64 protein-coding genes, 1 tRNA gene and 1 pseudogene (1 of these 66 running past the window's edge) are annotated in these 56,936 nt (G+C 54.3%); 1 reads left to right on the top strand and 65 read right to left on the bottom strand.

Annotated features, from left to right (window positions below; genetic code table 11):
- The 27 genes from A2273_09800 to A2273_09670 all read right to left on the bottom strand — a co-directional run.
- Positions 1-219 carry the 5' portion of a ribosomal subunit interface protein gene (locus A2273_09800; GenBank protein ID OGF06072.1) on the bottom strand. It extends 102 nt beyond the left edge of the window, so 219 of the gene's 321 nt are visible here — the first part of the coding sequence; it begins with the start codon at positions 217-219; its stop codon lies beyond the left edge, outside the window.
- A 15-nt stretch (positions 220-234) separates the two neighbouring features.
- On the bottom strand, positions 235-1,125 hold the full coding sequence (locus A2273_09795) for a lipoyl synthase (GenBank protein ID OGF06071.1): 891 nt from the start codon (positions 1,123-1,125) through the stop codon (positions 235-237).
- Positions 1,122-2,522 (bottom strand): RNA polymerase sigma-54 factor, encoded by a 1,401-nt coding sequence (locus A2273_09790; protein ID OGF06070.1) that lies wholly within the window; start codon positions 2,520-2,522, stop codon positions 1,122-1,124. Before A2273_09790 ends, A2273_09795 begins: the two co-directional genes overlap by 4 nt.
- On the bottom strand, positions 2,519-3,571 hold the full coding sequence (locus A2273_09785; protein OGF06069.1) for a hypothetical protein: 1,053 nt from the start codon (positions 3,569-3,571) through the stop codon (positions 2,519-2,521). The genes A2273_09790 and A2273_09785 overlap by 4 nt, the downstream gene beginning before the upstream one ends.
- Positions 3,568-4,086 carry an LPS export ABC transporter periplasmic protein LptC gene (locus A2273_09780; protein OGF06068.1) on the bottom strand — a complete coding sequence of 173 codons (519 nt, stop codon included), beginning with the start codon at positions 4,084-4,086 and terminating at the stop codon, positions 3,568-3,570. Before A2273_09780 ends, A2273_09785 begins: the two co-directional genes overlap by 4 nt.
- A gap of 132 nt (positions 4,087-4,218) precedes the next feature.
- Complete coding sequence (locus A2273_09775; GenBank protein ID OGF06098.1) at positions 4,219-5,064, bottom strand: hypothetical protein; 846 nt, start codon at positions 5,062-5,064, stop codon at positions 4,219-4,221.
- A gap of 263 nt (positions 5,065-5,327) precedes the next feature.
- Positions 5,328-5,807 carry a hypothetical protein gene (locus A2273_09770; GenBank protein OGF06067.1) on the bottom strand — a complete coding sequence of 160 codons (480 nt, stop codon included), beginning with the start codon at positions 5,805-5,807 and terminating at the stop codon, positions 5,328-5,330.
- Between the two features lie 77 nt (positions 5,808-5,884).
- Positions 5,885-6,859, bottom strand: coding sequence for a D-arabinose 5-phosphate isomerase (locus A2273_09765; GenBank protein OGF06066.1), 975 nt, complete (start codon positions 6,857-6,859; stop codon positions 5,885-5,887).
- 44 nt (positions 6,860-6,903) lie between these two features.
- Positions 6,904-7,299, bottom strand: coding sequence for a GxxExxY protein (locus tag A2273_09760; protein OGF06065.1), 396 nt, complete (start codon positions 7,297-7,299; stop codon positions 6,904-6,906).
- 55 nt (positions 7,300-7,354) lie between these two features.
- Complete coding sequence (locus tag A2273_09755; GenBank protein ID OGF06064.1) at positions 7,355-9,031, bottom strand: hypothetical protein; 1,677 nt, start codon at positions 9,029-9,031, stop codon at positions 7,355-7,357.
- Positions 9,032-9,156: 125 nt separating this feature from the next.
- Entirely contained in the window at positions 9,157-9,984 is an 828-nt protein-coding gene (locus tag A2273_09750; protein OGF06063.1) for a 3-deoxy-8-phosphooctulonate synthase, read from the bottom strand.
- Positions 9,981-11,420 carry a hypothetical protein gene (locus A2273_09745; protein ID OGF06062.1) on the bottom strand — a complete coding sequence of 480 codons (1,440 nt, stop codon included), beginning with the start codon at positions 11,418-11,420 and terminating at the stop codon, positions 9,981-9,983. The genes A2273_09750 and A2273_09745 overlap by 4 nt, the downstream gene beginning before the upstream one ends.
- A 20-nt stretch (positions 11,421-11,440) precedes the next feature.
- Positions 11,441-11,773 (bottom strand): hypothetical protein, encoded by a 333-nt coding sequence (locus A2273_09740; GenBank protein OGF06061.1) that lies wholly within the window; start codon positions 11,771-11,773, stop codon positions 11,441-11,443.
- Positions 11,774-12,333: 560 nt separating this feature from the next.
- Positions 12,334-14,709 (bottom strand): hypothetical protein, encoded by a 2,376-nt coding sequence (locus tag A2273_09735; GenBank protein OGF06060.1) that lies wholly within the window; start codon positions 14,707-14,709, stop codon positions 12,334-12,336.
- A gap of 57 nt (positions 14,710-14,766) precedes the next feature.
- On the bottom strand, positions 14,767-15,831 hold the full coding sequence (locus A2273_09730; GenBank protein ID OGF06059.1) for a type I glyceraldehyde-3-phosphate dehydrogenase: 1,065 nt from the start codon (positions 15,829-15,831) through the stop codon (positions 14,767-14,769).
- A gap of 25 nt (positions 15,832-15,856) precedes the next feature.
- Positions 15,857-16,510 carry a hypothetical protein gene (locus A2273_09725; protein ID OGF06058.1) on the bottom strand — a complete coding sequence of 218 codons (654 nt, stop codon included), beginning with the start codon at positions 16,508-16,510 and terminating at the stop codon, positions 15,857-15,859.
- Between the two features lie 55 nt (positions 16,511-16,565).
- The gene (locus A2273_09720) at positions 16,566-17,720 is read right to left on the bottom strand and encodes a hypothetical protein (protein ID OGF06057.1); all 1,155 of its coding nucleotides are present in this window, start codon (positions 17,718-17,720) and stop codon (positions 16,566-16,568) included.
- A 224-nt stretch (positions 17,721-17,944) separates the two neighbouring features.
- Complete coding sequence (locus A2273_09715) at positions 17,945-18,865, bottom strand: fructose-1,6-bisphosphate aldolase, class II (GenBank protein ID OGF06056.1); 921 nt, start codon at positions 18,863-18,865, stop codon at positions 17,945-17,947.
- Between the two features lie 112 nt (positions 18,866-18,977).
- Complete coding sequence (locus tag A2273_09710) at positions 18,978-21,065, bottom strand: diphosphate--fructose-6-phosphate 1-phosphotransferase (GenBank protein OGF06055.1); 2,088 nt, start codon at positions 21,063-21,065, stop codon at positions 18,978-18,980.
- A 231-nt stretch (positions 21,066-21,296) separates the two neighbouring features.
- Positions 21,297-22,025, bottom strand: a complete 729-nt coding sequence (locus tag A2273_09705) for a hypothetical protein (GenBank protein ID OGF06054.1) — start codon at positions 22,023-22,025, stop codon at positions 21,297-21,299.
- A gap of 42 nt (positions 22,026-22,067) precedes the next feature.
- Positions 22,068-23,384 (bottom strand): hypothetical protein, encoded by a 1,317-nt coding sequence (locus A2273_09700; GenBank protein ID OGF06053.1) that lies wholly within the window; start codon positions 23,382-23,384, stop codon positions 22,068-22,070.
- A gap of 493 nt (positions 23,385-23,877) precedes the next feature.
- Positions 23,878-23,953: transfer RNA gene (locus tag A2273_09695), tRNA-Phe, on the bottom strand.
- Positions 23,954-24,011: 58 nt separating this feature from the next.
- A complete protein-coding gene (locus A2273_09690) occupies positions 24,012-24,611 on the bottom strand; it encodes an ATP-dependent Clp endopeptidase, proteolytic subunit ClpP (protein OGF06052.1) in 600 nt (199 codons plus the stop codon).
- A gap of 36 nt (positions 24,612-24,647) precedes the next feature.
- Entirely contained in the window at positions 24,648-26,183 is a 1,536-nt protein-coding gene (locus A2273_09685; protein ID OGF06051.1) for a hypothetical protein, read from the bottom strand.
- Positions 26,180-29,449, bottom strand: coding sequence for a hypothetical protein (locus tag A2273_09680; protein ID OGF06050.1), 3,270 nt, complete (start codon positions 29,447-29,449; stop codon positions 26,180-26,182). The genes A2273_09685 and A2273_09680 overlap by 4 nt, the downstream gene beginning before the upstream one ends.
- A gap of 416 nt (positions 29,450-29,865) precedes the next feature.
- Complete coding sequence (locus A2273_09675; GenBank protein OGF06049.1) at positions 29,866-30,522, bottom strand: hypothetical protein; 657 nt, start codon at positions 30,520-30,522, stop codon at positions 29,866-29,868.
- A 90-nt stretch (positions 30,523-30,612) separates the two neighbouring features.
- Positions 30,613-31,731, bottom strand: coding sequence for a hypothetical protein (locus A2273_09670; protein ID OGF06048.1), 1,119 nt, complete (start codon positions 31,729-31,731; stop codon positions 30,613-30,615).
- Between the two features lie 10 nt (positions 31,732-31,741).
- Here A2273_09670 and A2273_09665 point away from each other — a divergent pair, with 10 nt between their 5' ends.
- The gene (locus tag A2273_09665; GenBank protein OGF06047.1) at positions 31,742-32,125 is read left to right on the top strand and encodes a hypothetical protein; all 384 of its coding nucleotides are present in this window, start codon (positions 31,742-31,744) and stop codon (positions 32,123-32,125) included.
- Positions 32,126-32,235: 110 nt separating this feature from the next.
- Here the strand turns inward: A2273_09665 and A2273_09660 are convergent, their stop codons facing one another.
- The 38 genes and pseudogenes from A2273_09660 to A2273_09475 form a co-directional block, all read right to left on the bottom strand.
- Entirely contained in the window at positions 32,236-32,598 is a 363-nt protein-coding gene (locus tag A2273_09660; GenBank protein ID OGF06046.1) for a hypothetical protein, read from the bottom strand.
- A 21-nt stretch (positions 32,599-32,619) separates the two neighbouring features.
- A complete protein-coding gene (locus A2273_09655; protein ID OGF06045.1) occupies positions 32,620-33,417 on the bottom strand; it encodes a hypothetical protein in 798 nt (265 codons plus the stop codon).
- A gap of 45 nt (positions 33,418-33,462) precedes the next feature.
- Entirely contained in the window at positions 33,463-33,981 is a 519-nt protein-coding gene (locus A2273_09650) for a hypothetical protein (protein ID OGF06044.1), read from the bottom strand.
- A 492-nt stretch (positions 33,982-34,473) separates the two neighbouring features.
- Positions 34,474-34,908: a hypothetical protein gene (locus A2273_09645; GenBank protein OGF06043.1), complete on the bottom strand. Its 435-nt coding sequence runs from the start codon at positions 34,906-34,908 to the stop codon at positions 34,474-34,476.
- A gap of 1 nt (position 34,909) precedes the next feature.
- The gene (locus A2273_09640; GenBank protein ID OGF06042.1) at positions 34,910-37,702 is read right to left on the bottom strand and encodes a hypothetical protein; all 2,793 of its coding nucleotides are present in this window, start codon (positions 37,700-37,702) and stop codon (positions 34,910-34,912) included.
- 1,181 nt (positions 37,703-38,883) lie between these two features.
- On the bottom strand, positions 38,884-39,069 hold the full coding sequence (locus A2273_09635) for a hypothetical protein (protein ID OGF06041.1): 186 nt from the start codon (positions 39,067-39,069) through the stop codon (positions 38,884-38,886).
- Between the two features lie 489 nt (positions 39,070-39,558).
- Complete coding sequence (locus tag A2273_09630; protein ID OGF06040.1) at positions 39,559-39,909, bottom strand: hypothetical protein; 351 nt, start codon at positions 39,907-39,909, stop codon at positions 39,559-39,561.
- A 714-nt stretch (positions 39,910-40,623) separates the two neighbouring features.
- Positions 40,624-41,166 (bottom strand): 50S ribosomal protein L17, encoded by a 543-nt coding sequence (locus A2273_09625; protein OGF06039.1) that lies wholly within the window; start codon positions 41,164-41,166, stop codon positions 40,624-40,626.
- A gap of 42 nt (positions 41,167-41,208) precedes the next feature.
- Entirely contained in the window at positions 41,209-42,198 is a 990-nt protein-coding gene (locus tag A2273_09620; GenBank protein OGF06038.1) for a DNA-directed RNA polymerase subunit alpha, read from the bottom strand.
- Between the two features lie 80 nt (positions 42,199-42,278).
- The gene (locus A2273_09615; protein ID OGF06037.1) at positions 42,279-42,908 is read right to left on the bottom strand and encodes a 30S ribosomal protein S4; all 630 of its coding nucleotides are present in this window, start codon (positions 42,906-42,908) and stop codon (positions 42,279-42,281) included.
- An 87-nt stretch (positions 42,909-42,995) separates the two neighbouring features.
- Entirely contained in the window at positions 42,996-43,385 is a 390-nt protein-coding gene (locus tag A2273_09610; protein OGF06036.1) for a 30S ribosomal protein S11, read from the bottom strand.
- A gap of 44 nt (positions 43,386-43,429) precedes the next feature.
- Entirely contained in the window at positions 43,430-43,813 is a 384-nt protein-coding gene (locus A2273_09605) for a 30S ribosomal protein S13 (GenBank protein OGF06035.1), read from the bottom strand.
- A gap of 38 nt (positions 43,814-43,851) precedes the next feature.
- The gene (locus tag A2273_09600; protein OGF06034.1) at positions 43,852-43,965 is read right to left on the bottom strand and encodes a 50S ribosomal protein L36; all 114 of its coding nucleotides are present in this window, start codon (positions 43,963-43,965) and stop codon (positions 43,852-43,854) included.
- Between the two features lie 37 nt (positions 43,966-44,002).
- Positions 44,003-44,221, bottom strand: coding sequence for a translation initiation factor IF-1 (locus A2273_09595; protein OGF06033.1), 219 nt, complete (start codon positions 44,219-44,221; stop codon positions 44,003-44,005).
- A gap of 50 nt (positions 44,222-44,271) precedes the next feature.
- Positions 44,272-45,021: a type I methionyl aminopeptidase gene (locus A2273_09590; GenBank protein OGF06032.1), complete on the bottom strand. Its 750-nt coding sequence runs from the start codon at positions 45,019-45,021 to the stop codon at positions 44,272-44,274.
- Positions 45,018-45,671, bottom strand: coding sequence for an adenylate kinase (locus A2273_09585; GenBank protein ID OGF06031.1), 654 nt, complete (start codon positions 45,669-45,671; stop codon positions 45,018-45,020). The genes A2273_09590 and A2273_09585 overlap by 4 nt, the downstream gene beginning before the upstream one ends.
- A gap of 3 nt (positions 45,672-45,674) precedes the next feature.
- Positions 45,675-46,988, bottom strand: coding sequence for a preprotein translocase subunit SecY (locus tag A2273_09580; GenBank protein OGF06030.1), 1,314 nt, complete (start codon positions 46,986-46,988; stop codon positions 45,675-45,677).
- Positions 46,989-47,049: 61 nt separating this feature from the next.
- Positions 47,050-47,496 (bottom strand): 50S ribosomal protein L15, encoded by a 447-nt coding sequence (locus A2273_09575; GenBank protein ID OGF06029.1) that lies wholly within the window; start codon positions 47,494-47,496, stop codon positions 47,050-47,052.
- Position 47,497: 1 nt separating this feature from the next.
- Positions 47,498-47,701 (bottom strand): 50S ribosomal protein L30, encoded by a 204-nt coding sequence (locus A2273_09570; GenBank protein OGF06028.1) that lies wholly within the window; start codon positions 47,699-47,701, stop codon positions 47,498-47,500.
- A 69-nt stretch (positions 47,702-47,770) separates the two neighbouring features.
- Positions 47,771-48,343 (bottom strand): 30S ribosomal protein S5, encoded by a 573-nt coding sequence (locus tag A2273_09565; protein ID OGF06027.1) that lies wholly within the window; start codon positions 48,341-48,343, stop codon positions 47,771-47,773.
- Positions 48,344-48,365: 22 nt separating this feature from the next.
- Entirely contained in the window at positions 48,366-48,719 is a 354-nt protein-coding gene (locus A2273_09560; protein ID OGF06026.1) for a 50S ribosomal protein L18, read from the bottom strand.
- Between the two features lie 103 nt (positions 48,720-48,822).
- Positions 48,823-49,404 (bottom strand): 50S ribosomal protein L6, encoded by a 582-nt coding sequence (locus A2273_09555; protein ID OGF06025.1) that lies wholly within the window; start codon positions 49,402-49,404, stop codon positions 48,823-48,825.
- A gap of 27 nt (positions 49,405-49,431) precedes the next feature.
- Positions 49,432-49,830 carry a 30S ribosomal protein S8 gene (locus tag A2273_09550; GenBank protein ID OGF06024.1) on the bottom strand — a complete coding sequence of 133 codons (399 nt, stop codon included), beginning with the start codon at positions 49,828-49,830 and terminating at the stop codon, positions 49,432-49,434.
- 33 nt (positions 49,831-49,863) lie between these two features.
- Positions 49,864-50,046 carry a 30S ribosomal protein S14 gene (rpsN, locus tag A2273_09545; protein ID OGF06023.1) on the bottom strand — a complete coding sequence of 61 codons (183 nt, stop codon included), beginning with the start codon at positions 50,044-50,046 and terminating at the stop codon, positions 49,864-49,866.
- A 63-nt stretch (positions 50,047-50,109) separates the two neighbouring features.
- Positions 50,110-50,652: a 50S ribosomal protein L5 gene (locus A2273_09540; protein ID OGF06022.1), complete on the bottom strand. Its 543-nt coding sequence runs from the start codon at positions 50,650-50,652 to the stop codon at positions 50,110-50,112.
- A gap of 124 nt (positions 50,653-50,776) precedes the next feature.
- On the bottom strand, positions 50,777-51,094 hold the full coding sequence (locus A2273_09535; protein OGF06021.1) for a 50S ribosomal protein L24: 318 nt from the start codon (positions 51,092-51,094) through the stop codon (positions 50,777-50,779).
- A 13-nt stretch (positions 51,095-51,107) separates the two neighbouring features.
- Complete coding sequence (locus A2273_09530) at positions 51,108-51,476, bottom strand: 50S ribosomal protein L14 (GenBank protein OGF06020.1); 369 nt, start codon at positions 51,474-51,476, stop codon at positions 51,108-51,110.
- A gap of 75 nt (positions 51,477-51,551) precedes the next feature.
- The gene (locus tag A2273_09525; protein OGF06019.1) at positions 51,552-51,809 is read right to left on the bottom strand and encodes a 30S ribosomal protein S17; all 258 of its coding nucleotides are present in this window, start codon (positions 51,807-51,809) and stop codon (positions 51,552-51,554) included.
- Positions 51,810-51,814: 5 nt separating this feature from the next.
- The gene (locus tag A2273_09520) at positions 51,815-52,045 is read right to left on the bottom strand and encodes a 50S ribosomal protein L29 (GenBank protein ID OGF06018.1); all 231 of its coding nucleotides are present in this window, start codon (positions 52,043-52,045) and stop codon (positions 51,815-51,817) included.
- Positions 52,042-52,470 carry a 50S ribosomal protein L16 gene (locus A2273_09515; protein OGF06017.1) on the bottom strand — a complete coding sequence of 143 codons (429 nt, stop codon included), beginning with the start codon at positions 52,468-52,470 and terminating at the stop codon, positions 52,042-52,044. Before A2273_09515 ends, A2273_09520 begins: the two co-directional genes overlap by 4 nt.
- Positions 52,471-52,506: 36 nt before the next feature.
- Positions 52,507-53,154, bottom strand: coding sequence for a 30S ribosomal protein S3 (locus A2273_09510; protein ID OGF06016.1), 648 nt, complete (start codon positions 53,152-53,154; stop codon positions 52,507-52,509).
- 18 nt (positions 53,155-53,172) lie between these two features.
- Complete coding sequence (locus tag A2273_09505) at positions 53,173-53,520, bottom strand: 50S ribosomal protein L22 (GenBank protein OGF06015.1); 348 nt, start codon at positions 53,518-53,520, stop codon at positions 53,173-53,175.
- A gap of 119 nt (positions 53,521-53,639) precedes the next feature.
- Positions 53,640-53,888 (bottom strand): annotated as a pseudogene (locus tag A2273_09500) (30S ribosomal protein S19).
- A complete protein-coding gene (locus tag A2273_09495; protein ID OGF06014.1) occupies positions 53,888-54,712 on the bottom strand; it encodes a 50S ribosomal protein L2 in 825 nt (274 codons plus the stop codon). The pseudogene A2273_09500 and the gene A2273_09495 overlap by 1 nt, the downstream one beginning before the upstream one ends.
- A gap of 160 nt (positions 54,713-54,872) precedes the next feature.
- Complete coding sequence (locus tag A2273_09490; GenBank protein OGF06013.1) at positions 54,873-55,157, bottom strand: 50S ribosomal protein L23; 285 nt, start codon at positions 55,155-55,157, stop codon at positions 54,873-54,875.
- Complete coding sequence (locus A2273_09485) at positions 55,154-55,780, bottom strand: 50S ribosomal protein L4 (GenBank protein OGF06012.1); 627 nt, start codon at positions 55,778-55,780, stop codon at positions 55,154-55,156. The genes A2273_09490 and A2273_09485 overlap by 4 nt, the downstream gene beginning before the upstream one ends.
- A 15-nt stretch (positions 55,781-55,795) precedes the next feature.
- Complete coding sequence (locus A2273_09480) at positions 55,796-56,416, bottom strand: 50S ribosomal protein L3 (protein ID OGF06011.1); 621 nt, start codon at positions 56,414-56,416, stop codon at positions 55,796-55,798.
- Between the two features lie 57 nt (positions 56,417-56,473).
- On the bottom strand, positions 56,474-56,788 hold the full coding sequence (locus A2273_09475; protein ID OGF06010.1) for a 30S ribosomal protein S10: 315 nt from the start codon (positions 56,786-56,788) through the stop codon (positions 56,474-56,476).
- Positions 56,789-56,936: the final 148 nt, after the last annotated feature.

The following is a 56,936-nucleotide window of genomic DNA, read 5'->3' as shown; positions in this document are numbered from 1 at the left end:
CCACATGTCCCCGGCCTCCTCCTTGGCCAGCAACCGGACCCCGCCCGGCAGATGGATTGAGACCTCGGCGATCTGCCGGTTCTTCTCCTCGCTTAAGATCACTTTGGCCTCCACGATGCGGTCGAAGAATTTTTCCAGCTTGACCATCCTGGTTTCGATATCCGACCGCAGCGAATCGCTCAGCCCGTCGAAATGCCTGGTGGTGATGTTCAGATCCATTTTGTCCCTCCTCGGTTAATGGTTTATGGTCTGGTATGTTTGGTGGGCGTAATAAGAGCTTCTTACCAGGGGTCCGGCCACCACCGCTTTGAGGCCCAGCAGATCCTGGCCGTAGGCCCGGCATTCCTCGAATTCCTCCGGCTCCCAATACCGGGCCACCGGATAATGCAGGGCCGATGGCGCCAGGTACTGCCCGATGGTAATGATGTCGCAGCCGGCATCGGCCAGATGGGACATGGCGGCCTTTATCTCGGCCAGCGATTCTCCCAGCCCGGCCATCAGCCCGGACTTGGTGGTCAGGCCGTTTTTCTTGACCCTGGTTATCAGTCCCAGTGATCTTTTATAATCGGCCTGGGGGCGCACCAGGGGATACAGCCGGGCGATGGTCTCCAGGTTATGGTTGAAGATATCCGGCCCGGCGGCGATCACCGCATCGATCGATTCCGGACGGCCCCTAAAATCCGGGGTCAGCACTTCTATCAGGACCGGGGGATCCAGCAGCCGGATATTCTCGATGACCGCCACGAAATGGCCGGCCCCGCCGTCCTCCAGATCATCGCGGGTGACCGAGGTCACCACCGCATATTTCAGTTTGAGTTCGGCTGCCGCCCGGGCCACCGCCCGCGGTTCCTCGGGATCCAGCCCTTGGGGAGCGCTCTTGCTGACGGCGCAGAACCCGCAGGATCTGGTGCAGCTGCCTCCCATTATCAGAAAGGTGGCCGTGCCCTCGGAATAGCAATGGTTGCGGTTGGGGCACCGGGCCTCCTCGCAGACCGAATGCAGGCCTAAGCGGCTCAAGGTGCCGGCCACCTCCTCCACCTTGGGGGACCTGACGACCCGCTGTTTGAAATGGCCGGGCAGCCGCCCCGGACCGGATTTTATTGTTTTGCTTTCCGTAATGCTCATCTTTTTTCCCGGCGGTATTTGGTGGGAAGTATCTTCAGCTCCTCGCGGTACTTGGCCACCGTCCGCCTGGCGATGGTGATCCCCTGGCGGCTCAGCTTATCGGCGATCTCCTGGTCGCTTAAGGGTTTTTGGGAGATCTCCTGCCTGATCATTTCGGCGATGGTGTCCTTGATCGATTTGGCGGAATCCTCCCCGGAATCGGACTTCAGCCCCACCCCGAAGAAATATTTCACCGGCAGCATCCCGTTGGGGGTGATCACGTATTTGTTGTGCACCGCCCGGCTGACGGTGGATTCATGCATCTCGATGTCCTGGGCTATCAGCTTCATGGTCAGGGGCTTGAGGTACCTGATGCCCTTGTCCAGGAACTCCGTCTGCCTTTGGATGATGGCCTGCATTATCCGGCTCATGGTCCGGCGGCGCTGCTCTATCATCCGGACGATGAACCGGGCCGCCTCCAGCCTCTTGACCACATACTCCCGGTCCTGGGGGCTGGATTTTCTGGATTGGCTTAATATCTGGCGGTAGCCGGTGGTCAGCCTGACCCGCGGCACCGCCTGGTCGTTGGTTCTGACCAGGTATTCCCCGTCCCTTTTCTCTATCACCAGGTCGGGGTAGACATACTGCGACTGGTCGCTGGTGAAACTGGCCCCCGGCTTGGGCGACAGCGAAGAGATCAGCTCCCGGGCCTGCAGCACCTGGGATTCCAGGACGCCCAAAGCCCGGGCGATGACCGGGTATCGCTGGTGCACCAGGTCGTCCAGGTGGCCGGACACGATCCTGGCCGCCAGGCTCTCCTCCTGCCCCAGTATCCCCAGCTGGATCAGCAGGCATTCCCGCAGATCCCGGCAGCACACCCCCGGCGGGTCCAGCTTCTGGACCTCGGCCAGGGCTCGCTCCACCGCGCCTATATCCTGGTCCAGGGCCTGGGCCACCTCCTCCAGGGTGGTGGTCAGGTATCCGTCGTCGCTTAGGTTGCCGATCAGGTACTCTCCGATGGCGGTGGCCTGGGGATCGGCCGCCGAGGTCCTCAACTGGAACAGCAGATAATCCTGAAAGGTGTCCTTCTGGGCGATGATGGGGCCCTCGGGCTCCTCGGTGGGCTCCAGGTTCTTCAGGTACCGGTCGTCCACCCCCTCCTGCATGTAATCCCGCCAGTCGATGCGGTCCAGCTCCGGGGACGGCTCGTTGTGCTCCTCCCGTTCCTCCGTCTCCTTCTGCATATCGCTGGAGGGCTCCTCCAGGATCTCCTCCAGCAGGGGATTGATCTCCAGCTCCTGGCGCACCAGCTGCTGCAGTTCCAGGGTCGGCAGCTGCAGCAGTTTCAGCAGTTGCAGCATCTCCGGAGCCAGCACCTGTCGCAGTTCCTGCCTTAATCCCATCTTAGTGGGACTCATGGCTTCTCCAATTCGAAATAGGCACCCCGAGATTTTTGATTCACCTTGAGTTTATCAATCTTACCTTGGGTAAAATAAAATTCCATCTGGTCGCCGGCCGTGACGTTCCAGCCCGAGACCTGGCCCTTGTCCAGCTGGTGGTAGCGGCTCCAGGCGCTGCCGGTGGCCCGGGCCTGGGAGAGCTTTCCCTGGGAGAATTCTATCCACAGGCTGTCGCATTTGATCAGGTCGATGTCGCCCGGCTCGGCCAAAAACTGCCGCAGCACCACCGAATCGCGCACCACCGAGTTCTTCAGACTGTCCCGGTAGAAGGAAAGCTCAATGGTCCGGCCCGACAGGTCGGCATCGCTGCGCCACACCCGGGGCTGCTCCTCCAGGAACAACCGGCCCTCGTTCCTGAAGTAGGACATCCTACCGGCCGAGGCCCAGACGCTGTCCTCGGAGTAATTGACATTGCCGGTGGCGATGGCCACCTGGCCCTGCTGATAGGCCTCCATCCGGTCGGAGGTGATGGTGCTGAGCTTGCCGCCACCGCCGGTGATGGAGTACTTGGGGCTTCCGGTCAGCAGGCCATAGCTCTCCTGGTGCCAGTATTCCCCGTAGTCGCTTTGGATATTGCTCTTGCCTGACGAGTCCCGCATTTCCACCTGGCCGAAGGCGTAACTCTTGGCCTGGTCCCGGAGATGGACCAGGGAATCGGCCGTCAGGGTCCAGCCGCCGTCCCTAAGGTTTGACCGGCCCTGCAGGACGCTCCGGCCGTATCTTTTAAAGTAGACCGCGCTCTGCCCGGCCAGCTCGGCCGTCCGGTCGGTTATCCGGACATGGCCCCAGATCAGGGCCTGCTCCTGCAGGGTGGACACCCGGGCGCTGTCGCCCCGGATGACGGTCGGCCCGTGGATGATCTCCACCCCTCCCCGCAGCCAGGTCACCTTGTCCTGTCCCACTAATTGGACCTTCATGGAATTGGCCGACACCATGTAGGGCTGGCTGGTGTCGGGCGCCGCGGCCGCCATCAGGGCGGCTATCAATATTCCGGCAAGGCAGCTCATCGTTCTATGTTCAACAGATCTTTTTGGCCCCTGACGTTCCTTTTGATCTGGATCTCCTTGAGATCCGAGCTGGCCTCCAGTCCGTCGCCGGTCAGCCAGTCGGTGCCCTTCTCCAGGCGGATGGCCGATTCGGTGAACAATTTTTTGGTATCGTTATTCCAGGTAAGGTGGTCGGTGGTCAGCACCAGGCTGTCGCTGGTCACCATCCGGACATTCCGGCTGGCCTCCATGTCGCGGGAGGCCATGTTGACCTTGCCGAAATCAGCCGTCAGTGTGGCGTTGACCGAGTCGGTGCCGGTCTTGTAGAAATCAATATCCAGCTTGCGCAGGTCCACCTCCTGGCTCTGGTCGTAGGTGTCGGCCTGGTCGGCCCTGAGCACCCAGGAGCGGCGGCCCAGGATGGTCTCGATCAGGTTGAAATCCACGATGGTCTGGGAGGGCGTTCTGCCTTGAACCGGCTGGATCCGGGCCGGCTGGTCCTTGGTCCCGCACCCCGCCAGTAATATTAATGACAATATATATATCGATCTGTTTCTCATTGCAAAAGAATGTCAATTAAATGTCTAAGATTTTATATGTCTTTTTGATAGTGACTTTCGTTTCCCTATTGTATGACGCTGTCCGACCATCTTATATCAATCGTTAACTCAAGGCTTTTCCTTCCACCGCAGGTGCATCCACACCCATTGGGTGATGTCACGCCGGATGAACTCCTCCAGCTGGCGGGTCTGCTCCTGGACCATGGCCCGGATCCGTTCCTGCTTGGGCAGATCGTTGTTGAAGGCTATGGCCGGCTTGATGGACAGCAGGTATTTTCCATCCGGCTGGCGGAGGATGGCCAGCGGCACCACCGGGGCCCCGGTCTTGTCGGCCAGGGCGGCCGCCCCCACCGGAGTGCTGGCCTGATGCCCGAAGAACTCCACGTCGATGCTGGCCACCCGGGTGTCCTGGTCTATCAGTATCCCCACCGCATGGCCGCTGCGCAGATCGCGCAGGGCATCCTTGGCCCCGCTGTCCCGGTCGATTATATTGACTCCCTGGCCGGAGCGCATTTTGATCAGCAGTTTGTCCAGCCGGGGATCATATACCCGCTTGCCGATGACGCTGATCTTGTAGCCCTGGCGGGAGAACCAGGCCGGGATCAGCTCCCAGCAGCCGATATGCCCGGTGACGGCCACCAGGCCCCTGCCCAGGTTATAGGCGGCATCGAAATGCTCCCGCCCTTCCACCGTCACCAGTTCGTTCATCTGCTTATCACTCAGCTCGGACAGTTTGAAGGCATCGGCCGCCAAGACCGCCACGTTCCTGAAGACCTTCCGCCCCACGGCCTCATGGTCGCTGCGCTCCGGAAAGATCAGGGCCAGGTTGAAGAGGGTTTTCCTTCTTTCCTTTTTCAGGAGGCGCCAGGCCAGGCCGGATAGCCCGGCGGCGGCGAAGACGGCCGCCCCTCTGGGAAGTATTTGGATGACAAAGAGAACTGCCCGGATCAGGATGTATTGTATATGGCGTCGTATTTTTTTTCGCACAGTTAAATTTACCACAGCCACCTGCCCTTTTCAAGCTAAAAAGCGGCCTTTTTTAATAAAAAGGCCGCTTAATAAAATTTGAAGTCTTTTATAACGATTTATCTGTCAATAAATTAGAGGAGCGTGGTTTCATTTGTCAATAGCACAGCAAAATTTATACCAGAATTGTTATGCCAGATAAACGAAAAACCATTTGTTTTTTATGGTGTTTTTAATTATTACAAAATACTTCACTGTTCATTATTTTCAAAAGGAAGCGATTTAATAAATTCAGCCATTCTGTTTGCTTCGCTTTTTGTTAAATTATCCGGCAACTCTATTTCAATTTGCATATTAGCTCGCAAAAAATATGCATGGGCAATCATTTCAATATCTTCCTCTTGTGTTTCAATTTCTTCTGGCAACTCTTCAGCTTCTTGTGATTCGCCTCGAGCGATTTTACCAACACTAATCATACCGACGTTCCAAACAAATCTAGAAGGCCAACCATGACGACCAGCAACAAACTCACCACAACCGATGTTTTCTAATTCTTTTAAAAGTTCAATAACTTGGCTTCTTGAAATATCATTGTTGCCTTGTTTTATATTAGATATTATACGGTGTATACGACTTTCAGATGCATTATTTTTTCTATTTGCAATATAGTCAAAAAACAAATGGGCAATTTCATTTTTTTGATAAAGGGTCCGTAATTTTGAAGTATCCATGTTATCTCCAATATTTAGTTAAGTTGTATATAAATTTCTATTAAATGTCTACCATCTTCTGGAAAGATTTTAAAAATCTAAAGCACTCCCGCCTGCATTATGTCATGCAGATGGATTATCCCCACCGGCTTCTTCTCCTTGTCCACCACCAGCAGGGAGGTCACCCGGTGGTCCTCCATCATCTTGGCGGCCTTGACCGCCAGGCGCTCCTGGTCAACAGTCTTGGGGTTCCTGCCGATCACCTCGTCCACCTTTAAGGAAAAGATGTCGTTGGTCCTGGCCAATAGTCTTTTGAGGTCGCCGTCGGTGATGATCCCCAGCAGTCTGCCCTTCTCGTCCACCACCGAGGTCACCCCGCGCTTGGCGGTCATCTCTATCAGGGCCTCCTTCATGCCCGATCCGCTGGCGACGATGGGAACATCCTTCCCGGTCAGCATCAGGTCGGACACCTTCAGCAGTAGCCTTTTGCCCAGCCCACCGCCGGGATGGAAACAGGCGAAGTCCTCCGGGCTGAAATTACGCTGGTCCAACAGGGCCACGGCCAGGGCGTCGCCCATGGCCAGGGCGGCGGTGGTGCTGGAGGTGGGCACCAGATCGTGCGGGCAGGCCTCCTCTTTGACCGAGACGTCCAGCACCACGTCGGACAGCCCGGCCAGCGGGGAATCCAGCTTGCCCAGCAGGGCAATGATCTTGACCCCCACCCTCTTCAGGACAGACAGCAGTTCGTACAGCTCGTCGGTCTCCCCGCTCTTGGAGATGATGATGGCCGCGTCGCCCTTGCGCACCAGCCCCAGGTCGCCGTGCAGGGCGTCGGTGGGATGCAGAAAGAAGGCCGGGGTGCCGGTGGAGGTCAAAGTGGCGGCTATCTTCTGGCCGATCAGCCCGGATTTTCCCACCCCGGTGACGATCACCTTGCGTTTGACCTTAAACAGAACATCCACCGCCTGGTCGAAATTGCCATTGAGACGGTCGGCCAATTCGTTCAGGGCCAGGGCCTCGGTCTTGATGACCTTCCTGCCCAGGTTGACTATGCTCTTATTGCTGTTCTTCATTTTCCTTCCTTCTTTTTAACCACCAAGACCCCAAGACACGAAGTTTATAAAACTATTCTTTTTATCCCTTGTTTGATAACAGGAACATTGAAATTTATCAATAATCCTAATCGCTTTTTGGTGAGTTTTAAATATGTCAACAATTGGGCTTCGTATAGGGGGTTATGTTTTTCTACTGCCTTAAGTTCTACAATTACCTCATCCTCAACTATAATATCTATCCGAAAACCTGCATCTATTTTTACTTCTCCATAAGTGATCGGCACTTCCACTTGCTCTTTGCATTTAATGTTCCGTGACCTTAGTTCAGGCAACATACATTTTTCATACACGGATTCAAGCAACCCTGGGCCAAGTGCAGTATGAACTTTATAAGCAGAGTCCACCACTATTTTCGCCAATCTATCTAGATGTTCTGGCAAGGGCACAAGCTTATCCATATCCACTTTGGAAATTGAATTAGATTATTGGTGCCTTGGTGTCTTGGTGGTTATATTATAGTCCGGTCACGCTGACCCCGCCGGGATATTCCAAAATGTACTCCAATTCCATCTCCTTCTTCTCCTGCGGGCCCAGTTCCATCTTCCATTCGATGATGCCGTTGGCCTTTTCCTTGATCCCGTATTCCAGCTTTTCGTCGTCGAACTTGGGCGACACCAATTTGACCTTGATCTTATCATTCCGGGAGACCGGATACTGTTCGTTGACCGTCAGGATCTCCTTGGTTTTCTTGAGATTCTTGACCGTCACCTTGTAGCCGTAGGTTCGCTTGATCCGCTTGCCGTTCTCGACCAGGTCCCTCACCTTCTGCCGGGTGATCTTGATGCCCTCGTCTATGCCCAGCGAGACGTCGAACTTTTCCGAGGGGATGACGGTGTTGATGGCCGAAGTGCCCACGAAATTATTGCCGAAGAAAACGTTGATGTCCCCGGCGATGAAGGGATACTCGGTGGTGTTCTTGACCTTGCCCTGCAGGTAGGCGTACTGTTTCAGGCGGGGGGCCGAAGAATATTCGAAGTCGGCCTTCAGGGTCTCGAAGGCGATGGGGATCTTGTGCGGCTCGCCGTCCGAGGGGATGTTGTTCTCGCCGGGTGTCAGGTAAACGTAGGAGGTGCCTGTGAATTCAACATCAGAAGTAACTATTCCAGCCGTATTTCCTATAACACCTCGTGATGGTGAAGTTGCCTCATCAAAAATAGGAGACTGAACCTGTTGCATTTCTTTACCGACAGAAAGGATCTGTTTGGCTCTTTGCGGTGCTTGTCCCTTCTGATAATACTGTTGATAGACATCCACATACCAGGGCTTGAGGGCCGGCATGGAGCCGGAGATGGACGGCTGGGCGGTGGACAGCGTTATTTTGACGTTCTTCCAATCCTCGCCGGTGTTCTGGTAGATCACCCCGTAATAGGTGAACTCCACCTCCTTGTTCTCCGGCGACACCCGGATGTCGTATTGGGGATGCCAGGAGGCCCCCATCATCATATAGCTTAAGGCTAGGGCCAAACTGCCCTCCTTTTTGACGGTGAAGCTGACGCTGACGTTCTTCTTGGTCAGGTTGGCCCCGGCCGATATCTTGTGCAGGCGGCTCTGCAGGGCGTTCAGCCTGGCCTGCAGGGCCTTCTTGTTTTTCTCGATGCTCCGCTGTTCCTTGTTTATGGCTTCGAATTTGGCATCGTAGAAATTATACAGCCCGGTCCACTCGCTGACCGTGGTGGATCTGGGCTTTTCGGATTCTCTGCCTGAAGGCAAAGCAGTGCTGGCATTTTTTATCTTCTCCAGGTAATCGGCCTCCTTCTGCAGCAGACCGTAGCGGTCGTCGTAGATCTTCTGCTGTTCCTTGAGCTGCTCCACCGAATCCTCCAGGGCCTTGTATTTCTGGTTGGTGGTGGTGTCCAGGTAGACCGTTTCGATCTTCACCCCGTTGATCTTGACCTCGGCCGTGCCGCTCCCCGAGGTCCGCACCGAGTTCTCGTCCAGCGAGGACGGCAGGTCGGTCATCTTGAGCTGGTATTCCCCGGGCTGGTAGCCGGTCTTGTGCATCCGGGTTATCTCCACCCGGTCGTTGTAGATCACCACCTGCGAAATGGGGGTCTTCTGCTCTATGGTCTGCAGAGCAAACGTGCCGGAGGCTATCAGCATCAGGGCTGAGATCAGGATAATCTTTTTCATCACTTACTCCTTTGGCTTTATTTCATCCTATTTGTCATGCCCGTGAAAACGGGCATCCAAACCTGGATTCCCGCTGTTGCGGGGATGACACTTTAGCTCCAGATAATTTCTTGGTGGCTTGGTGGTTAAACGTACTTCCTGGCCACCTGGTCCAGTTCCATTAAACTCTCCAGCAGCCGCTCCAATTTTGACAGCTCCAGCATGCTGGCTGCATCGCATTTGGCCTCGCAGGGCCTGGGATGGGTCTCGATGAATATGGCGTCGCAGCCGCAGGCCACCCCGGCCCGGGCCAGCGGCTCGATGAATTCCGGGCTCCCCCCGGCCGGATCGCTGGATGGCTTGCCATATTTGCGGATGGTGTGGGTGACGTCGAACACCACCGGATATCCCAGCGAACGCATGATGGGCAGGGCCTTAAAATCCACCACCAGGTTGTGGTAGCCGAAGCAACTGCCGCGCTCGGTCAGCAGGATATTGGTATTGCCGGTCTCCTCGATCTTTTTGACGATATGTCCCATATCCTCCGGGGCCAAAAACTGCCCCTTTTTTATGTTGACCACCTTGCCGGTCTTGGCGACCCTTAATGTCAGCTCTGTCTGCATGCACAGATAGGCCGGGATCTGGATGATGTCCAGCACCTGGGCGCAGGCCGCCACCTCCTCGGGATAATGCACATCGGAGAGCACCGGCACATCGAACTGCTTTTTGACCTTCTCCAGTATTTTCAAACCCTTTTCCAGCCCCGGCCCCTGGTAGCTCTTGGCCGAAGAACGGTTGTCTTTTTTATAGGAGGACTTGAACACCAGGCCGATCTTCAGCTTTTCGGAGATCTTTTTTACCTGTTCGGCGGTCCTCATCACCACCGCCTCGTCCTCCAGCACGCAGGGCCCGGCTATCAGGGCCAGCGGATTCCCACGGCCTATCTTCACGTTCTTAAGTATCAGCTCTTTCATGGTTCCCTTTTATTAATGGATGTTTGAATTTCTTTCAGCCGGTCACGGTAATCTATATTGCCCGATCTCTGCCAAAGTTCCCTATAAAGCCCGGCGGCAATTTTCCGGTTGACTTCCCGGCCGGCCAGCTTGAGAAGGTGATAATTTATCTCCGCCCGGTGTTTCTCGGTTTGAATGTCCGACAGCATGGTTTCCAGGCCGGAGACGGCCCGGGGCCTGTCATCCCCTGCCAGCAGAAGGTTCTCCAGTATCCCCGCGTTTATGATCACCTCCCGGCAGTTGGTCTCCCGGGCCAGTTCCAATGCCCTTTGATTGTACTCCCTGGCCGGCTGCAGCCGCCCTTCCTTATGATAGAAATCGGCCAGGAAAAAGTAATTCTGCGCCAGTTGAAAATTATTTTCTGTTTTCTTGGCGCTTTCTATGCCTTTGACAAAATATCCCTCCGCCTGGACCATATTTCCCAGCCGGGCCTGCAGTTTGCCGATGTTGGCCAAAAGGACCGCCAGATTCTCGGCATTGCTCAGTTCGGAGGTCAGCTCCAAAGCCTTGTCGTAATATTCCTGACTGGCCGGGAAGTTGCCCAGAAACATCTCTGTGATCCCCATGTCGTCGCAGGCCACTATCTGGCCCGGTTTGTCCCCCAATTCAAGGGATATCTCCAGGTATTTCTTAAAGTATTCCCTGGCCTTTTTCAGTTCGTCCAGTTCGAAATAGATGGATCCCACATTTCCCAGGGCATAGCTGATCACCTGTTTGTTCCCCTGGCTCTGGGCCATCTTCAGATAACGGGTGCAATACTCCAAAGCCTTGGGATAGTCGCCTATCTCCTGGTAGATCATCCCGATATTGCCCACCGAGATGGTCTCGGTCTCCTGGTCGCCCAGCTCCCGGGAGATATCCATGGCCCGCTGGTAATACTCGACCGCCTTCTGGAAATCGCCCTTCTCATAATAGATGATACCGATATTGCCGATGGCCCGGCTGATCCCCTGTTTGTTATCCAACTCTTCGGCGTACCCCAGGGCCTCTTTCAGGCAGTCCAGGGCGCTGTCGTAGTCCCCCCGGTTGTGATGGATGCTGGCGATGTTGCACAGCACCCGGCCCTGTCCTCTTTTATCGTCCGCATCCTGAAAGATGGTAAGGGACCGATCGAATACCTTGCCGGCATCAGAATACTGGCCCCGATTGACCTTCAGGCTGCCCAGCCGGCTGCAGGCTTCGGCCAGCATGATCTTGTCATCGAACCTATCCAGTTCTAACAGCGAACCGGTAAGGATGGCCTCAGCCGTTTCCCATTCCCCGATGATCTCCAGCGTGTCTATCTTGCGCTCTATTATTTCAAAAGGATAAAAATAGCCGGACACCGATTCCAGCCAAAGCATCGGCCGTTTGTACCTGGGGTTTTTCTGGGAACTGTCGAGGGAGCCGCTGTTCATATCCGGCCAAAGTCCTATTGCTATTTATTAAGTTTTTTGAACAGCTGCCCGGCATAGACCCCTAGGAAAGCCGGGATCAGAGCCAGCAGGGAGAAGAACAGGTTCTGCTTGAAAGCCGGCATCCGGTCGAACATCAGGGCCGCCAGCTGCAGCAGGAACGGTCCGAACCCCAGCGAGAAAGCCAGGCTGCGGGGGTGCCGTTCGAAGAAATGTCCCAAAGCTGCTCCGCCAAACAATACCAACAAGGCGGCCCATATCCAGCTGACATGAAGCAGGTCCAGCCATCCGGCCAATAATCCCACGGCGGTGGCCATAAGATAATCTTTGTTCTGTTGAAAATAATTACTCGGCATAACTCTCTTTTATAATTATATTTTTTCGGTATTTAGTTTGTACAAAAGCATTCCTGCAATGTCTTACCTGTTACTTTCTTGTAACCAAGAAAGTAACCAAAGATGTCCTTTCCGCCCAGTTGCGCGGACAGTAAGACCTGCGCCCCGGCATCCATTGAACCAGAACAAGCCTGATGCAAATGACACAATGACTGCTTTATCGGGGCTGATGCTTACACCGCTCCACTTAAAGGCGGGGTCCCGGGTCGCATCAGCGCTGCTGTTTGGCAAAAGCTGCCGTAAAGAATGTTTTGCCTGCGAGTGCCCTGTTTCGTGGTCAAGACATTTAGGCAGATGGATATTAAAACTTCCAGGCAGCGGTGCAGCGACAGTTCTTCCGCCACCGCAGGTAAATCCATATAGGCGGATCCGCCTTTGGCGTGACTTTGTAGCTTTCTCTTTAAAGAGAAAGCGGTAAAAGAAGCCAAGCCTCAAAACGGTGTTTCTTCCCTTGCAACACTGCCATTTACAAATATTACATGCTATAAGCTGTATATCAATTTCATTTAGAGTCAAAATTATTAACCTAGCAGAATCAATATCAGCGCCAGGCTCATCACCGTGAACAGTATGGCGGTGGCCAGTTTCACTCCGGCCACCGAGCGCTGAGCCCATCCGGCGATGGTCTTGGATGACACCCCCCAGAAGGCGATGACGAAGGTGACTATCATCGGCACCTCGAACATCAGGTTGTACAACAGCAGATAGCCGTAGGCCTGGTATCTGGCCGAGGATATCTGGCTGACAAAGGCGATGGTGGGCAAATAGACCTGCCCGGTGCAGGCGAACTCCAGGACCGAGGTGATCAGCCCCGCCACAAAAGCACCTCCGATAAGCCCCCCGGCCCCCATTCGGTCGCGGATGACCTTGTGTATTCGCTGTTTGGTCTTGCTGGACAACTGAAGGTCCATTCCGGAGAGATCTCCCCGGCGGGCTTTCAAATAATCCCTGAAATTATAGAAGGCTAGGATGAACCCGGCGACCACCGCCAGCCAGTAAAGTATTTTGCTTAGCAGGGGAAGTGACTTGAGGGTCATCAGGAAAGACAGGCTCCCGATGCCGATCAGGAAGTACACCAGGAAGTCGGCCAGGGTGTAGGAGATGCCCACCGCCAGGATCTCCCATCTTTTGCGGCCCACAAAGGCCAGGTAGGAGATGAAGAACACCAACACCGCCAGGGAACAGGGGTTGATCCCGTCCAGCAGACCCGCCCCCATCACCCCCAGCAGGCCGAAGGATTTGAAGCGCTGGAAGATGCTCTGGCCTGCCCGGTCGGCCAGGACCTGGGCCTCCTCCCAGGGAATGCGGAGAGTGCCGGCCTGGTACTTGGCGATCAGGGACGACAGGGCCTGATCGTCCATCTGGGCCTCCAGCAGATAGTCTTCCCCCAGGTAGGCCGCCGGAGCCTTAAGGCGGCTGTCGCCCGGCAGGCCGTATAGCAGGCCCAGGGCCTCGGCCATCAGCTTGCCCTCCCTGGTCTGCAGGTCGAACTTCCTGACCGCCAACCGGGGATGCTCATCCTGCAAAGCCCTTATCATGTACTCGGCCCGGCCGCATTTCTGGCAGCGCAGGTCGGTGACCAAGGCCAGGTAGATGCTATCGACGAATGCCTCGTTTGCTGTCGTGTTTTCTAGTCCGCTGTTTTTTATATCTGATCTTTTATCTTTTGTGTTCTCTATAGTTTTCCGGTTCAACTGCAGGCCCAGCAGGCCCTCCAATTCTTTTTCGATCTCCTCCACCCCGGCCAGGATCCGGCCGTTTATGACTACCGCCGGTATCTCATTGTTTTTATCGTTACATAATTTTTCATAATCCAGCAGTAACTTGTATTCCCGGGAATCATCAACCATATGATACTGGATCTTGAGTTGGCTGGAATATTGGCGGGCTGTTTTTTTGAAAAGCCCATCCTCCAGCTTTTGGCAGTCGGGGCAGTCCGGGGCCACAAAGATATGAATGACCGATCTTTCGATCTTGGCGCTGCTTACTGTGTCGCTATTATGATGGGAATAACCCGGCATTGGTCCTATAATTTTAGAAACTGCGGGATCGTCGGGCAGGTCGGAGGTTATTCCATAAAGCTTTGATTCCGATAACAGCCACTTGCCGTTCTTTCTGGTCAAAACCGCTCTGGTCAGCCGTTTGCCGCTGGAGCCCGATTCTACTATCGGCACGTTTCCGGTACGGTCCGCTTCATTCAATTCGGTCTGGCTGTGCCCGCCGATGATCAGCGACAGCTCCGGAAATTTTTGGGCGATCTCAACCTCTTCCTCGAACCCCAGATGCGAGGCCAGGATGAACAGGTCAACCTTGCCCTTTAAACTGTCGATCAGGCCACGGAGCACCGGTTGGGGCGGAAGGATCTGTATGCCCGCCAGTTTTTCCTGGGGGTAATATAGCATGGTCTGGGGCGATATCAGCCCGATCACCGCAGCTTTTACCGCTGGTTTGCCTAAAGAGCAGATAAGGTAGGCTTCGGCCATCGGTCTGCCATTGTAAAGCAGATTGGCGGAAACAAAGGGAATGTCAAACCGGTCTTTCAATTGCAGGAAATAGTCGCCCCCCTTGGCCAGCTCCTGGTCGCCGACGGCCACCGCCTGGTACTTCATGGCCTGGTAGGCCGCCAAAACCAGCGAATCCGAGGGCCGGTCGGTGTTGATCCCGAAGATGTCCCCGGACTCCAGCAGCCAGTAAGGTCCGCCGCCGGCCAGCTTCTTTATCAGGGATGCCTGTTTGGCAAGTCCCCCCTTGGGCTCGCTGGGGCAGCGACAGGGGAATAGGTTCCCGTTGGTGGAATTGGTCTGGAATATCTGCAATTCCCGGGCTGTGGCATCGGAAAAAACATACCGCCCGGAGGATATGATCACCAGGATCGTTATTAAGAATATCTTTTTCATGGATACAAATACGGCGCCGCACAATCCAAAACCATGCGGCGCCCTTAAAGCCTCCGGTTACATTTTATCGGCCATCAATTTGGCCAGCTCGGCTATCCGGTGGGAGTATCCCCATTCGTTGTCATACCAGCTGACGATCTTGAAGAACCGCTTTTCACCCTTCAGATTGTTCTGCAGGGTGGCCAGGGAATCGTAGATGGACGAGCGCTGGTCGTGGATGAAATCAGTGGAGACCATCTCCTCGTCGGCATAACCCAGATAGCCCTTGAGGTAGGTCTCGGAGGCCTTCTTCAGCAGGGCGTCTATGGCCTCGATGGAGGTCTCCTTCTCGGAACGGAAGGTAAGATCCACCACCGAAACATCGGCCGTCGGCACCCGGAACGACATCCCGGTCATCTTCCCCTTAACCGCCGGAATGGCCTCGCCCACCGCCTTGGCGGCGCCGGTGGAGCTGGGGATGATGTTGATGGCGGCCGCTCTGCCCCCCCGCCAGTCCTTCTTGGATGGCCCGTCCACCGTCTTTTGGGTGGCGGTGTAGGAATGAATGGTGGTCATCAGGCCATTCTCGATCCCGATCCCTTCTTTCATCAATACGTGGACCACCGGGGCCAGGCAGTTGGTGGTGCAGGAGGCATTGGAGACGATATTATGCTTGGCCGGGTCGTACTCCTTTTCGTTGACCCCCAGCACGATGGTCTTGACCTCGCCCTTTCCGGGGGCGGTGATCAGCACCTTCTTGGCCCCGGCCGCCAGGTGTCCCTGGGCCTTGTCGGAATGGGTGAACAGGCCGGTGGCCTCGATCACCAGCTCCACTCCCAGGTCCTTCCAGGGCAGCTGGGCGGGATCCTTGGTGGCCATGATGCATTTGATCTTGTGGCCGTTGACGATGATGACGTCATCCTCGGCCAGGGAGGGATCGCTCTTGGCGGTGGACACCTGGCCGGGGAATTTTCCGTGGACCGAATCGTATTTCAGCTGGTAGGCGAAATACTTGGCATCGGTGGAGACGTCCACCACCGCCACTATATCCAGCGGCTGGCCCAGTGTTTTCTGTTCCGCCATGGCGCTGATCACCAGACGGCCGATCCGGCCGAAACCGTTGATGCCGATTTTCACACCCATAGTAAACGCTCCTGTGTTTAAATTTTTATATTTGTTTGATGGCTTCATTAATGATGGCGATGATCCCCTGGCTGTTTATCCTGGCGGTGTTGATGATCAGGTGATATAATGCGGGATCGTTCCAGTCCCGCTGATAGAAATCCTTGATGTAGGACGAACGGGCCTTGTCTTTCTTGCTTATTAGATCCTTAGCCTCCTTCTCCCCGACCGCCTGCTTCTCCATCACCCGCTTGATCCGGTAATCCAGGGGCGCCGCCAGCCGCAGGTGCAGACAGTCCGGTTTGTCGGACAGGAACACCTGACTCCCCCGGCCCACCAGCACCACCTTCCCCTTGCTGCAGAGATTCTCCATCATGCTCTGGGTGAATTTGAGATATTGCTCGGCATCGAAGAAATCATATCCCGCCGGCAGCATCCCCGGCCCGGCCATCGGCATCTCGAACCCCAGTCCGGAGTACAGGGAGGGATTGGCCAGCAGCAGGCTGTTCAGGTGCTTGCTCATGGAATCGTAGCCCTCCTGGTCGAACTTCTCCACCTTCTCGGCCGTCACTTTGGCGTTCTGGGCCACCTTGACGATCATGGCCTTGTCCACCAGTTCATAGCCCAGCGCCCGGGCGATGTCCTGGGAAATCTGCTTGCCGCCGGCCCCGTGCTCTTTGGATATGGTGATCACCGGCATATGGCTCTCCTCAAAATTGATTTATGGGCTTTTAGGGGTAAATATGATTTTAGATTCATCTGTTCTTCATCAGGACCCCGATCCCGCCGTTCTGGTCCAGTTCGGCCGATCCCTCCACGAATTCCACCTTGACCCCGTGCCTCAGGGCCAGGCCCACCATCTCCTCCTTCATATCCGGATCTTTGTCGATGGCCTTGCCGCCGCAATAAACGCATACCTTGGGTTTGCCCAGGGCTCCCAGCATCAGGCAGTCGGCGCACTGCCAGCCCTGCCCGGAGTATTTTTCCGAGATCACCAGGGTCTCGGCCCGGCCGTCCTGCAGGGCCGCCAGGATGGCCTTGGTGCCCAGCATGGCCCGGCCCCCCTTGCTTTTAGCCAGCACCACGGCCTCCCGGGCTATCCTCTGGGACTCCTGGTTCTCCAGGTCATGGAACAGCTTCAGCGATTCATCCAGCACCTTTTTGTTGGGGGATTTGATGTCGAATTTGGCGGTGGTGATCACCTTGTCCTTGAGGGCGGCCGGCAGCTGCCGGTTGATCTCGGCCAAAGTCCCGTTCTCCGCCGCCACCAGCAGATGGGCGGTATCGCCCTGGAAGAATCTCTGGGCCTCCCGGATGACGCTTTTTACGTGTTTGGCCCGGAGATCCTTAAGGTGCCGCTGGTGTTTCTCGTCGGACAGGCCCAGCCGGCCCTTCCTGGTCTCGTAGCCCTTGGCCGAGATGTCGTCGGCGGCGGTGACTATGTCGGCCTCCTCCTCCAGGTTGCCCAGGTATATCTTCAGCATTCTGGCCTGCTTCTCGTCGCTGATGATCACGCCGTAAGGGTAATAATTGTCGGACATCCTGGCCAGGGGGTAGATGAACGGAACCCGGGACACTATCACCCGGTTGGCCAGCGGCAGCACCGTCTGGAAGCTCTTGAATATTTTCTTGCTCTGGGAAATGAATAGGGCGGCCCCCTTGCTCTCCGGCTTCAGGTCCTCCTCCAGGTAGCGGTTTATCTCCTTGACGTCCTTGGGAAAACTTTCCGCTTCGGGGCTGTGCGGGTTTAAGCTCTTCTCGATCTCATTGAATTTCTTCTTGAGAAAAACGTTGTAACTCCTGCGCCCCTTGCCGTCCGGGGCGGCGTTGACGTAGACGCTCAGCACGTAGCCCTCGCCGGGCTGCATTTTGGTCAGCTCGCGAAGGGATTTTTTGATATCGGTGCTCATGATGTTCACGCTCCTTTTTAGTTTACTGGTTGATTCAGATAGTCTAAAAGGACGTTAATTGTCGCCCAATATCATTCCTCCTTACATGATTATTATGATTTTTGCATTTTCAGACAACCAATGCTTTAATCTGTCATTCCCTCAAACGAGGGAATCCAGCCCTGGATGCCATTCGAAATTTATTCCGCACTTTATGCGGGAATGGCATGATAATAACTTTATGCTTATGCCTTCCCGGCACAGCCGAACAGCTTGACCTTGCCCTTGACCACCTGCTTGACCGCCTCCCGGGCCGGGCCCAGGTATTTGCGGGGATCGAACTCCGAAGGGCTCTCGGCAAAGACCTGGCGGATGGCACCGGTCATGGCGATCCGCAGGTCGGTGTCCACATTGATCTTGCAGACCGCCATCTTGGCGGCCCGGGCCAGGAATTCTTCCGGCACCCCGCGGGTGCCCGGCAGTTTGCCGCCGTATTTGTTGCAGATATCCACCAGCTCGGCCGGAACCGAAGAGGCCCCGTGCAGCACGATGGGATATCCCGGCAGCAGGTTTTGGATCTTTTCTAAGCGCGGGAAGTCCAGGGTGGCCTCGCCCTTGAATTTGTAGGCCCCGTGGGAGGTCCCGATGGATATGGCCAGCGAATCGCATCCGGTCTGTTTGACAAATTCGACCACCTCGTCCGGGTCGGTGTACACCGCCTCCCGGGCCCCCGGCTCGTCGGAGGTGGAGGTCAGCTTGCCCAGCTCGGCCTCCACCGGCACCCCCTTGGCGTGGGCATAGTCCACCACTTTTTTGGTGAGGGCCACGTTTTCCTCGAAGGGGAAATGCGAGGCGTCGATCATCACTGAGGAGAATCCCCCGTCCACGCAGGCCTGGCACAGCTCGAAGCTGTCGCCGTGGTCCAGGTGCAGGGCCACCGGAATGTCGGTGGTCTCCATGGCCGCCTGTACCAGGTGGATCAGGTATTCCTGCCGGGCGTATTTGCGGGCCCCGGCCGACACCTGCAGGATCAGGGGTGCCCGCTCCTCGGTGCCGGCATCGACGATGGCCTGCAATAATTCCATGTTGTTGACGTTGAAGGCCCCGATGGCGTAGCCGCCGTCATAGGCCTTTTTGAACATCTCGCGGGTTCCGACTAGTGGCATGATGTCCTCCCGAATGGATTAAAGATTAAGGATTATAGCTTTCAGCTTTGAACTCATACCCCGACCCCTTCTCTTCGCAAGAGAAGGGGGTAGGGGTTGAGTTTGGTTTAGCTCAGTTCCCCTTCCCCTCCAGCTCCTTCAGCCTCTCCGCACCCAGCTTCTCCAGTCTGTCTCCCAGATTGCCGAACTCGGCCAGAAAATCCTTGAAACTGTAGGAATCCAAAAACAGCACGCTGCCGTCGGTCCTGGCCACCACGTTGGCGGTCCGGGGCACGTCGGTCAGCAGGGCGATCTCCCCGAAGGGGTCGCCCTTCTTGAGGGTGGCCACCGGGGTCTTGTCGTCCTTGCCCATCACCTCCAGCTCGCCATCCATCACGATGTAGAAGCACTGCCCCAGCTCGCCCCGGCGGATGACCATCTGTCCGGGTTTGATGTACAGCCTTTGCACCAGGCTTAACAGACGGATGATGGCCTCCGGCCCCAGCTCGGAAAAGACATCTGAGTCCCGCAGGACATCCAGGCCCTGCAGAATATTCAGAATGTCCTCGCCCTGCTCCAGCGCCAGGGTCATGGTACTGCGGTCGCAGACCTCGGCCGGCCCGAAATACTGGATCGGCCCGGGATAGATGTAGTCGTTGCCCTTGGCCCAGCCATCCCGCTGCCGGGCGAATTCCTTGAACGGTCCGCCGTTCAGGTTCACCAGGGCCTTCCTGATCACCGGAACATCCCTGCCCTGCCGCCGCTCCAGATTCATTATCATGGTCAGGGGAATGCCGCCCGCCACCCAGTTGCCCGGAGGCTCGGCCAGATTGGCGATCTGAGCCATATAGCCGGTCTTGCCGCAGGCCACCAGGGCCGCCGCGGCATAGCCCAGACTGTAGCTGTAGTCGGCGTCGAAATTGGAGGGCGCGGAGCACCGCCCCTCGTAGCCGAAGAAATGGTTCTGGGGGCTGAACTTGCCGGAGAATTTTCCCTCGGCCCTCCATTCCCTCAGCAGGTCTCCCACCATGTCGATCAGCAGTTTTTCGGTCTCGATCCGGGACACCTGGACGTTGCCGTGGGGGTCGCGATCCTCCAATAATTGCCACTGGATCTCCTGGGGGATCGAAGCGAAAGCCTGGGCCGACTGGGCGGTCAGGTTCTTGTTGATGAACTGGTGCTTGTCCTCCGGGGTGGTCAGGCCGTTGAAATAGTCCTTGTGCTCGGCCATCAGGTCGTTGAGCTCGGCTATCAGCTTTTTGATCTCCGGGATGAACTCTATCAGCCCCTCGGGGATGACCACCACCCCGTAATCCATGCCGTTCAGGGAGCGGTCCCGGACCACCCCGGCGATGTATTCCACGATCTCCTTAAGCCGCCGACCCTGGTCGGCCACCTCCTCGGAGATGATGGTGATGTTGGGATGGCACTGCAGGGCGCATTCCAGGGCGATATGCGAGGCCGCCCGGCCCATCACCCGGATAAAGTGCCAGTATTTCTTGGCCGACTGATCGTCCCGCTGGATGTTGCCCAGCAGTTCGCAGTAGACCTTGGTGGCGGTGTCGAATCCGAAGGAGATCTCGACCTGCTTATTCTTCAGGTCGCCGTCGATGGTCTTGGGGCAGCCGATCACCTTTATATCGATGTCCTTCTGCAGAAAATACTCCGCCAGCATGGCGGCGTTGGTGTTGGAGTCGTCGCCGCCGATGATCACTATGGCTCCGATCCCGGCCGAACGGCAGGTGGCGGCCGCCTGGTCGAATTGCGCCTCCTTCTCCAGTTTGGTACGTCCCGAGCCGATGATGTCGAAACCCCCGGTATTGCGGTACTGGTCTACGATCTCTTCGGTCAGCAGCAGCTGCTTATTATCTATCAGCCCGCTGGGACCCTCCAGAAAGCCGTAGAGCTGGCTCTTATGGTTGAATTGCTTTATAGCGTCGAACAGCCCGGCGATGACATTATGCCCGCCGGGAGACTGCCCCCCGGAAAGCACCACCCCCACATTGATGGCCGGAAGTTCGGCCTTCTCGGTGGTCTCAAAGGTCAGTAATGGAAGCCCGTAGGTCCTGGGAAATCTTTCGTTGACGGCTTTCTGGTCGGACTGCGGCTCCGCTTGCTCCCCCTCCCGGACTTCGACCGATGTTTCTTTTTGGATGAAAACCGGAGGCAGTTTGGGCTGGTAGTTGGACCGGTGTTTCTGCAGGATGGAAATTTCTTTCATACAAGATCCCTTATCAACTGTCAAAATTTAGTTTATCACTACCCTTCGGGCATGTCAACCGAAATCGGGCTTTTAGTTACCGGCCCGGATTCCCGCTGGAAGCCTGCCCTGAGTAAGGCAAGCAAGTCCTGCTGGCTCGGGGTTTACACTGAAGGCAATGAAGTGAGGGAATTACAAAGAGAACCCTTTGAATTAAAAATCCCTGCAGATCCGCGTCCCATTAAAAGGCGATCACAGCGGGGCGGCGGCCGCCGTCAGGGCCAGCACCTCCCGGGCCCCGGCCGAAAAAAGAGATTGACCACAGGAGCCTATGGTGGCCCCGGTGGTCAACACGTCGTCAACTAGTATTATTGATCTGCCCTTGATTCTGTCTGGATTATGCACAGCAAATATTCCTTTAACGTTCCTGAGCCTTTGTTCCCTGTTCAGGGTGGTCTGGGTTCTGGTGTGCCGGGCCCTGGTTAGCAGGCCTTCCGGAGAGGGTACGCCCAGGGACTTTCCCAGCTGTTCGGCCAGAAGCTGGGCCTGGTTGTATCCCCGCTCCCTTTTCCGAGCTATATGGAGCGGCACGGCCAGCACCAAATCCGCTTTATTATACCTTTGGTCCGAAACAATACGCTCGGCCATCATGGCCCCCAGCCGGCGGGACACGCTTTTGGCATCCGAATATTTGAGCATATGAACGGCCTCGGACAGCGGGGCCTCAAAAGGCCCGATGGTCTTGATATCGCTGCAGCCCCATTCGGGGATCAGACAATGCCGGCATAGGGATCCAGCTTCCGCCACCGGCTGGCCGCAGCGCTGGCACTGCCCGTCCTGCCATTTTTTGACCAAGGACCAGCAGCCCCGGCAGATCCCGCCCGCCAGCCCTTCCGAGGTCCTCCGGTGACAGTGACTGCAAAAGGGAGGAAAGACGAAATCCGCCAGACTGCCGAAAAAAGAACTTATATGCCGGTGCATGGCATTCATCTTTATGGAAGACGATGACCGCTGGCCCTGAATTTAGAAGCTGAACTTGACCGCCAGCCGGGGGGAGAATTTCTCCACCGACTTGTAATAGGCCGGAATGGTGTTTCCATCATCATCCTTGGTGATTTTTTCGTAGGTCTTCAGGTAGGTCAGGTACAGCATCACATGGGAATACACCTGATAGCCTCCCTCCACCGTCACCAGGGTGTTCTCGTTGTTGGTGAACAGGTCCTTGGCCCCGTTGATGCCCTTCTGGTCGTAGGCCGCCCGGATCTCCATCTTGTTGTTGGGGATCAATTTCGACAGGTCGGTGCCGAAATGCAGCATTCCGCTGTAGGGCACCTTGTGAATGGCCTGGTAGCTTCCCAGTATGGTCAGCCTGCCCACCAGGGTGGCCGCCAGCTCTCCGTAGGTCCCGTTGCGGGACTCGGTCAGGTAATTCAGCAGTAATACTTTCCTTGGTGGTAAGGCCCCAAACTGATAGCGTTCCACCTCATAAAAGCGATCGAAATACTGGGGCAGATATTCTGCACCCAAAAATCTCTGTTCCAGTTTTGACGACAAGGTCAGGATCTCTCCGGGGAATTTAAGGTCGGCCGAAATGCCCACTACATTGCCGGAGCCATAGTTTTTTATCTTGGCAAAGTCGTAATACAGCTGGGTATAAAGCAGTTTGGTATTGATGATCGGCAGGCCCAGATCGGCCCCGAAGACAGTTACCTTGTCATCTACTCCGGAATTCTGGTCGGGATCCAGGTCGCTTACCACCGTTGCACCAACCTCGAAATTCTTGATGATCGGTATCCCGGTGGATTTAAGCGGCCGGACGTAGCCCCGGCCGCCGTAGATCTCGGCCCGCCCGAAGTTGGACACCACCGATTCGAACCCGGCCATGCCGAAGTCCAGGTCCAGTTCCATGCCTATCTTGCGGTCGGCATCGTTGACCTGGTTGCCGTAACGGTACATGATGGAGCCGTGTCCCAAAGTGGCGGCGTCCAGCGCCCCCAGCCGGACATAAAATACGTCACGCTTCTGCCCCCAGCGGGCATAACGGATGATCCGCACCCAGCGGCTCTTGGGGTTCCAGTCCTCCTTGCGGATGCCGTCGTTGTTGAACAGCAGGTCCACATCCAGGCCCAGGCCGATCTTGGAGAACGACAGCTCCGGAACCAGCTGGACCCTATAGTACATGTCACCGTCTATCATCACCACTCCCAGCCCACCCATCATCTGTGCGGCGAAATCGCCGGTGGCAGCCGGCTGGTCGGCCGGTTCCTCGGTCTGGGCCAGGACAAAAGATGCCGAAATAATCATTAAAACCGCCAAGAGAGCCGAGATCCTTTTTGCCATTTTGTTTCTCCTTAAATTGTTGCTGTTTTATAGATTACAGAGTGTCTGCCTAACCTTTAAAATTATACTATTATGGGCCTGCTCTGTCAATCTAAAAGGGTAAAAAATTATATATTTTACGGGCCGCGATGTGGCGTAAAATATTTTCCTGTTGGCGCTTTTGTTGGCAGAACAACATAGGCCGTTTATTGCCAAAAAAGATAGAGCCGGGATATTATTCCCGGCTCTATCTGGTGCTCCTCCTGCCCCCGCCAACAGCGGGGTAGGGCGGACAGGCTCGGGACAGAGTTTCCGCCAGCAGCATTCCTGTCCTGCCATCCGGCGGCGGACACCGTCGGCCAAAGCCGACAATTCATAGTGGCGCCTATGGCGTCGGACGATCAGCCGTCGTTTCGAGGTATATCCTTGCTGCCGGCTGAGAACTGCCGAAAAGCACAACTTATAACCATCTGAATCCTAAAAGAAAAACCGGGCTTCACGCCCGGCTTTATTATGGTGCCACGGGACAGAGTTGAACTGCCGACACGGGGATTTTCAGTCCCCTGCTCTACCACCTGAGCTACCGTGGCTTAGACTTTTTCAAAGAAAGTAATTATATCAGATATATAATTGAAAAGTCAAATAATTTTACTTTTTGGGCAGCTGGTTCCTGGTCTTCATGATATCGTCTATGATCCCGTATTCCCGGGCCTCATCGGAGGACATCCAGAAGTTCCGGTCGGTGTCCTTGGATATCTTGTCCACCGGCTGGCCGGTATGGTCGGCCAGGATCCGGTTCAGCTGTTCCCGGATCAGCAGGATCTCCTTGGCGTGGATCTCGATGTCGGCCGCCTGGCCCGACACTCCGCCCAGCGGCTGGTGGATCATCACCCGGGCGTTGGGCAGGGCGAAGCGCTTTCCCTTGGCGCCGCTGGACAGCAGCAGGGCCCCCATGGAGGCGGCCATGCCCATGCAGATGGTCACCACGTCCGGCTTGATGTACTGGATGGTGTCGTAGATGGCCAGCCCCGAGGAGACCCCGCCGCCCGGCGAGTTGATGTAGAGAAAGATGTCCTTCTCGGGGTCGTCGGCCTCCAGAAACAGCAGCTGGGCTATGATCAGGTTGGAAACGATATCATCCAGCGGGGTCCCGATGAAGATTATCCGCTCCTTCAACAGCCGGGAATATATGTCGTAGGCCCGCTCCCCCCTGCCGCTCTGCTCGATCACTATCGGTACTAAACTCATGGTTGCCTCCTGATATTTTATGATTGATCTGTTTTTCTATTGAACCTGCCCGGATTCCATCTCTTGGCGCATCATCTCGGCCCACGAGGTGTTGGGATATTTCATGATCCCGGCCCGCCAGCACTCCAGGGCCGCCTTTTTCTGCTTGACCTGGTGGTAGTATATCCGGCCCATCCGGTGATAGGCGCTGGCCGCGGTCGTTGTGTCCGAAGTGCTTTCGGCCAGTTTCTTCAAGGGTTCGATAGCCCTTTCAAAATGGCCCCGGGAGAGGGCCATCTCCGCCAGCTCGGTCAGGGCCAGGTCCCCGGCCATGGTGCCCGAGGCCGAATCGGCCAGTTGGGCGAAGGTTATTTCGGCCCGGGCCTGCTCGCCCCGATATTTGAAAGCCATCGCCCGGCCCAGCAACTCGACATCAGAGATTTTATCAGTTTTGGCCTGGGAAATCAATAGTATCCTGGCCAGGGCATCGTTGGTATATGACCCTTGGGGGTCGGCCCGGGCCGCCTGTCCGTAATATTTCAGGGCCTCATCGGCTTGATTTTGGGCCAGTTTTATTTCACCCAGCATATAATAGGCCCGCTGTTTTACATTAGTATCATATCTCCCCTCAGCCAGCCCGGCCCATTTATCTCCGGCCCGCTCCCAATCTCCCATGGCCATCAGGCACAGTCCGGAGGTGAATTCGCCCTCAATCTTCAACGAATCGGGCCAGTGTTTTTTCTGATCGTCTATCAGAGCCATGGCCCGGCGGGGATTGTTCTTATGCCGCAGCCAGAGACTGGCCAGTTCCAGTTGGGCCTGTGGTATCTTTTTGCCGGATAATGAGGTCAACATATTTTCGGCCCTTTGATGATCGCCTTTGGCAAGATATAATCCGGACAGTTTCATCTCCCAAAAGAGGCTATCGGACCTCTGCCCCTCCAAATATTCGGCAATGACCGAAATGACCGATGAAACATCCTGGCCGGGCTGGGCCGCCAGCTGGCCGACCGCCATTCGCAGGCGTTTTTCTTCCTTTATTTTCTTGTAATAATGCCAGGCCCTTTGATGATCGCCTGACTTGCGGAAAAGCTCTCCCAACAGCCATCTCCCGTCATCCGTTTCGACAGCCACCTCGTTTTCGGCCAGGAGGGAGACGGCCTTGTACCCAGCCTGCAGGGAGAGCTCCTCGAATTTTCCCATGGCCCTTCCCGGCTGTTGTTTCAGGGTCCGGCCAAACTCCCGCACCGCCTCCCGGTATTTCAGCTGCTGCTGATATATTTCGCCCAGCTCGTAAGCAAAAAGCTCCTTTTCTTTCAGAGCCTTCCGGCCCCACAGATAGATAGCCTCGGCCTGGGTAGCGGCCTCCGCCTGCTGCAACAGGCGGCCGGCTTGGCGGACCATCTCCTGGTCGGGCGGGTCTGCCAGGGATGTCTTGAATTGCTCCAAAGCCGCCTCCCGGTTGCCATCCCTCAGGCAGGCCACCGCCTTCTGCCAAATTGATCGGTCGAAGCGTTGGGGCTTCTGCCCCTGGGCCGCAAAGATGGCCAGGCAAAGCGCCGGAACTATCAGCAGATTTAATTTTATTTTCATTGTCCCAGCGATCTGAAGTACTCCTCCAATATCTCTTTATATTCCAGGGGGTAATACTCCTGCCGCCAGTTCTTCCAGGCCGGCAGCCCCTGCGGGGTCCATTTCCCTTTATCCGTCCTGGGCGGGAGATAGCCGTTCTCCGGCAGGCGGCCGCTTTCGGCCTGGCGCTGCTTGGAGAAATCCCTCTCCTTCAGGGACTGCTGGGCGTCCAGCATCCGGGTCAGGATCTTCTCTTGCCTCTCGATGGTCTGCCGGCTGACCTGCTGTTTTTTGAGGTCCTCTATCACCTGTTTCATCTCCTCCACCAGATCATCCATTCTCCCGGTTTTATCCCGCCGGCCGCCGTATTTTTGGTTGAACTCCTCCATGCCCTGCCGGACCGCCTCCTGCCGGGCGGCCAGCCTTGACATCTGGCTACGGGCCTGCTGCGACATCTGTCCGCCGCCCTCCTGGGGCAGGGGCAGCGTTGAGCTGGTTCCTTCATTGATCGATTGCTGCTGGCCGGAGAGGCCGGCCAGGTCCTGCATCATGTCGCCGGAGCCCCCGCCCTGGCCGCTGGATGATTCCATCAGGCTGATGGCGGCCCCGTTGAGCGCGGCCAGGGCCTTCTGGCCGCCCTTTTGGGCCTGGTCCCCGCGTCCCTCCGAATGGGCCTGGGCGGCTTGGTCCATCTGTCTGGAGGCCTCCTGCATCATCTGCTGGGAACGGGGTGACAGCAGCATGTTATTCCGGGCCATGTTGTCCAGCTCCTGTCTGATCCGTTCGGCCTGGCGCCGGATTATCTGCTGCTGGTTGGCCAGATCGTTCCGGTCGGCCGCCGCATCGGTTCCGATCTGGTTCAGGCTTTCCTGCTGGCGGGAAAGGTCCAGCAGGTCCCGGGCCCTTTGCCGGACGGCTTTGGCCGCCGCCTTATTTTTGGCCTGCCGCATGCTGCTGCGGGCGCTCTGCATGCCGGAGGAGACCATCGATAGCTCCGACAGCACCTGTTTCTGCAGGTCGGCCGCCTGTGAATTTTCATTCTGGGACAGCGATTGCGAGGCTTTCTCCATTTTTCGGCCGGTCTGTTTCTGCTGCAGGCGATCGGCGCTTTCGCTCAGCTTCTGTGAGGCCTCCCGGTTGGGCTCCTTGAGCTCCCTGGCCAGCTCCTGCATTTCGCCTGAGATCTTCTTGAGGTCCTCCGCCAGCCCTTTCTGCTGGGCCGACAACCTTTGGTTTTGATCATGATCCGGGCGCTCCTCGGTCCTATCCTTCAGGTCCTTCTGCCGTTGGGTCAGATCCTGCAGCTGGCGGTCCAGCTTCTCCATCTGCCGTTCCCGCTGCAGCTCCTTCAAAAGCTCCATGGTCTGGTCCAGCTGACGATTGAAGTCCTCTTGTGACAGTTTCAGATTGTCCAGGGCCCGGCTGACCTCCTGCTTGTCCAGCTTGTCCAGGGCCTGTCTCAGCCGTTCCATATCCTGCCGCATTTTATCGGTAGCCACCTGGTCGAACAGCTCCCTCAGCTGGGCCAGCTTCTCCATGGTTTCCTGATCGAAGCTCCACTTGTTCTCCCGCTGGGCCAGATCTTCGGACGCCTGTTCCATGGCCTTCTCCAGCCGATCCGCCAGCTCCTGCTGTTTTTTCAGCACCTGTTCGGCCGCCGCCTGCTGCTGCCAGTCGATCTTCCTGGATTCCTTCAGGCTTTGGGCCAGTTTGTCGATCTCCTGGTTCAATTGGCTGCGGGCCTGCTCGGCCCTTCCGATCTCCTCAATGGCCGCAGAGTCGGCCGTGGCCAGCGACCGGTAGATGTCCTCGATGGTGGGAACCCTTATCATCTGAACCCGGCTGCGTCCGGTCTTGGGCCCGGATACCGCATCGTTGTCCAGGGCCTCCAGCCAGTAGGCCACCGAATCGCCCGGCAGGACATCCAGCCGCCCGACCTCCCAGACATATTCCACCGCGGCGGCCGCCAGGCATTTCTGCCAGCGGTTGATATCCTGGCGTTGTTCCCGATCGCGGCTGATATAGCCCAACCTTACGGCCGAGAGGCCGAGATCGTCGCTGGCCAAACCCGTTAATGACACCTTCATGTCCTCGCCCAGCAGGACCTCGCCCTCCGGGGAGGTGATCTCGATCACCGGCGGCTCGTCCTCCAGGCAGGTTATTCTATATTCCGCCGGGTTGACAAAGGTGTCACCCTGGGTGGTGCGGCCCCATAGGCGGTAATTTTCGTCTTTGCCGACATAAAAGCTTGCCGACAACTGCCGGCCTTCGGTTATCGCCACATCCTTCTGTCCGCTCCGGTCAAAGGTCAGCCCGGCCTCCTCCAGCGGCAAGGTGGAAACGGCACTTATATACACCCGGGAACCCCTGATGGCGGTGATATCCCCCTGGTTCTCCGTCTGCCGGATCTGAAAGCCGGTGTATCTGGGGGGTGTTATCTTGATCCTGATGTCCGACAGCAGCAGCGGAGTGTAGCAGTCTATCCGGTAAAACCGGCTCTGCCGGCGCCCCAGCACTATGCGGTAGGCAAGTGAAGAGTCGATCGCTTTTATCCCGGCCTCCAGCTTACCATTGGTGATTGTCATGGGAGCCGAGCCGTTGGCGGCTCCCCGCCACTCTATCCTGCCCGATGTTCGACCCGGATTGGCGACGTCGACCCTTATTTCGCTTCCCCTGGCCACCCGGGCATCTCCGGGGTTTATTTCGATCCCCTCCCAATTGCCAATGACCCCATCGGGATGAATAAATCGCTCCAGGCTGATGCCAAGCTCCGCCGGTTTGATCAGGCTGATGAGCGTAAGCGAAATTAAAATATATACCGCAAGCTTGCCGAAAGGCAATGCCCTTACCGGTAAAAAGCTTCCGCCCCGGATCACTTTCAGCTTCTCCTCCGCCCTCTGGATGAGATCGGCTATCAACTGTCGGGAATAATTTTCCCGGCTTTCCTCACCCAGCCCGAACTGAACCGCAGTGGATATCTCCTGTTTAAGCTCCGGCAGGACGTTTTCGATATTGGCTGCTGTCTTCCGGTGATCGGGCTGCCGCAGAGATGTTATCAGAAGATATATGGCCAATCCCGGCAAGGCGGCAAGGGTCACGTAAGACGAGGCCTGTCTGATATATGATGGAAGCATGAATATCCCGTCGGCCAGGTGGAGCAGCAACAGCCAGCCTAAGCCGATATATAATGAAACAATCAATATATTTATCGTGCTTACAAACCGCTGCCTCCGGTGAATACCCTGAAGGGCTGTTTTTAAAGTTATGTTATCCCTTTTTTGATCCATTTTATACTGCGTCAATTAATAGCATCGCCTGTCATTCCTTCGAAGGAAGGAATCCAGGCTTTGTACCCCTGCCTAGGGCATGACCACGGTGTTTAAATATACTAATATAGCAAAATATTGTTTTATTAACCAGAGCACTTAATTAATTGCATAACGGCCGAAGACAAATGGATTTATTCTATAAGGAAGCCAGGAACGCAGGAATCGATAGGGTTTTTACAGTTAAGTGTTCATGGTTTCATGGATTCCTAATAAAAATGTTACTTATATACTGACCCCATTAATAATTATAAAACTATACATCCATCTGACCACCCCTTTATCCCACTTCGCTAGCTAAAAATAACCTGTACGGCTCAGTGCAGGCTCTCCTTGGTCAAGGAGGGGACGGTTTAAGGGTTAGGTCGGTTGAATCCCTACGGATTGGTAACGGCATACCACAGGATGTTTATCCCCATCCTGATGGCCTGCTCCCGCACCTCCGGCGGGTCGTTATGGGCATTGGTCCAGCCGTCCGAGATATTGGTATTGAAACTGTAGAACAGCACCAGCCGCTCCTGAAAATATATGCCATAACCCACCGGGCGGCCCTTCTCGTGCTCGTGGATCTTGGGCAGGCCGCCGCTGAAGTCGTAATAGCAGTTGTAGATGGGATGGGTGAAGGGCAGTTCCTGCAAAGAACATTCCGGCAGGATACGTTTGATCTCCCTCCGGAAGGTGGTGTCCATACCATAATCGTCGTCGGCATAGATGAATCCCCCTGATTCGATATATCGTCGGAGCCTTTTGACCTCCCGTTCGGTGAATTTTATCCCGCCGTGTCCGGTGATGAACAAAAAAGGATGGGAGAACAACTGGTCGTCATCAGCTGAGATATTGAATTTTTCAGGATTGACCTCCTGTCCGGTCCGGGCGGAGAATTCCTTGAGCAGATTGGTCTCCTCATCGGGGTCGTTGTACCAGTCCCCGCCCCCGCCGTATTTGAGCCGGGCGATGTCTATCCCCCCGGCCAGGCAGGCGTTAAATCCGGCAAAGAGGACAATCAGAGCTATGATGACAAAGATTCTTTTCATGATGTAATTTTACTCTCAGGGTTGAATAAATGCAAGATATAAATAAAAAGCCTGCCGTTTATGACGACAGGCGGTCAATTCAATCAAAATCTAGAATCCCCGGTGTTTCAGCATCTCGAAACTTATCTTGCGCTGGGCCAGCCCGTCATAGGAAAAAAGGACGATATCGTTGATCCCTGCCTTGCGCAGGGCCCGGATCTTCTCCATCAGCCCGTCCATGCTGTCCCGCCAGGCCCCCAGCCCCACATAGACCTGGCCCTGCCCCTTGTAGGCTACGGCCTTCCGGGCCAGCCGCACCACGGTGCCGGTATTGGACGAATAGTCCATCAGCACCACGAAATCGGCCCAGCGGTTCTCCAGCCAGGCCGGCCAGTCCTGGCCGAACGACAGCCGGGCCTCGTCGGGGTCGGGCTTGACCGCCGCCGACAGCTGGACCCAGGGGTTGAATTTCATGATGTCCAACTTCAGCTGGGCCACCAGGTCGGATATCTGGTACATCCGCCACTGCTGCCAGGTGGCCCAATACGGCTCCAGGGCCCGGTTCCCCTCCAGCAGGGCGAAGGGATCGACCTTGTACTGGTTGTAGAAGCTGGTGCGGCTGGAGACGTCGTAGGAATAATTGATGCTTCCGTACCGGACATAATCCAGGTGGATGCCGTCCACGTCGTATTTGAAAAGGATCTCCCTCACCAGCTCCCGCAGATAGGTCTTCACCTCCGGGCTGGAGGGCGAAAGGTAGACCCCCTCCAGGTTTCTCTGACCCAGCTCCTTCTGGGAGTAATCCTTTAAACTCCGGCCCTGGGGGTCGGCGGCGAACCAGCCGTCATCCTGGTAATAGGCATGGCGGCCGTCCCGCGGCCTGCGGTCCGACGACCAGACGAAATAGACATTGATCCAGGCGTGGATCTTGATCCCCCTGGCCTTGCACTCCTTGACCATCAGGGCCAGCGGGTCGAAATTCCTGGTCACGCAGTCGGCGGTAGGCGCCAGCTTGGAATCGTAATAGGCCTCGCCCCGGGCGTAGAACTGGACGAACAGGTTGTTGACCCCGGCCTGGTGGGCCTGGGCCACGATCTTCTTGACGTTCTGGGGCGAGGTCAGCGAATAGCGCACCACCCACATGCCCTTGACCTGGGCAAATACGGGTACTGCCAACAGAAGCAGGAAAAGCCCGGATATCAGCGATATATGAAGGTTGGTTTTTATCATATTGTGGTTAATGATACCCGAAAAAACAAAAAGGCGCAAGGTGAAAATCACCCTGCGCCGGGAAGCCGGGTATTCACAGCGGGACCTGCAGGCCGAGACCGGCATACCACAACTGGTGATCGCCTACTACGAGAAGCAGACCAAGCACATACCGGCCCACCTGCTGCCCAAGATTTCTAAAGCCCTGGACGTGACCGTAGACCAATTGATGGGCTTGGATAAATTGAAAGCGGCGCCCAAGACCAAAGACAACAGGCTTTACCGCCGTTTAAGCCAATTGGAGAAGCTGCCTGCCAAGGAACGCAAGCAGATAGTCCAGCTATTGGATACCTACCTCGAACGGGAAAAGCTCCGTAAGCCGCCACAGCAGTTAAAGACGGCAAACGGCCGTTAAAAGCATGCCCTGAGTTCTATCGAAGGGAAAAAGCCCGGCATTAAGCCAGGCTTTACGAACACCAATAAAAAGCCCCGCCATACGGCGGGGCTTCTTTATTTTATTTTACTTTACGTTTGCGTTGCTACCGGCTTTACGTTCCATCTACTTGTTATAATAATTGCTATACTCATAATTAGTACTGGCAGACTAAAATATAGTATTAACCACAGTTTATGTTCCTGGTTTTTACAAAATATGATGGATATACACGTTATCACCGAACACATCAATAATATATATCCACTGAGTCTATAATGAAAGCAACCTACTACTGCTATGGGTAAAGTCGCTACCGGCCCGGTGATAAAAAATATATATTCCCAAAACTGTATATTATTCCCCATTGTAAATATTGCCTTTGGTACATCCTTGAAATATACTATGCCAAAGATGATACCGATAGTTAAAATCACATTCTTTATATTTTTCATTTTCGTTTCCTCTTAACTAAATTATTGGACAGAAGTACCGCTACAGAATTTTAGGATTATAAGACCACGTGCATTTCTCGCCGCCATCATTCCGGCAGCATCGGTATAAGGTATCTTGAAGTTCTTAGCAGCTTCACACAGTGCTTTATCGCATTTATCTCTCCCACATGCTCGCTCACTCTGCAAGAATGGATCTAAAGCACCCACAATCCCAGCAAGATTAAGTTTGCCATAACAGTCATCATGTGCTTGGCAAGCAGCATCAAGTGCATCAATCGGCGTAGGTCGGCCAGCATCTTGTCCTTTGCCACAATAATGGCCATACCGCATATACCACGCGAACAATCCCGTCGGGTCCGTGGCATTAATCGGATTATTTGCCACGTACAAATACCAGTTTAAGCTCCCGCCCTGGTCCCCTATCGGATCATTCTGCATGAAACGGCCCAGCTTGGGGTAATACTCCCTAGCCCGCAGGTTGTAAGCATATGCAGGCTTTCCATCATACTCCTGCCCGGTGTACCTATAAGCATTATAAGGGGTAGAACCCCAGGCCCCCAGGCTGTCGCCAAACTCATCATAGAGGTAACTCTTGTAAACAGCGTAATTGCTATCGCTTATACCAATGGTGCTTCCCAGGGCATCGTGGTGGTAGCAGAATTTTCTTCCGAGGCTGTCTACCCTGGCCAAAAGCATTCCGTTGGCATACACATATTTATACCGCAAATACCCGCCGGCATCCTGCTCCACCACCGTGTTCATGCCGTCAACCACATATCGCTTCTCAACATCGGCATTGGTGCTCTTGGCCAAGCGCACCCCATCGCCTTTGTAATAAAGCCCCACATTTTGTGGGGCTTATAATTATTTAACAATTTTCTTTCTTCCATTTATATAAACATACAGTGCATATATAAATGTCCAAAATATTGTTGTTACTATTTGGCCTAAGCCTTGATAAATATAACGTGATGGTTTGATAGCAGTAATATAATAACCTGGAAATTTTATAATACGCAAGAATATCAAATCGATAAAATCAAAAACAACTTTATCAATTGGTTGTTTTACAAAAGTAACGATAGTAATAGTTAATGGATGCAACAAAGCCGAAAAAACAAAATACACGCAACAAAAAACAATAATTTTATCTCTGAAATTTAATCTGAACCAATTAGTGGTTTTTATCTCTTTTTTAATATATTTTACCACTAAATACAATGATAAAACGGTGCAAATAACTGCACAAATAATTCTTGCATATACCAACACTGATGTTGTAAAAAATAATTGTGGCATTATCATTAAAACAGTAAACAAAAATAAATTAAAGCATACTAAAAAAAATGTTATTACAAATATAGATTTCAATATCTTAGTCATATCAACTCCTTTATATTGACTTATTGCGGATAAATATTCATCCGTTCAATATTTATTTCCCACTTTAATGCTCGTTTCCTGGTCCTACAGTAATCCACGCAGAATTATTTGGATGTCTGCATTGTGAACCTACCCCTGGGATATTTCGTCCTTCAGTACGCTTATAATTAAAAGTCGAAACATCAACAGCAGTCTCACCATCCATTTCAAACCACGAAAATTGATCACTACAATCTTCCCAACATTTTTTTATTTTTATAGCACTTTTTACATATGAATAAGTACGCTTCCAAGTACATAGAGCCTTCCCTGGCAAAATGCCATTGTCGGGTGGGAAAATTGTATAAAATTCCCATGAACCGTATATTTTATTTTTTATTACCCAGGGGGTATGACCCCAATTAATGCACGTTTTCAAACCCGTCGGGTCTGTCCAGTTCACCGGATTATTTCTCACGTACAAATACCAGTTCAAACTCCCGCCATTATTGCCTATCGGGCCATTTTGCATGTAGTTATAAAAACCTTAAAGCGTTCAACAATAAACTTAACAAAATCAATCAGGCCAAATATTATAAAATATATTATTGCTAATAATGCGGAATATAAATATAATTTATTTGATAATGTATTATATTTTACTATTGGCAATATCGTTTTTTCATGTAAGACTAATCTAAGTGCTATAGAAAAAAGAAATAATAAAAATATTAGATTGATTATTACAAAGCGTATATTCCGCCGTCTTTCCTTTGCTTTAGTTATAGTTAATGAAACAGTTAGTAATATTGCTACAACATAAAGCGCAATACCTAAAGGTGAAATAATAAATATTGCATTATTAAAAGATATTATTACGAAAACCGTCACAAATAAAATAGCAATAATAAAAATAAATAATTCTTGATACTTAATATTTTTTAACATTTTAATTTCCTCCCCAAGGGTAGCCCGTAGGTTGTGAACCAGGCATATCGAAGAATATTGGCGTTTTATTACCAATTAATGCAGCCAACCATCCATCAATAAAGAAAATATATTTATCATCATCACATTTACTTGTGCAATCAACACGTATTAAATTATGCATTGGCCAATTACGATTATTAAACCACCAATAACCTACATCTGTCATTTTACAACATTTAGTATTTGGGGTACCAAACATATTTTGAAATGCCTTTGCCCAATGAGCACAATCCATACCACTATTTACGTTATTACGATAAAACCTTATAGACTTACCCATAATACCTGCGGCATCGTTAACCATTTCTTCACGAGTACATTCACTCAATCCAAGAATATCAATATAATTCACCGGATTATTTGCCACATACAAATACCAATTCAAACTACCGCCTGCATTACCTATCGGGTCATTCTGCATAAACCTGCCGACTTTCGGGTAATATTCTCGTGCCCGTAAATTGTACCCTTTCAGCGGCAAGGCGTCCCATTCCTGCCCGGTATAGCGATAGCTATTGCTCAGGCTGCCCCAAGCCCCTAAAGAATCCCCGAACTCGTCGTACAGATAACTTTTATACACCGCCGAACTCTTATCATTAACCCCAATAACGCTCCCCAGCGCATTATGCTGGTATTGGTAGGTATTGCCAGAACTGTCTGTGCGTGCCAGCAGCATGCCGTTGGCGTAAACGTATTTGTACCGCAGCCTGTCGCTATTGGTTCTTTCCACCACCGAATACATGCCGTCCGGTATATACTGCTTGGAGCTGTCATTCGTTCCCACCTTTTTTAACCTTGCCCCGTCGCCATTGTAATAAAGCAAGGTGCTGTCGCTGCTCTCCGTTTTGCACTTTGTCAAGCGGTTCTCATAGTCGTAGCTGAAATACCATTCGGCCCATTCGGATCTGGTGGTCATGTTGCCGTTGGCGTCGTAGTAGTTGTAAAATCCCTCCGCGCTGGGCGGTATGTTATCGTAAATTGTCAATTGATTGTTTGCCTGGTTGTATGCGTAGGAGGTGTCGTTTCCATTGCTCCGGTACTTGGAAAGCCGGTTGCCGAGACCGTCATAAGCGTAATCTATGGTGGCCGCATTGTTGAAGCCGGCCGGGTTCTGCACTTTTTTCAGCCGCCGCAGGCCGTCGTAGGTATAATTTATCGTGCCGGAAAGCACCGAAGTGCCGGGACGCGTCATGTAAACGTAGTTGGTAAGCCGGTCGCCCAAGCCGTTGTAAGTATATTTATTCCTAAACCATACAAAGGTTCCCTGTTCATCTCTGTAAGTTGTTTTCATAGAATCAATATAACCACGGGGTGTAGCCCAATAGTCTTCGTATAAATAAAAACCATAGGTGGGATAGCTTATCCTCTTTGGTATGCCGGTATCCCAATAGGTAAAATCGTAGTTATCCCCGGACACCGTTGTGCGCCCCAACCGATTGGCATTATCATATAAAGTATCATTCTGGTCAAGATAGCAAATAGTAGTGTCATCGCCCTTATAAACCTTCAACCGGGTCCGGTTGCCGGCCATATCATATTGGTATCTGTTCTTGGTGTTCAAATAGCCGCAGGAGTCGGTTTGCAGCCTATAAAGCCCGTCGTAAGAATACATCGTAGTTCCGTTTTTGTCAACCATTTTTGTGCGGTTGCCAACCTGGTCATAATCGTAGATCACCGAATCAGAAGGATAGTTGAACCCGTTGACATACTGGTCCAAGCTGTCGTAATAATACTTTTTGGCCAATCTTGAGCGGCTGGACGACATACAGCCGCAGCCGGCGGAATAGCCGTCGTACTGGTAATACGTCACCTGGCCCTTGCGGTCTTTTTTGAACTTCAGATCGCCCCCGGGCCAGTAGCCCATGCTATCATACGTGGTATCGGGATAGGCGATTTTGACCAACCGGTCCATGCAGTAAGTATAATTGGTAATTTTACCCAAAGCGTTGGTCTGGGATATCATCTTATCGTGTAGGTTGTAGGCATACAGGGTGGAATCATAGGCATTGGCCGAATCGTTGGGCGAACGGTATTCCTTTAGCTTGGTCAGATGGTCGTGCGGGTCGTATTCGTATTCCGCCTTATAAAGCGTATCTGTCTTGATGGTGTATTTTTTAAGCAGATTACCCTTTAGGTCGTAAACCATGGAATCCCTGGCGGTATCGGGATAAACCGTCTTTACCAGATGCTTGAACTGGTCGTAGGTATAATAGGTCCGGCTGGGATTGTTGGGGTAATCCCGGTAGAATGTCATGGTATCCATAGTCCCATTACTCAAATTATACCCGTACTGGGTGACTATATCCTCGTTACCCTCCCCGGATGTTCCCATGTCTATCCGCTGTTCTATCATATATTGCCCGGTATCGGAATCGGTGTAATGCATGATGGTCTTGTGCCCCAGAGGATCCAGGGTTTCAATCAGGTTGCCCTTGCTGTTGTAATGGTATCTGGTGGTCACGTCGTGGTTGCTGCCCTCGCCGTCGGCCAGCACCCGGTTCTTATACACCACTGCCGTATCGTTGTATTCAGAATCGTAATGGTAGACCGTTATCCGCCCCATCTCGTCCCGGCTCGAATCCGGCAGCCGGTAATTGGAATCCCCCTTGGCCGAGAAGTAGGTCATCACCGAATCCCCGTTGGGGTATTTTACCTTGCTGGGGCTGGGCCAGTAGCGGGTGGTAGTGTCACCGGGGTTTTTATAGGTGGAGTAATAATATTTCGTGCTGTCGTCATTGGGGCCAATCACCAAACCGGGATTGTAATCCTTGTCATAAATTGTATCTTTTGTAGTAACAGTAATCCCGGTAATGGGGCTATAGGTCATGTCCTTGTATTTGGTTCCGTCCTTGTTGAATATTAAAGTTTTTATAAAATATTTTTCGTTATCGGTCCAGGCAGCAAGGCTGTCCTTAGGATTAAAGTTGTGATTAGTAGGATCATGTGCACCTATTATCGAATTTTCTTCCCAGTAGTATACTTTAGTACTATCATATCCTGTAGTAGTTGATGAGTTAAAGAAATATTTTATATAAGCCTTATAAACCACCTTGTCGTTTGTTATATTAGTATCGTTATCGCCTTTTATCATTTCCTGATAACATAATTTGTTATTAGTTGAATCATACCAGCAACAAAGACGATCATATTTTTTATTACTACCTCTATAGGTTGTGTCTATACAACCTAAACCCCTTTGATATACAGACAATCTGCCAGAACCATAATCCCCGTTTATACTTTTAGTAATATCGCCATTGTAATAAAATCTGCTTAAAATGTTCTCCGAACCATCGCTGTTAATATGAGAAATTACTTGACTGATATTCATACCTGCTCTTGTTGTATCATATCTATATTCAACGTAATATTCTAAAGAATCATAAAACAACCTTAATAATTGATTTGAAACACCATAGCGTAAAGTTAGGTTGCTACCACAATAACTTGAAATGCTATCAAGGTATGTGCTATCTGCAGCATGCCATAGTTTATAAAACTTGCCGCTTTTCAGAATTATACTATCCACTGTGCCATAAATATTGAATCTATACCTGGTACCGTCAGATTTATTTAAATTCCACCCCCCGCCGGTAATACTATCCAAATAATTTCCGTCCTGTCGCTCTGATAAATAATCTGTACTACCAGAAATACGTAAATATTTATTCCAACCATTGATGCCATCAATCAATATTATAGTATCGTTATTAGAACTTTTAGTAAGATATATATTCCAACTATGATTCCAATCAATGCTTCCAAATGGTTTTCTCCAATATTTACTGCTATCACTTAATGATTTTATTCCTTTTGCGTATTTTCTTTGGAAATATAAATCTTTATACGAAATATCATTTTCATCAAGAATTTTATTGCCATATAGAGCAGATACAGGATTCCCTATTCCATCACATCCTTTCGGCTTTTTAGCTACAACTTTAAAATGAACGGCATTCCCAATATCTGACCCACCATTAAGAACATGAACGGCATTCCCAATATCTGACCCACCATTAAGAACATGAACGGCATACAATGTACTGCTCGGCGTTGCGTCTGGATCAATCCATAGTGAATATGTGCAAAATCCGCTTGCATAGTGTGTACTAGGTGCATTTAAACCCCAAGTACTATCAGAATCTAACCCTCTGACATGAATTTTATTATTTCCCGTATCTAGCACATAAGGCCAACCACTATTAAAAGATAAATTTCGGTCAAACAATGGGCGTATACAATCATCTATAAAGGTGTACCAACCAGGTTCGTTCGACCAAGCATAACGATACACGCTACCAGAAAATGATTCACCAGGTGATAATAATATTGTATCTTTTATTGGAACATACTTAATTCCAAAAGCAGCAAACGAATTAGAAAACGCCAACAAAAGCATCGCACTTAGTATTATTCGCTTTATCATATAAAACCTTCTTTCTACGTTTAATATTTCAGTTTGGCCAACCATTTTCAGTTTATTATAAATATAAACAATACTATAATATTCTATTGTTTAATAGTAGATTACCTTGACATACTAATGCCGTATATTAACATAATACCTGGATACCACCCCGAGATACTGTGTGCTGTTTTTCTAATACACTAGGCTTTTACCCTGGGCCCCTTTTTCCCGCCCGGCTGCCTGCGGGCCACCCCGTACTTTTGCAGTTCCGGCGAAGATTTCCCATATTCCGATTCCAAATAGCTTACCACCTTGCCCAGCAGCAACCGCACTTCGGTTTCGTTTTTCTTCAAGTCCTTGGAAAGCTTGTGCAGTTCGGCCTTGGCCTTCTCCTGCTTTTCATCCAATGCACGCAAAACACTCAAATATTTACCCAGTTCCAACGCATAAGCCTTTTGCTTGGCGTCGCCGGCAGCCGATTTAAGGCCAGCCGTGACCTGCTCCAATATGCTTATCAGATCGGCAAAGCTGCGTCCAATTCTTATTGCCACAAGTTTCACCTCCTTTCATACTCACATTAAAATAGGTGGGAAAACTTAAAACAAAAAACCCGCCCTGCTTCCTTGCGGGAAGCAAGACGGGACGTTTTCTGTCGGTAATAACTTATATAACTGGTCTGGTCTGGTCTGGTCTGGTCTGGTCTGGTCTGGTCTGGTCTGGTCTGGTCTGGTCTGGTCTGGTCTGGTCTGGTCTGGCAAGGTATATGCCAAACGAATATATTTTTACGCTTTTATTCATCATTTTTTACCATATACCAAACTTTATTGCATAGTATCATTATTGCCATAACCTGTCAAGCATTATTTTCTGGCAAACAAAAAGGCGCAAGATGAAAATCACCCTGCGCAGTTAACAATCCCACGACTGTGCTCGGATAAAATGGAACCGCTAATAGGCACAAATTTCCTGGCTTTCTGGTCCCCGCCTTCAGTGGAGCGGCATTGCCGCAGCTCCGAAAAAGCATTCATTGCGTTATCTGCTTTCTGCCGGCTCTGGTCCAATGAATGCCGGAGCAAACGCCCTGCCCGCCGCGCAACTGGGCGGTTGTGACTTCTTTGGTTACTTTCTTGGTCACAAGAAAGTAACAACGTTGCGCCAGGGGCAGATCCAGGCTGATGTATTCCAAAGTTAATTGCTTTTCCCGTTTGATTCATAAAAAAGGCGCAAGGTGAAAATCACCCTGCGCCCGCATTGTTCAAAGGATATTATTCCGCCTTCTTGGCCTCTTTTTTGACGGCCTTCTTCTCCGGCTTTTCCTTCTTGGCCTTGGGGGCCTTTTTCTCGCCCTCTTCCTTTTTCTCGGACTTGTCCGCCGCAGCCTTGGCGGAGGCGGGCTTCTTCTTGGGTGCGGCCTTGGCCTTCTTTCCGGCCTCCTCGGGCTTCACCTTGTCCGGAGCGCCGAACAGCTCCATCTGGGCCAGCAGGGCGGCGTCGCCGTGGCGGGGCCACAGCTTGACGATGGAGATAAAGCCCGACTTCTTGTCCTTCATCCGGGGGACGATCACATCGAACAGCTTCCTCAGCACCGTCTGGTCCTTGACCACGGTGGCCACCTGGCGCCGGGCGGCCAGGGTGCCCTTCTGGGCGATGCTGATCATGTGCTCGGCGTCGCGCCGGATCACCATGGCCTTGGTGATGGTGGTCTTTATCCGCTCGTATTTGAACAGGGAGGTCACCATGTTGCTGACCAATGCGGCCCGGTGGGACCGGGTGCGGCTTAATTTGACGGTATCTTTACGGTGTCTCATTGATCTCCATTCTACTTAAGAAAAGTAGTCGAAAAATGTTGTTTACTTGGATTTCTTCTTGGTTTCCAGAAATTGGTCGACCTTCATTCCGAAGCTCAGGCTCATAGCCTTGAGGATCACCGACAGCTCGGCCAAGGATTTGCGTCCGAAATTACGGTACTTGAGCATCTCGCTCTCGGTCTTCTGCACCAGGTCGCCCAGAGTGTTGATATTATTGGCTCTCAGGCAGTTGGCCGAGCGGACCGACAGCTCCAGCTCCTCCACCGGCTTGTTGAGCATATCCCGCATCTTAAGCATGTCGTTATCCACCGCATCCTCGCGCAGTTCGTCGGGTTTGTCTCCAAAGGACTGGAACAGCCCGATGTGGTCCTGCAGCAGTTTGGCGGCGTAGGATACCGCCATGTCCGGCTTGATGGAGCCGTCGGTGTGGACCTCCAGTATCAGGCGGTCGTAGTCGGTGCGCTCGCCCACCCGGCAGTTCTCCACGTGGAAATTCACCTTGGAGACCGGGGAGAAGGCCGCATCCAGCGGGATCAGCCCGATGGTGTTGTATGACTTGCGGAACACCTCGGCCGGCACGTATCCCCGGCCGTGATCCACCGTCAGCTCCATCTTCAGGCTGCCGTCCTCGGACAGGGTGGCCAGGTGCAGATCGGGGTTCAGGATCTCCACATCGGGGTCGCCCTCGATCTGGGCGGCGGTGATCCGGCCCTTGGTCTGGGCCTTCAGGTAGACGGTCTTGGGATGCTCGGAATGCAGCCGGATCCTGAGCTGCTTCAGGTTGAGCACGATCTCGGTGACATCCTCCATGATGCCGGGGATGGTGGAGAACTCATGCAGCACCCCCTCGATCTTGACCGCCACCACTGCTGACCCGGTTATGGAGGACAGCAGAACCCGGCGCAGAGCGTTGCCCAGGGTCAGGCCGTAGCCGCGCTCCAGGGGTTCGGCGGTAAAACGTCCGAAAATGTCGGTATTGTTGGCTTCATCTATGATAATGCCTTTCGGCATCTGTAAACTTTTCCATCTCATGGTTAAGTCTGCCCCCTTGTTTAACGGTTGAAGGTTGAGCCCGCCGCTTTTTTATCAGCGGCCAGCCAGGCAGTTAAGGCCTACTTGGAATAGAGCTCGATGATCAACTGCTCGTTGATCGGCAATCCGATGGTGTCCCGGGTCGGCACGTTAAGCAGGCTGCCGCTCATGGTGGCCGGCTCGTACTTCAGCCAGGAGACCAGGGCTCGGCTTTTATTCTTATCCAGAGATTCCTTGATGATGATGTTCTCTTTGCTCTTGTCCTTGACCTTGATCACGTCCCCCGGCTTGATCAGGTAGGAGGGGATGTTCACCACCTTATCGTTCACCAGGAAATGCTTGTGGCCCACCAGCTGGCGGGCGGCCGAGCGGGAGGGGGCCATCCCCATCCGGAAGACCACGTTGTCCATCCGCCTCTCCAGCAGCGACAGCAGGTTCTCGCCGGTGACCCCCTTCATGCGGGAGGCCTTGTCAAAGTATCCCCGGAACTGGCGTTCCAGGATGCCGTAGATGCGGCGCACCTTCTGCTTTTCCCGGAGATGGATGGCATAGCCCGAAGGCTTCCGGTTGATCTCTTTGCCGCGCTCGCCCGGAGGATAGCTCCTCTTCTCAAAGGCGCATTTGGCGGAATTGCAGCGCTCGCCCTTCAAAAACAGCTTGGTGCCCTCGCGGCGGCACAGTTTGCATCTAGCGTCCGTATATCTGGCCATCTGTGTAAAAAACCTCCTTAATGATTTCCTTGAAAATTATCCCGGGGTTGATCCTCCGACACCGCAGACGAAAGCGCCTGCGGACTTTTAGACCCGCCTCCTCTTGGGGGCCCGGCAGCCGTTGTGCGGCACCGGGGTGACATCCCGGATGACGCTGATGTTGAGTCCGGCCGCCTGCAAAGAGCGGATGGCCGATTCCCGTCCGCCGCCGGGGCCCTTGACCCAGGCCTCCACCCGCTGCATGCCCAACCCCAGGGCGACCTTGGCGCAGCTCTCGGCGGCCACCTGGGCAGCAAAGGGGGTGGATTTGCGGGACCCCTTGAACCCGGCCTTGCCGGCCGAGGCCCAGGCGATCACGTTGCCGTTCTTGTCGGTAATGGTGACGATGGTATTGTTGAAGGTCGACTGGATATGGGCTATCCCGGCCGACTCTATCTTCTTCTCTTTTTTCTTTTGGCTTTTTTTATCCTCAGCCATTTTTCCCCTTTATATCGAAAATGTTAACCGCTGAAAAGTTTATCTTACTTCTTGGGCGGGGCCTTCTTCTTGACCACCCCGGCCTTCTTGGGCCCTTTCCTGGTCCGGGCGTTGGTCTTGGTGCGCTGGCCCCTCACCGGCAGTCCCCGGCGGTGCCGGAGGCCCCGGTAGCAGCCGATCTCCATCAGGCGCTTGATCGACAGAGCCACCTCGGTCCGCTTGGTGCCCTCCACCTTGTGCTCGGCCTCGATGATGGAACGTAGCCGACCCACCTCGTCCTCGGTGAGATCCTTGACCCTTTTATTGGGATCGACCTTGCCTGCCGAAAGTATCTTCTTGGCGGAAGTCGGGCCGATACCGAAAATATAGGTTAACCCTACCTCTATCCGCTTCTCGCGGGGAAGATCAACACCAGCAATTCTGGCCACCTTATTGCCTCCTTAAATATAAACGCTTAAAAATTTAACTAGCCCTGCCTCTGCTTATGGCGGGGGTTCTTGCAGATGATCCTTAAGACCCCCTTGCGGCGGATCATTTTGCAGTGTTCGCAGATCTTTTTTATCGAAGCCCTTACTTTCATTTTATCCCATTTCCTTTATTCTTAACGGACTGTTTTTTTACTTGAAACGGTATACTATCCGGCCCCGGGTCAGGTCGTAAGGAGAAAGCTCCACCGTCACCTTGTCACCGGGAAGGATCTTGATGAAATGCATCCTCATCTTCCCGGAGATATGGGCCAGTATCTTATGACCATTGGGCAGTTCCACTCTGAAGGTGGCGTTGGGAAGATTCTCCACCACCGTTCCTTCTACCTGTATCCCTTCCTGTTTGGCCATGCACTCCTTGGTTACTGATGTTATTGGGTTATCGCTACCGGCTGGTCGCTCTATCTGGTGACTATCTCCGGGTCTCCGTCGGTGACTATCACCGTGTCCTCAAAATGGGCCGACAGGCTGCCGTCCCTGGTCACCACCGTCCAGCCGTCGGACAGGAATTTCACCTCGCCCCCCCCGGTGTTGATCATCGGCTCGATGGCCAGCGACATCCCGGCCTTGAGCTCCGGGCTGTGGCCGGGCCGGAAATAATTGGGGATCTCCGGCTCCTGGTGGAGGCTGGCCCCCACCCCGTGGCCGCACAGCTCCCGCACCACCGAAAATCCGGCGTTCTCTGCCGTCCGCTGGACGGCCTTGGAGATGTCGGTGACCTTGTGGCCGGCCCGGGCCTGCTCGATCCCCAGCTCCAGCGACTGCCGGGTCACCGCCATCAGCTTCAAGGCCTCCGGCGAGGGGCTGTCGCCCACCAGGTAGCTCCGGGCGGCGTCGGCGATAAAGCCCGCTTTGCGGACCCCCACGTCTATCCCCACCAGGTCGCCTGATTTCAGTTTCCGATCGGCCCGGGGTATGCCGTGGACCACCTCGTGATTTATGGAGATGCACAGGTTGGCAGGATAGTTGCGGTAGCCCTTGAAGGCGCATTCGCCGCCCCGCTGCCTGATGAAATCGCAGGCCAGGTCATCCAGCTCCAGGGTTGATATGCCCGGGGCAACGGATTTTTTAAAAACATCCCACAGACCGGCGATTATCTTGCCGGCCTCCCTGATCCGGGAGATATCGGAGCTGCTGTTGATGATTATCATTTCCGCCCGGACCACAGGGTTTCTTTTAAAGAACTGTATACTTGATCGGGGGTTTTAGCGCCGTCTATCTTTTTGAGGATGCCGCGCGAGAGGTAATAATCCTTCAGCGGGGAGGTCTGCTGTTGGTAAACCTCCAGCCTTTTTTTTGCGGTGGCCGGCTGGTCGTCCACCCTTTGGTCCAGGGCCGATCCGCATTTATCGCATCTGTCCGGGATTTTGGGGGCCTGGAACAGAAGGTTGTAGATCGCCCCGCATCCGGGGCAGGTCCGGCGGGAGGTCAGTCTTTTCACCAGCTCCCGGTCGTCCACCTCCAGCCAGAGAACAACATCGATGCTCATCCCCCGGAGCTTTAGGATCTCATCCAGCTTTTCGGCCTGTTCCACCGTCCGGGGGAAGCCATCCAGTAAAAATCCTTTTTGGGCGTCATCCTTTTCCAGCCGCTGGGCCACCACCTCGATCATCACCTGGTCCGGCACCAAAGCCCCGCGGTCCATGAAGGATCTGGCCTTTAACCCCACCTCCGTCCCGTTCCTGGCGGCCTCCCTGAGCATGTCGCCGGTGGAGATATGCGGTATCCTGCGATCCCGGCTGATGAAAGCCGCCTGGGTTCCCTTGCCGGAGCCCGGGGCCCCGAACAGGACTATTCTCATGGGCTACATCCTTCCGGACCGGCCGGAGATCTTGCCCTTCTTTATAAAGCCTTCATAATGTCTCATCAGCAGGTGGGATTCGATCTGCTGCAGGGTGTCCAGGGCCACCCCCACGATGATCAGCAATGTGGTGCCGCCGAAGTAGAACGGGATGTGGGCGGACCTCATCAGAATGGTGGGCAGCACTGCGATCAGGGCGTAGAATATGGCTCCCGGCAGGGTGATCCGGGTAAGGATCCGCTCGATATATTCGGCGGTCTTGGAGCCCGGCCTGATGCCGGGGATGAACCCGCCGTACTTTTTCATGTTGTCGGCCATGTCGCCCGGGTTGATGACGATGGCGGTGTAGAAATAGGCAAAGAAGATGATCATCAGCCCGTAGATCAGGTTGTAGAGAAAGGCCCCCGGCGAGAACATGGCGGTCAGGTTCTGGGCCCACTCCCCCTTGATGAAGGTCCCCAGGGTCATGGGGAAGGACAGCACGCTCTGGGCGAAGATGATGGGGATCACCCCGGCGGTGTTGAAGCCCAGCGGGATGTAGGTGCTCTGCCCGCCGTAAACCTTCCGGCCCACCACCCGCTTGGCATATTGCACTGGGATCTTCCGGGCCCCCTGGGTCATCAGCACCACCGAGGCCGTGACCAGGATCATCAGGATCCCGATCAGGACCAGGGGGATGATGCCGATGGCCCCGCCCTTTAGTGAGGTGTAGGTGTTCAGCAGGTCGCTGGGGATGGCATCCAAACAGCCGATGAAAATGATCATGGATATGCCGTTGCCGATGCCCCGCTCGGTGATCTGCTCCCCCAGCCACATCACGAAGATGGTGCCGGCGGTCATGGTGATGGCGGTTATCAGTTTGAAGCCTAAGCCGGGGTTGGGGACCACCGGGATCCCGTTGGGGGCCAGGCTCTCCAGGAACAGCGAGATGCCGTAGGACTGGACCAGGGCCAGGCCCACCGTGGCGTAGCGGGTGTACTGGTTGATCTTCTTGCGGCCCTGCTCGCCCTCCCTCTGCAGTTTCTCCAGGAAGGGGATCACCGCGCCCATCAGCTGCATGATGATGGAGGAGGTAATGTAGGGCATGATCCCCAAGGCGAAGATGGTGGCCCGGCTCAGGTTTCCGCCCACGAACAGGTCATACATCCCGAACAGGGTGCCCCGCTGGGCCCGGAAGAATTCGGCCAGGACCTGGGTGTCGATGCCGGCGGTGGGCAGGTGCCCGCCGATCCGGTAGACCACCAGCAGGGCCATGGTGAAAAGGATCCTTCTCCTGAGCTCCGGGATATTGAATATATTTTTTATCTTTTCAAACATCACCCAAATCCATTACTGTAAATTAGCAATTAAATTCTTGGGCCAAGCATGGTGCTGCGATCTAGGCTACCTCGGCCTTGCCCCCGGCGGCTTTTATAGATTTCCGGGCCCCTTCGGAGAAGGCGCTGGCCTTGACGGTCAGGGCGTTCTTGAGTTCGCCTTTGCCCAGGATCTTGACCGGCTTCTGGGTGCTTTTGATCAGCCCTTTCTTGGCCAGGTAGGCCGGATCGATCTCCTTGGCCCCGGAGATCTTGGCCAAGGAGGAGATGTCCACCAGCTGATAGATCCTTCTCTTCAGCGGGGTGAAGCCCCGCTTGGGAAGCCGGCGCTGCAGCGGCATCTGGCCGCCCTCGAACCAGGCCGGGACCTTGGCCCCCGAGCCGGCCCGTGATTTCTGCCCCTTGTGCCCCCGGGTGGAGGTGCCGCCGTGTCCGGAGCCGGTCCCGCAGCCTCGCCGCTTGCTGTTCTTGACCGAGCCCTTGGCCGGCCTGATATCGTTAAGATTCATGTTACTTGGCTCCTTCGGTGATCTCTTCCACTTTCAGCAGGTGCTCGATCTTTTTGACCATCCCCCTGATCTGGGGGGTATCGTTCTGCTCCACCGTATGGTAGAGTTTTCTGATGCCCAGCGATCGGACGATCTTCTTCTGCTTCTCGGTGCGGTCGATGGTGGAATGGACCTGGGTTATTCTTAGCTTCTTTGTTTTTGACACGGAAAATTCCTCACTGACAAATCATTTATAACATGGCAGGGGCTGCCTGCAAATAGATCGGTTGGCTTCCTACTGGGCCGGCGCTTCCGGCTTGGCTTCGGCCGGAACGGCTTCGGCCGGCTTGATTTCAACCGGTTTGGCGGCGGGCTTGGCCTCCTTATCCTTGAACCTCTCGGCCATGATATCCTGGGGCAGGCGCAGCTGCTTCAGGCCGTTCAGGGTGGCCTTGACCAGGTTATGGGGATTGTTGGAGCCCAGGCTCTTGGTCAGAATGTCGGTGACCCCGCAGGCCTCCAGCACCGAGCGGACCACATTGCCGGCTATCACTCCGGTGCCCGGCCCGGCGGGGCGCAGGACCACCTGGCTGGCGCCGTATTTTCCCAGGACCTGATAGGGGATCTTGCCGTCGGCGATGGAGTAGTGGGAGATGCTCTTCTTGGCATCCTCGGTGGCCTTGCGGATGGCCTCCGACACTTCGCGGGCCTTTCCCTTGCCGATGCCCACATGTCCGTTGCCGTCGCCCACCGTCACCAGGGCCGTAAAGCCAAAGCGCTTGCCGCCTTTGACCACCTTGGCCACCCGGTTGATGTGCACCACCTGCTCTTTGATATCGCCCAGGGAATTTAAGTTTACCTTTGCCAAAATCTTATCTCCTAAAATAGCTTTAGAATTTTAAACCTGCTTCTCTGGCTGCTTCGGCCAAGGCCTTGACCCGGCCGTGGTAGATGTATCCCCCTCGGTCGAAGATCACCTGGGTGATCCCCTTGTCCATGGCCAGTTTGGCGATCCTTTGGCCCACCAACTTGCTCTCGGCTATCTTGCCGCTGTCGGTATGCTCCAGCCGCCCGGTGGAGGCCAGGGTCTTGTGGTTGAAATCGTCGATGATCTGGGCATAGATGTGTTTGGAACTGCGGAACACACACAGCCGGGGACGCTCCCCGGTCCCCCTGACCTTGCGGCGAATTCTGATGTGACGCCTGATCCTGGCATCTCTGATCTGTTTTGCTTTATCTGACATCTTTGTATATCCGGTTAATTAGGAATTTTCGGTTTGAAGGCTGATCCGTTATGGCTTACTTCTGCCAAAGCCCGGTGAATATATTTTGGGGCGCCCTGATCCGTTACCCGCCGGCCCCCGCAGCGGCCTTGCCGGCCTTGCGGCGGACGACCTCATCCTGGTAGCGGATCCCCTTGCCCTGGTAGGGCTCCGGCTTGCGGAACTGCCTGATGGCGGCCGCCACCTCCCCCACCGTCTGGCGATTGATGCCCTTGACCACGATGCTGGTCTGATAGGTCTTGTCCTTGACCTTCAGCAGCGGCTGGTCCTGGATCTCAAAATCTATGCCGTCCGGCTTGGGCAGGAAGACGGTGTGGGAATATCCCAGCGACAGGGTCAGGCCCTTGGGCTCTATCACCGCCTTGTAGCCGATCCCGTATACCTGCAGCACTTTCTGGAAACCCTGGCTCACCCCGGTGACCGCGTTGGCCAGCAGGGCCCGGGTCAATCCGTGCAAAGCCCGGTCGAACTTATCGTCGCTGCTCCGGGACACCGTCAATTTGTCGCCCTCCAGCGCCACCTTGATGTTGGGGTGGAAGGGCTGTTCTATGGATCCCTTGGGGCCGGTCACTTTGACCGAGCCGGCTTTTATTTCGGCCTTCACCCCCTGGGGCAAGTTTATTGGTTTTTTTCCAACCCGAGACACTTCATTTCTCCTTAAAAAAACTATCAATTACCAGATGTAACAGACTACTTCACCGCCCACCCCGCTCTTGCGGGCATCCTTGTCCTTCATCAGGCCCTGGGAGGTAGAGATAATGGCCAGGCCGGTTCCGCTTTTCACCTTGGGCACTTTGTCCCCGGGGGCGTAGACCCTCAGGCCGGGGGTGCTGACCCTTTTCAGCCCCTTGATGAAATGGCTGCCCTTATCATCGTATCTAATGTAGACCCGGATGATATTCTGCCGGTTGTCGGTGATATATTTGAAGTTGGAGATCAGGCGCTCCTTCATCAGGATCTTGGTGATCCCCAGCTTCATCTTGGATGACGGGATGTCCACCTTCTTTAGTTTGGCTTTGCCCGCATTTCGGATCCTGGTCAGCATATCGGCAATGGGATCGGTCATCGACATATCGTTATTCTCCTAAAATTCTTTAGAATCGAATTACCAGCTGGCTTTGGTCAGGCCCGGGACCTCGCCCCGCAGTATCAGTTCCCTCAGGCAGATGCGGCATAAGCCGAAATCCCGGTAATATGCACGGGAGCGGCCGCAGCGGTTGCAGCGATTATGCTGTCTCACCTGATATTTTGGCCTGGCAGCCTTTTCGATCATAGCCTTTCTGGCCATAGGTTGTTATTCCTTCCTGGTTATATGTTCTGTTTTATTAAAACCGTCTGATGCTGGCGGCGGCTACTTCTGCTGGAACGGCATGCCCATCAGGCGCAGCAGTTCCTTGGCCTCCTCGTCGGTCTTGGCGGTGGTGACGATGGTGATGTCCATGCCGAAAACTTTGACGATCTTGTCGTAGTTGATCTCGGGAAAGATGATCTGCTCCTTGACCCCCAGGGTGTAGTTGCCCCGGCCGTCAAACGACCTGGTGGGCACGCCCCGGAAGTCGCGGATACGGGGAATGGCCACGTTGAGCAGCCGGTCGATAAATTCGTACATGATATTGCCCCGCAGGGTCACCATGGCGCCGATGGGCACCCCGGCCCGCAGCTTGAAGGTGGCGATGGATTTCTTGGCTTTGCGGATGGAGGGCTTCTGGCCGGTGATGGTGCCCAGATCCTTGGCGGCGGCCTCCACCAGCTTGGGATCCTGGGTGCCCTCGCCCAAGCCCATGTTGACCACCACCTTCTCCAGGCGGGGGGCCTGCATCACGCTCTTGTATCCGAATTTTTTGACCAGGGCCGGCTTGACTTCCTTGGTGTATTTCTCTCTTAATCTTGCCATTTTGTTCCTAATTTTTTAGTATGAACTTACTGCGGTAACTTTTGACCTATTCTTTTCCCCACAAAAAACGCGAAATATATAAGAGTAAACCATATTAGTGTGTTTGGCGGGAAAGCCCAACGGCCTATTCTTTGTCCAGCATCTCGCCGCAGGACTTGCAGACCCGGGCCCGCTTGCCATCGGCCAGGGTCCGGATGCCCACCCTGACCCCCTTGTCGCACTTGGTGCAGACCACCATCAGGTTGGTGAGGTTTATGGCCGCCTCCTTCTCCAAGATCCCGCTCTTCTCGCCCTGTTTGCGGGGCTTGGTATGGCGCTTGATGAAATTAACCCCCTCCACGATGGCCCGTCCCTTATCCGGCAAAATCTTCAGGACCTTTCCCTTCTTGCCCTTGTCATTGCCGGCTATTACTATGACGCTGTCGCTTTTTTTGATCTTCATTTTACATCCGCTCCTATATCACTTCCGGGGCCAAAGAGATGATCTTCATGAACTGACGGTCCCTCAGCTCCCGGCCCACCGGGCCGAAAATACGGGTGCCCTTGGGCTCGTTCTTGTCATCGATGATCACCGCAGCGTTATCGTCGAACCGGATGTAGGAACCATCCTTGCGGCGGATCTCCTTCCTGGTCCGGACGATCACCGCCCTGGCCACCTCGCCTTTTTTGATGGCCCCGCCGGGCAACACGTCCTTGACGGCCACCTTGATGATATCGCCCACCGAACCGTAGCGGCGGAAATGGCCGCCCATCACCTGAATGCACATGGCCTTCTTGGCGCCCGAGTTGTCGGCGATATTTACCCTGGTATATTGTTGAATCATATTTTTCCTGCCTTGCTGCCCCGTTTTTTCAGGGATTGTTTATCTTATATTTGGTTTAAATATAACGATTGATTACTACTTGGCCTTCTCCACCACTTCCACCAGGCGCCAGCGCTTGGTCTTGGAAATGGGCTTGGTCTCTATGATCCTGACGGTATCGCCCAGCTTGGCCGATTGCTCCTCGGAATGGGCGTAATATTTGGTGGTCCTTTTGACCACCCTGCTGTACAGAGGATGCTTGACCCTTCGCTCCACAGCCACGACGATGGTCTTGTTCATCTTGTCTCCCACCACCTTGCCGATCCTGGTCTTTCTTAAATTTCTCTCTGCCATCTGTTCTACTCCTTCGATCCGGCGCCGGCGGCCAGTTTGCGGATGCTCTTGAGGTCCTCATTGAGAACCGTCTTCATCCGGGCCACCGAACGGCGGGTGTGCCTAAGTTGCAGGGGATTGGGGATCTGCTGGGTGTTGCGGCGCAGTTTCAGGTTGAAGTTGGCCTCGGTCTCCTCCTTCAGCTTCTGCTCCACTTCGGCCCGGGTCATCTCCCGAAGCTCTTTGGTCTTTTTCATTTCGTCACCTCGATATGGCGATGGCGCGGAACCATCCTGGTTTTAATGGGCAATTTGTGGGAAGCCAGCAGCATGGCCTTCTTGGCGGTGGCCTCTGGGATCCCGCCGATCTCGAACATCACCCGGCCCGGCTTGACCACGGCCACCCAGTGATCGGGGGCCCCTTTGCCCTTGCCCATCCTGGTCTCGGCCGGCTTGGAGGTCACCGGTTTATCGGGAAAGATCCTGATCCAGACCCGGCCGCCTCTCTTGATGAATCTGGTCATGGCCACCCGGGCCGCCTCTATCTGCCGGTCGGTGATCCAGGCGGCGTCCAGCGATTGGAGCCCGAATTCACCGAAAGCTACGTAATGTCCCCTGGTGGCCAGGCCGCACCTGCGTCCCCTTCTTTGTTTGCGGTGTTTTACCCGCTTTGGCATCAACATAGTGTTTTACAACTCCAGAAAGTCGGTTAATTATTCCTATTTGGCTACCGCCTGCTTGCCCAGCACCTCGCCCTTGAATATCCAGACCTTGATCCCGATGCAGCCGAAGGTGGTGTGCGAGGTGGAGGTGGCGTAATCGATATCGGCCCGGAGGGTATGCATGGGCACCCGGCCCTCGCGGTAGCTTTCGGTTCGGGCGATCTCGGCCCCTCCCAGGCGCCCGCCGCAGGCGATCTTGATCCCGTAGGCCCCCATTCGGAGCGTGCTCTGAACGGCCTTCTTCATGGCCCGGCGGAAGGAGATCCGCTGTTCCAGCTGGCGGGCGATATTGTCGGCCACCAGGCGGGCATCCATCTCGGGCACCTTTATCTCGGAGATATTCAGGTGGACCTCCTTCTGGGCGGTCAGGTGCTGGATCTCGGCCTTAAGCTTCTCGATCTCGCCGCCCTTGCGGCCGATGACGATGCCCGGCCTGGAAGTGTGGATGGTCACCGTCACCCGCTTGGATGTCCTTTCGATCTCTATCTTGGAAATGCTGGCATTCATCAGCTTCTGCCGCAGGTAGCGCCGGATCCTCTCGTCCTCCTCCAGCAGGCTGGCAAAATCATTCTTGGCGAACCACCTGGAGTCCCAGGTCTTGATGATCCCCAGCCTTAACCCTATGGGATGTGTCTTCTGACCCAAACCTTTACCTCCGTTAATTTATTTAGCCTGGTCGGAAACCCGAACCAAGAGATTACTGGTGCGCTTCAGCCGGCGGTCGGCCCGGCCCCGGGCCCGGGGGCGGAACCGCTTCATGATGATGCCCTCGTCCACCCTGATCTCGGATATCCTCAGGGTATCGGGATCGGCCTTGGCGTTGCCGGCGGTCTCCACCGCCGAGGCCACCGCCGATTTGACAGCCTTGGCCAGGTGGGGGCTGCCCGATTTGGGAACGAATTTGAGTATCGACAGGGCTTCGTTGCATTTCTTGCCCCTGATCAGGTCGGCCACCGCCCTCATCTTCCGGGGGGTGACCCGGATATGCCTTTTTCTGGATAATGCTTCCATCTTCTATCTGTCGCTCCTTATGCCTTGGTGGCCGCCGGGGCCGCCGCTGCAGCTGCCGGTATGGCGGCGGTAGTGGTCTCGGTCCTTTTCTTTTTGTCCACTTCCTTGCCGACCGCCCCGTGCTTGCGGAAGGTCCGGGTGGGCGCGAATTCGCCCAGCTTGTGCCCCACCATATTTTCGGTGATATATACCGGGATGAATTTATTGCCGTTGTGGACCGCGATGGTATAGCTGACGAATTCGGGTGGCACCATGGAGCGCCGGGCCCAGGTCTTGATGACCTTCTTTTCCCCGGAGGCCACCAGGGCCTCGATCTTGGCCAGCAGTTTGGGATCGATATAGGGTCCTTTTTTAAGGGAGCGGGACATTATTTTCTCCTCTTAAGGATGAATTTACTGGTTGTCTTCTTCTTCTTTCTGGTCTTTTTGCCCTTGGACAGCAGGCCCTTGGAACTGCAGGGATGCCTGCCGCCGGAGGATTTTCCCTCGCCACCGCCCATCGGGTGATCATGCGGGTTCTTGGCCACGCCCCGGCTGTGGGGTTTGACGCCCAGCCAGCGGTTGCGCCCGGCCTTGCCGATGGAAATATTCTCGTTTTCCAGGTTGCCCACCTGTCCCAGGGTGGCCATGCACTCCAGCCGGACCAGGCGGACCTCGCCCGACGGCAGACGAAGGTGGGCGTTCTCCCCTTCCTTGGCCATCAGCTGGGCCGAGCCGCCGGCGGTCCGGACCATCTGCCCGCCCTTGCCCTTTTTAAGTTCGATGTTATGGATGGCGCTGCCCAGGGGGATCTCGGACAGGGGCATGCAATTGCCGACTTTGATATCGATGCCTGAGCCGGACAGGATCTTGTCGCCCACCGTCAGTCCCAGGGGAGCGATGATATAGCGCCATTCGCCGTCGGCATATTTCAGCAGCGCTATGCGGCAGGAACGGTTGGGGTCGTATTCAATGGCGGCCACGGTGGCCGGGATGGCGAATTTATTGCGCTTGAAATCTATCAGCCGGTAGGCCCTTTTATGGCCGCCGCCCCGGTGATCGGCCGTCACCCGCCCGTGGCTGTTGCGTCCGCCCGATTTGTTCAGCGATGACAATAAAGACTTTTTTGGTTTTGATGATGTGATCTCGTCAAAACTGTACCCGGTGCGATGACGCATTCCCGGGGTGGTCGGTTTATATGATTTGATAGCCATCTAACGAAGTTCTCCTAAATTTTATATCCCGGAATATTTTTATTTTCCCTAAGCTTCCCACTAAATTCACAAAAGATCCCAAACGGTAAACTAAAATTTTAAAGTTTCAAAACTATTGCTGTGTTGTTTCGGGTCATTTAGTGTGTTTGGTGGGGAAAGTTTAAATGCCTTCGATCATCTCGATCTTCTGGTCCTTGGCCAGGGTGACAATGGCCTTCTTCCAGTCCGGCCTCTTCCCCTGGTTGCGCCCCAGGCGCTTGGTCTTGCCCATCACGTTCATGGTGGTCACTTCCTTGACCTTGACCTTGAACAGCGTTTCCACCGCCTGCTTTATCTGGTGCTTATTGGCATCCCGGGACACTTCGAAACCGTAACGGTTGAATTCCTCGCGGAGGTTGGTGATCTTCTCGGTGATCAGCGGTCTTATGATGATTCTGTAGTTCATTTGGCGAATGCCTCCTTTACGGCTTCCAGGCCCTTCCTGGTAAGGATCACCTTGTCGGCCTTGATGATATCGTAGGGATTGACCTCCCTGACCGGCTTTAAGGTCAGGCCCGGTATGTTGCGTCCTGATTTGCGGACCTCCGGGGAATGGGTCTCGTCCAGCAGCAGAACTTTCTGCCCGCCCATCTCCATGGTCTTGAACAGCTCCACCATCTCCTTGGTCTTGCCGGTGGTCTTAAGCGATTCTATCACCCCCAGCTTGCCGGACTTGAAGCCGTCGGACCAGGCCGAGCGGAGGGCAGCCTTGCGGGATTTTTTGGGAAGCTCCCAGTAATGATCCCGGGGCTCCGGGCCGTGGGCCGCATAGCCTCCCACCATGATGGAGGATCTGGTGCTGCCCTGGCGGGCCCGGCCGGTGCCCTTCTGTTTGAAAGGCTTCTTCCCGCCGCCCCGGACATCGGCCGCATTCTGGGAGCAGGCCGTGCCCTGTCTCTGGTTGTCCAGGTATTCCCTGACCGCCAGATACAGCAGATGCTGATTGGGGCGGGTGCCGAAGACATCCTCCGGAACCTCCAGACTGCCGGATTTCTTCCCCTTATCATCGAACAGATTTACAGATAACATTGATGAATGCTTTCCTTATATCTTATGGATTGACAAGATTCCGTCCGGAGCTCCGGGTACCGCTCCCTTGACCAGAATAATGTTCTTGGACTGATCTACTTTGACCACCTTCAGGTTCCTGACCGAGAATTTAACATCCCCCATGTGCCCGGCCATCTTGGTGCCGGGATACACCCGGCCCGGGGACGAGCCCGAGCCGACGGCTCCGGCATGACGGTTGCGGTCGGTCTGCCCGTGGCTGGCCGGTCCGCCGTGGAATTTATGGCGCTTCATAACGCCGGCGGTGCCTTTCCCCTTGGTGGTACCGGCAACCTTGATCCTGTCGCCGGCGGCAAAAATATCAGCGGTTATCACCTGGCCCAGCTGATAGCCCGCCGTATCGTCAACCCGGAACTCCTGCATCACCTGGACCGGCTGGGCCTTGGATTTGGCCAGATGGCCGGTGATTGGTTTGTTCACCTTGCCGGGCTTCTTGGATCCGAATCCCAGCTGAACGGCGCTGTAGCCGTCCTTGTCCTTGGTTTTGATCTGGGTAACCACGCAGGGCCCGACCTCCAGCACCGTCACCGGAACCATGACGTTGCTCTCGCCGAATACCTGGGTCATCCCGATCTTTCTGCCGATCATTGCGTTCATGATATAGCCTTATTATCGATTCTGAATTCTTGATTCTGTGGGGCAGGCCGGTAAAACTTACAGGCCGCTCTTGATCTCGATATCCACCCCGGCCGGAAGCTCCAGCTTGGTCAGGGCAGTGATGGTCTGGGGGGTGGAGTTGAGAATATCTATCAGCCTTTTGTGGATCCTCCGTTCGAACTGCTCCCGCGATTTCTTGTCGACATGGGTGGAACGGTTGACGGTATAGATCGTCTTCTTGGTCGGCAGGGGAATGGGGCCGGAGATCCTGGCTCCGGTCCGTTTGGCGGTGTTGACGATCTCGGCCACCGACTGGTCCAGCACCGCGTGATCATAGGCCTTAAGTTTTATTCTGATGCTTTGAACTGACACCTTTATATTCCTTTTATCTGATTTCCAAATATTTCCCTCTCCGTTGCCGGGAGGGCAGTCCTATTCCATTATCTCGGTGACGGTTCCGGCGCCCACGGTGCGGCCGCCCTCGCGGATGGCGAACTTCAGGCCCTTCTCCATGGCGATG

The sequence above is a fragment of the Candidatus Edwardsbacteria bacterium RifOxyA12_full_54_48 genome (assembly GCA_001777915.1).
GTDB lineage: Bacteria > Edwardsbacteria > AC1 > AC1 > EtOH8 > UBA2226.
This window is presented reverse-complemented; position numbering and strand designations above follow the sequence as displayed.

Coding starts and splice junctions, on each gene's coding strand:
- A2273_09690 (OGF06052.1), bottom strand. CDS start 24,611: ATGAGTTTAGTACCGATAGTGATCGAGCAGAGCGGCAGGGGGGAGCGG.
- rpsN (OGF06023.1), bottom strand. CDS start 50,046: ATGGCCAGAAAGGCTATGATCGAAAAGGCTGCCAGGCCAAAATATCAG.
- A2273_09620 (OGF06038.1), bottom strand. CDS start 42,198: ATGAGATGGAAAAGTTTACAGATGCCGAAAGGCATTATCATAGATGAA.
- A2273_09580 (OGF06030.1), bottom strand. CDS start 46,988: ATGTTTGAAAAGATAAAAAATATATTCAATATCCCGGAGCTCAGGAGA.
- A2273_09525 (OGF06019.1), bottom strand. CDS start 51,809: ATGGCAGAGAGAAATTTAAGAAAGACCAGGATCGGCAAGGTGGTGGGA.
- A2273_09485 (OGF06012.1), bottom strand. CDS start 55,780: ATGTTATCTGTAAATCTGTTCGATGATAAGGGGAAGAAATCCGGCAGT.
- A2273_09725 (OGF06058.1), bottom strand. CDS start 16,510: ATGCCGGTGATCACCATATCCAAAGAGCACGGGGCCGGCGGCAAGCAG.
- A2273_09480 (OGF06011.1), bottom strand. CDS start 56,416: ATGAACGCAATGATCGGCAGAAAGATCGGGATGACCCAGGTATTCGGC.
- A2273_09740 (OGF06061.1), bottom strand. CDS start 11,773: ATGCCGAGTAATTATTTTCAACAGAACAAAGATTATCTTATGGCCACC.
- A2273_09755 (OGF06064.1), bottom strand. CDS start 9,031: ATGAAAAAGATTATCCTGATCTCAGCCCTGATGCTGATAGCCTCCGGC.
- A2273_09795 (OGF06071.1), bottom strand. CDS start 1,125: ATGAGCATTACGGAAAGCAAAACAATAAAATCCGGTCCGGGGCGGCTG.
- A2273_09790 (OGF06070.1), bottom strand. CDS start 2,522: ATGAGTCCCACTAAGATGGGATTAAGGCAGGAACTGCGACAGGTGCTG.
- A2273_09595 (OGF06033.1), bottom strand. CDS start 44,221: ATGGCCAAACAGGAAGGGATACAGGTAGAAGGAACGGTGGTGGAGAAT.
- A2273_09575 (OGF06029.1), bottom strand. CDS start 47,496: ATGAATCTTAACGATATCAGGCCGGCCAAGGGCTCGGTCAAGAACAGC.
- A2273_09550 (OGF06024.1), bottom strand. CDS start 49,830: ATGTCGATGACCGATCCCATTGCCGATATGCTGACCAGGATCCGAAAT.
- A2273_09585 (OGF06031.1), bottom strand. CDS start 45,671: ATGAGAATAGTCCTGTTCGGGGCCCCGGGCTCCGGCAAGGGAACCCAG.
- A2273_09610 (OGF06036.1), bottom strand. CDS start 43,385: ATGGCTGAGGATAAAAAAAGCCAAAAGAAAAAAGAGAAGAAGATAGAG.
- A2273_09665 (OGF06047.1), top strand. CDS start 31,742: ATGATACCCGAAAAAACAAAAAGGCGCAAGGTGAAAATCACCCTGCGC.
- A2273_09540 (OGF06022.1), bottom strand. CDS start 50,652: ATGGCAAGATTAAGAGAGAAATACACCAAGGAAGTCAAGCCGGCCCTG.
- A2273_09490 (OGF06013.1), bottom strand. CDS start 55,157: ATGAACTACAGAATCATCATAAGACCGCTGATCACCGAGAAGATCACC.
- A2273_09700 (OGF06053.1), bottom strand. CDS start 23,384: ATGGCAAAAAGGATCTCGGCTCTCTTGGCGGTTTTAATGATTATTTCG.
- A2273_09715 (OGF06056.1), bottom strand. CDS start 18,865: ATGCCACTAGTCGGAACCCGCGAGATGTTCAAAAAGGCCTATGACGGC.
- A2273_09720 (OGF06057.1), bottom strand. CDS start 17,720: ATGAGCACCGATATCAAAAAATCCCTTCGCGAGCTGACCAAAATGCAG.
- A2273_09770 (OGF06067.1), bottom strand. CDS start 5,807: ATGGATACTTCAAAATTACGGACCCTTTATCAAAAAAATGAAATTGCC.
- A2273_09645 (OGF06043.1), bottom strand. CDS start 34,908: ATGTTAAAAAATATTAAGTATCAAGAATTATTTATTTTTATTATTGCT.
- A2273_09590 (OGF06032.1), bottom strand. CDS start 45,021: ATGATAATCATCAACAGCAGCTCCGATATCTCCCGGATCAGGGAGGCC.
- A2273_09710 (OGF06055.1), bottom strand. CDS start 21,065: ATGAAAGAAATTTCCATCCTGCAGAAACACCGGTCCAACTACCAGCCC.
- A2273_09635 (OGF06041.1), bottom strand. CDS start 39,069: ATGCACCTAGTACACACTATGCAAGCGGATTTTGCACATATTCACTAT.
- A2273_09745 (OGF06062.1), bottom strand. CDS start 11,420: ATGAACAGCGGCTCCCTCGACAGTTCCCAGAAAAACCCCAGGTACAAA.
- A2273_09735 (OGF06060.1), bottom strand. CDS start 14,709: ATGAAAAAGATATTCTTAATAACGATCCTGGTGATCATATCCTCCGGG.
- A2273_09520 (OGF06018.1), bottom strand. CDS start 52,045: ATGAAAAAGACCAAAGAGCTTCGGGAGATGACCCGGGCCGAAGTGGAG.
- A2273_09505 (OGF06015.1), bottom strand. CDS start 53,520: ATGGAAGCATTATCCAGAAAAAGGCATATCCGGGTCACCCCCCGGAAG.
- A2273_09625 (OGF06039.1), bottom strand. CDS start 41,166: ATGAGACACCGTAAAGATACCGTCAAATTAAGCCGCACCCGGTCCCAC.
- A2273_09560 (OGF06026.1), bottom strand. CDS start 48,719: ATGTCAGATAAAGCAAAACAGATCAGAGATGCCAGGATCAGGCGTCAC.
- A2273_09615 (OGF06037.1), bottom strand. CDS start 42,908: ATGGCCAGATATACGGACGCTAGATGCAAACTGTGCCGCCGCGAGGGC.
- A2273_09650 (OGF06044.1), bottom strand. CDS start 33,981: ATGACTAAGATATTGAAATCTATATTTGTAATAACATTTTTTTTAGTA.
- A2273_09675 (OGF06049.1), bottom strand. CDS start 30,522: ATGAAAAGAATCTTTGTCATCATAGCTCTGATTGTCCTCTTTGCCGGA.
- A2273_09660 (OGF06046.1), bottom strand. CDS start 32,598: ATGAAAAATATAAAGAATGTGATTTTAACTATCGGTATCATCTTTGGC.
- A2273_09680 (OGF06050.1), bottom strand. CDS start 29,449: ATGGATCAAAAAAGGGATAACATAACTTTAAAAACAGCCCTTCAGGGT.
- A2273_09765 (OGF06066.1), bottom strand. CDS start 6,859: ATGAAGAACAGCAATAAGAGCATAGTCAACCTGGGCAGGAAGGTCATC.
- A2273_09785 (OGF06069.1), bottom strand. CDS start 3,571: ATGAGCTGCCTTGCCGGAATATTGATAGCCGCCCTGATGGCGGCCGCG.
- A2273_09705 (OGF06054.1), bottom strand. CDS start 22,025: ATGCACCGGCATATAAGTTCTTTTTTCGGCAGTCTGGCGGATTTCGTC.
- A2273_09495 (OGF06014.1), bottom strand. CDS start 54,712: ATGGCTATCAAATCATATAAACCGACCACCCCGGGAATGCGTCATCGC.
- A2273_09730 (OGF06059.1), bottom strand. CDS start 15,831: ATGGGTGTGAAAATCGGCATCAACGGTTTCGGCCGGATCGGCCGTCTG.
- A2273_09750 (OGF06063.1), bottom strand. CDS start 9,984: ATGAAAGAGCTGATACTTAAGAACGTGAAGATAGGCCGTGGGAATCCG.
- A2273_09670 (OGF06048.1), bottom strand. CDS start 31,731: ATGATAAAAACCAACCTTCATATATCGCTGATATCCGGGCTTTTCCTG.
- A2273_09535 (OGF06021.1), bottom strand. CDS start 51,094: ATGAAGATCAAAAAAAGCGACAGCGTCATAGTAATAGCCGGCAATGAC.
- A2273_09600 (OGF06034.1), bottom strand. CDS start 43,965: ATGAAAGTAAGGGCTTCGATAAAAAAGATCTGCGAACACTGCAAAATG.
- A2273_09685 (OGF06051.1), bottom strand. CDS start 26,183: ATGAAAATAAAATTAAATCTGCTGATAGTTCCGGCGCTTTGCCTGGCC.
- A2273_09530 (OGF06020.1), bottom strand. CDS start 51,476: ATGATTCAACAATATACCAGGGTAAATATCGCCGACAACTCGGGCGCC.
- A2273_09515 (OGF06017.1), bottom strand. CDS start 52,470: ATGTTGATGCCAAAGCGGGTAAAACACCGCAAACAAAGAAGGGGACGC.
- A2273_09760 (OGF06065.1), bottom strand. CDS start 7,299: ATGGATAAGCTTGTGCCCTTGCCAGAACATCTAGATAGATTGGCGAAA.